Origin of the sequence: Serratia sp. 2880STDY5682894, from assembly GCF_001537385.1 — a bacterium.
GTDB classification, from domain to species: Bacteria; Pseudomonadota; Gammaproteobacteria; order Enterobacterales; family Enterobacteriaceae; genus Serratia; species Serratia nevei.
This window is the reverse complement of sequence record NZ_FCJA01000010.1, coordinates 108460-165866: the sequence shown is the minus strand read 5'-3', so window position 1 is coordinate 165866 and position 57407 is coordinate 108460. Positions and strand designations below refer to the sequence as shown.

General features: G+C 62.0%; 50 protein-coding genes, 1 tRNA gene and 1 riboswitch. Of the genes, 29 read left to right on the top strand and 22 right to left on the bottom strand.

Translation table 11 applies throughout. The features are described from left to right. Window positions 1-287: 287 nt before the first annotated feature. Window positions 288-1802 carry an outer membrane channel protein TolC gene (tolC, locus tag AWX27_RS20710; protein ID WP_060424764.1) on the top strand — a complete coding sequence of 505 codons (1515 nt, stop codon included), beginning with the start codon at window positions 288-290 and terminating at the stop codon, window positions 1800-1802. A 150-nt stretch (window positions 1803-1952) separates the two neighbouring features. Next, window positions 1953-3902: a dihydroxyacetone kinase operon transcriptional regulator DhaR gene (gene dhaR, locus AWX27_RS20705; protein WP_060424762.1), complete on the top strand. Its 1950-nt coding sequence runs from the start codon at window positions 1953-1955 to the stop codon at window positions 3900-3902. On the opposite strand, the gene dhaM is transcribed toward dhaR, so the two are convergent. From dhaM to AWX27_RS20685, 4 genes are read right to left on the bottom strand one after another with little or no spacing between them, the layout of a single operon-like run. Continuing rightward, window positions 3899-5329 (bottom strand): dihydroxyacetone kinase phosphoryl donor subunit DhaM, encoded by a 1431-nt coding sequence (gene dhaM / locus AWX27_RS20700; protein ID WP_060424760.1) that lies wholly within the window; start codon window positions 5327-5329, stop codon window positions 3899-3901. The two genes, dhaR and dhaM, sit on opposite strands and share 4 nt — an antisense overlap. Before the next feature lie 17 nt (window positions 5330-5346). Further along, window positions 5347-5979, bottom strand: coding sequence for a dihydroxyacetone kinase subunit DhaL (gene dhaL / locus AWX27_RS20695; RefSeq protein ID WP_060424757.1), 633 nt, complete (start codon window positions 5977-5979; stop codon window positions 5347-5349). 9 nt (window positions 5980-5988) lie between these two features. Next, complete coding sequence (gene dhaK / locus AWX27_RS20690) at window positions 5989-7059, bottom strand: dihydroxyacetone kinase subunit DhaK (protein ID WP_060424756.1); 1071 nt, start codon at window positions 7057-7059, stop codon at window positions 5989-5991. 51 nt (window positions 7060-7110) lie between these two features. Beyond that, complete coding sequence (locus tag AWX27_RS20685; RefSeq protein WP_060424753.1) at window positions 7111-8211, bottom strand: glycerol dehydrogenase; 1101 nt, start codon at window positions 8209-8211, stop codon at window positions 7111-7113. Between the two features lie 353 nt (window positions 8212-8564). Here AWX27_RS20685 and AWX27_RS20680 point away from each other — a divergent pair, with 353 nt between their 5' ends. Together AWX27_RS20680 and AWX27_RS20675 are read left to right on the top strand one after the other, a co-directional pair. After that, window positions 8565-9233: a DUF1190 family protein gene (locus AWX27_RS20680; protein ID WP_033644601.1), complete on the top strand. Its 669-nt coding sequence runs from the start codon at window positions 8565-8567 to the stop codon at window positions 9231-9233. 3 nt (window positions 9234-9236) lie between these two features. Further along, a complete protein-coding gene (locus AWX27_RS20675) occupies window positions 9237-10397 on the top strand; it encodes a glutathionylspermidine synthase family protein (RefSeq protein WP_060424751.1) in 1161 nt (386 codons plus the stop codon). Window positions 10398-10444: 47 nt separating this feature from the next. Here AWX27_RS20675 and ygiD read toward each other — a convergent pair whose 3' ends face one another. Further along, window positions 10445-11227: a 4,5-DOPA-extradiol-dioxygenase gene (ygiD, locus tag AWX27_RS20670; protein ID WP_033636069.1), complete on the bottom strand. Its 783-nt coding sequence runs from the start codon at window positions 11225-11227 to the stop codon at window positions 10445-10447. A 322-nt stretch (window positions 11228-11549) separates the two neighbouring features. On the opposite strand from ygiD, the gene AWX27_RS20665 reads away from it, so the two are divergent. Further along, window positions 11550-13082, top strand: coding sequence for an alkaline phosphatase (locus AWX27_RS20665; protein WP_060424748.1), 1533 nt, complete (start codon window positions 11550-11552; stop codon window positions 13080-13082). Window positions 13083-13134: 52 nt separating this feature from the next. Here AWX27_RS20665 and ribB read toward each other — a convergent pair whose 3' ends face one another. Then, window positions 13135-13788, bottom strand: a complete 654-nt coding sequence (gene ribB / locus AWX27_RS20660) for a 3,4-dihydroxy-2-butanone-4-phosphate synthase (protein ID WP_033636071.1) — start codon at window positions 13786-13788, stop codon at window positions 13135-13137. Between the two features lie 109 nt (window positions 13789-13897). Then, a riboswitch (FMN riboswitch) is annotated at window positions 13898-14058 on the bottom strand. A 145-nt stretch (window positions 14059-14203) separates the two neighbouring features. Between ribB and AWX27_RS20655 the strand changes: the two genes are divergently transcribed. Then, window positions 14204-14479 (top strand): ubiquinone biosynthesis accessory factor UbiK, encoded by a 276-nt coding sequence (locus tag AWX27_RS20655; RefSeq protein ID WP_004937216.1) that lies wholly within the window; start codon window positions 14204-14206, stop codon window positions 14477-14479. A 52-nt stretch (window positions 14480-14531) separates the two neighbouring features. Here AWX27_RS20655 and hldE read toward each other — a convergent pair whose 3' ends face one another. The 3 genes from hldE to AWX27_RS20640 all read right to left on the bottom strand — a co-directional run bounded on the left by hldE (window position 14532) and on the right by AWX27_RS20640 (window position 20230). After that, on the bottom strand, window positions 14532-15962 hold the full coding sequence (hldE, locus tag AWX27_RS20650; protein ID WP_019453075.1) for a bifunctional D-glycero-beta-D-manno-heptose-7-phosphate kinase/D-glycero-beta-D-manno-heptose 1-phosphate adenylyltransferase HldE: 1431 nt from the start codon (window positions 15960-15962) through the stop codon (window positions 14532-14534). A gap of 77 nt (window positions 15963-16039) precedes the next feature. Further along, a complete protein-coding gene (glnE, locus tag AWX27_RS20645; RefSeq protein ID WP_060424747.1) occupies window positions 16040-18877 on the bottom strand; it encodes a bifunctional [glutamate--ammonia ligase]-adenylyl-L-tyrosine phosphorylase/[glutamate--ammonia-ligase] adenylyltransferase in 2838 nt (945 codons plus the stop codon). Window positions 18878-18922: 45 nt separating this feature from the next. Then, the gene (locus AWX27_RS20640; protein ID WP_060424745.1) at window positions 18923-20230 is read right to left on the bottom strand and encodes a CYTH domain-containing protein; all 1308 of its coding nucleotides are present in this window, start codon (window positions 20228-20230) and stop codon (window positions 18923-18925) included. A 278-nt stretch (window positions 20231-20508) separates the two neighbouring features. Between AWX27_RS20640 and AWX27_RS20635 the strand changes: the two genes are divergently transcribed. Beyond that, the gene (locus tag AWX27_RS20635; protein WP_019453078.1) at window positions 20509-21129 is read left to right on the top strand and encodes a TIGR04211 family SH3 domain-containing protein; all 621 of its coding nucleotides are present in this window, start codon (window positions 20509-20511) and stop codon (window positions 21127-21129) included. A gap of 122 nt (window positions 21130-21251) precedes the next feature. Further along, window positions 21252-22496: a multifunctional CCA addition/repair protein gene (locus AWX27_RS20630; RefSeq protein WP_060424743.1), complete on the top strand. Its 1245-nt coding sequence runs from the start codon at window positions 21252-21254 to the stop codon at window positions 22494-22496. Window positions 22497-22535: 39 nt separating this feature from the next. Here AWX27_RS20630 and bacA read toward each other — a convergent pair whose 3' ends face one another. After that, window positions 22536-23360, bottom strand: a complete 825-nt coding sequence (gene bacA, locus AWX27_RS20625; protein WP_025160107.1) for an undecaprenyl-diphosphate phosphatase — start codon at window positions 23358-23360, stop codon at window positions 22536-22538. A gap of 132 nt (window positions 23361-23492) precedes the next feature. Continuing rightward, window positions 23493-23852, bottom strand: a complete 360-nt coding sequence (gene folB, locus AWX27_RS20620; RefSeq protein WP_019453081.1) for a bifunctional dihydroneopterin aldolase/7,8-dihydroneopterin epimerase — start codon at window positions 23850-23852, stop codon at window positions 23493-23495. Between the two features lie 107 nt (window positions 23853-23959). Here folB and plsY point away from each other — a divergent pair, with 107 nt between their 5' ends. Then, window positions 23960-24604 carry a glycerol-3-phosphate 1-O-acyltransferase PlsY gene (gene plsY / locus AWX27_RS20615; RefSeq protein ID WP_047729813.1) on the top strand — a complete coding sequence of 215 codons (645 nt, stop codon included), beginning with the start codon at window positions 23960-23962 and terminating at the stop codon, window positions 24602-24604. A gap of 30 nt (window positions 24605-24634) precedes the next feature. Here the strand turns inward: plsY and tsaD are convergent, their stop codons facing one another. After that, window positions 24635-25648, bottom strand: a complete 1014-nt coding sequence (gene tsaD, locus AWX27_RS20610) for a tRNA (adenosine(37)-N6)-threonylcarbamoyltransferase complex transferase subunit TsaD (protein WP_033654813.1) — start codon at window positions 25646-25648, stop codon at window positions 24635-24637. A gap of 325 nt (window positions 25649-25973) precedes the next feature. Between tsaD and rpsU the strand changes: the two genes are divergently transcribed. From rpsU to rpoD, 3 genes are all read left to right on the top strand, one after another. After that, window positions 25974-26189, top strand: a complete 216-nt coding sequence (gene rpsU, locus AWX27_RS24760) for a 30S ribosomal protein S21 (RefSeq protein ID WP_001144069.1) — start codon at window positions 25974-25976, stop codon at window positions 26187-26189. A 136-nt stretch (window positions 26190-26325) separates the two neighbouring features. Then, a complete protein-coding gene (gene dnaG, locus AWX27_RS20605) occupies window positions 26326-28074 on the top strand; it encodes a DNA primase (RefSeq protein WP_025304325.1) in 1749 nt (582 codons plus the stop codon). 157 nt (window positions 28075-28231) lie between these two features. After that, complete coding sequence (rpoD, locus tag AWX27_RS20600) at window positions 28232-30073, top strand: RNA polymerase sigma factor RpoD (RefSeq protein ID WP_004937194.1); 1842 nt, start codon at window positions 28232-28234, stop codon at window positions 30071-30073. 74 nt (window positions 30074-30147) lie between these two features. Here rpoD and mug read toward each other — a convergent pair whose 3' ends face one another. Further along, window positions 30148-30636, bottom strand: coding sequence for a G/U mismatch-specific DNA glycosylase (gene mug / locus AWX27_RS20595; RefSeq protein ID WP_060424741.1), 489 nt, complete (start codon window positions 30634-30636; stop codon window positions 30148-30150). A 146-nt stretch (window positions 30637-30782) separates the two neighbouring features. Here mug and AWX27_RS20590 point away from each other — a divergent pair. Continuing rightward, window positions 30783-30858, top strand: a tRNA-Ile gene (locus tag AWX27_RS20590). A gap of 122 nt (window positions 30859-30980) precedes the next feature. Then, window positions 30981-31421 carry an aminoglycoside 6'-N-acetyltransferase gene (aac(6'), locus tag AWX27_RS20585; RefSeq protein WP_060422871.1) on the top strand — a complete coding sequence of 147 codons (441 nt, stop codon included), beginning with the start codon at window positions 30981-30983 and terminating at the stop codon, window positions 31419-31421. On the opposite strand, the gene AWX27_RS20580 is transcribed toward aac(6'), so the two are convergent. Further along, window positions 31422-32138 (bottom strand): HPP family protein, encoded by a 717-nt coding sequence (locus AWX27_RS20580; RefSeq protein WP_060388247.1) that lies wholly within the window; start codon window positions 32136-32138, stop codon window positions 31422-31424. A gap of 171 nt (window positions 32139-32309) precedes the next feature. Here AWX27_RS20580 and yfcF point away from each other — a divergent pair, with 171 nt between their 5' ends. Next, window positions 32310-32945: a glutathione transferase gene (yfcF, locus tag AWX27_RS20575; RefSeq protein WP_060424737.1), complete on the top strand. Its 636-nt coding sequence runs from the start codon at window positions 32310-32312 to the stop codon at window positions 32943-32945. 73 nt (window positions 32946-33018) lie between these two features. Here the strand turns inward: yfcF and AWX27_RS20570 are convergent, their stop codons facing one another. The 3 genes from AWX27_RS20570 to AWX27_RS20560 are packed head-to-tail and all read right to left on the bottom strand — an operon-like array spanning window position 33019 to window position 37051. Beyond that, window positions 33019-34260 carry an aromatic amino acid transport family protein gene (locus AWX27_RS20570; protein WP_060424734.1) on the bottom strand — a complete coding sequence of 414 codons (1242 nt, stop codon included), beginning with the start codon at window positions 34258-34260 and terminating at the stop codon, window positions 33019-33021. Window positions 34261-34318: 58 nt separating this feature from the next. Continuing rightward, window positions 34319-35773 (bottom strand): NAD-dependent succinate-semialdehyde dehydrogenase, encoded by a 1455-nt coding sequence (locus AWX27_RS20565; RefSeq protein ID WP_060424732.1) that lies wholly within the window; start codon window positions 35771-35773, stop codon window positions 34319-34321. Between the two features lie 12 nt (window positions 35774-35785). Then, window positions 35786-37051 carry a 4-aminobutyrate--2-oxoglutarate transaminase gene (locus AWX27_RS20560; protein WP_060424729.1) on the bottom strand — a complete coding sequence of 422 codons (1266 nt, stop codon included), beginning with the start codon at window positions 37049-37051 and terminating at the stop codon, window positions 35786-35788. Between the two features lie 121 nt (window positions 37052-37172). Here AWX27_RS20560 and AWX27_RS20555 point away from each other — a divergent pair, with 121 nt between their 5' ends. After that, the gene (locus AWX27_RS20555) at window positions 37173-38663 is read left to right on the top strand and encodes a MocR-like pyridoxine biosynthesis transcription factor PdxR (RefSeq protein ID WP_060424727.1); all 1491 of its coding nucleotides are present in this window, start codon (window positions 37173-37175) and stop codon (window positions 38661-38663) included. Window positions 38664-38678: 15 nt separating this feature from the next. Here the strand turns inward: AWX27_RS20555 and AWX27_RS20550 are convergent, their stop codons facing one another. Then, entirely contained in the window at window positions 38679-40298 is a 1620-nt protein-coding gene (locus AWX27_RS20550; protein ID WP_060424723.1) for an ABC-F family ATP-binding cassette domain-containing protein, read from the bottom strand. A 307-nt stretch (window positions 40299-40605) separates the two neighbouring features. Between AWX27_RS20550 and AWX27_RS20545 the strand changes: the two genes are divergently transcribed. Continuing rightward, a complete protein-coding gene (locus tag AWX27_RS20545; protein ID WP_060424720.1) occupies window positions 40606-42627 on the top strand; it encodes an oxidoreductase in 2022 nt (673 codons plus the stop codon). Between the two features lie 34 nt (window positions 42628-42661). On the opposite strand, the gene rlmG is transcribed toward AWX27_RS20545, so the two are convergent. Then, window positions 42662-43801 carry a 23S rRNA (guanine(1835)-N(2))-methyltransferase RlmG gene (gene rlmG, locus AWX27_RS20540; protein ID WP_015379148.1) on the bottom strand — a complete coding sequence of 380 codons (1140 nt, stop codon included), beginning with the start codon at window positions 43799-43801 and terminating at the stop codon, window positions 42662-42664. 149 nt (window positions 43802-43950) lie between these two features. Between rlmG and AWX27_RS20535 the strand changes: the two genes are divergently transcribed. From AWX27_RS20535 to sstT, 5 genes are all read left to right on the top strand, one after another. After that, on the top strand, window positions 43951-44457 hold the full coding sequence (locus AWX27_RS20535; protein ID WP_004937154.1) for a M48 metallopeptidase family protein: 507 nt from the start codon (window positions 43951-43953) through the stop codon (window positions 44455-44457). Between the two features lie 50 nt (window positions 44458-44507). Continuing rightward, entirely contained in the window at window positions 44508-45488 is a 981-nt protein-coding gene (locus AWX27_RS20530) for a Gfo/Idh/MocA family protein (RefSeq protein WP_060424718.1), read from the top strand. Between the two features lies 1 nt (window position 45489). Further along, window positions 45490-46221 (top strand): glutamine amidotransferase, encoded by a 732-nt coding sequence (locus AWX27_RS20525; RefSeq protein ID WP_060424716.1) that lies wholly within the window; start codon window positions 45490-45492, stop codon window positions 46219-46221. Between the two features lie 252 nt (window positions 46222-46473). After that, window positions 46474-47442 carry a TerC family protein gene (locus AWX27_RS20520; protein ID WP_060424713.1) on the top strand — a complete coding sequence of 323 codons (969 nt, stop codon included), beginning with the start codon at window positions 46474-46476 and terminating at the stop codon, window positions 47440-47442. Between the two features lie 262 nt (window positions 47443-47704). Further along, window positions 47705-48940 carry a serine/threonine transporter SstT gene (sstT, locus tag AWX27_RS20515; protein WP_060424710.1) on the top strand — a complete coding sequence of 412 codons (1236 nt, stop codon included), beginning with the start codon at window positions 47705-47707 and terminating at the stop codon, window positions 48938-48940. Between the two features lie 52 nt (window positions 48941-48992). Here sstT and AWX27_RS20510 read toward each other — a convergent pair whose 3' ends face one another. The 3 genes from AWX27_RS20510 to AWX27_RS25175 are packed head-to-tail and all read right to left on the bottom strand — an operon-like array spanning window position 48993 to window position 52136. Then, entirely contained in the window at window positions 48993-50480 is a 1488-nt protein-coding gene (locus tag AWX27_RS20510) for a UxaA family hydrolase (RefSeq protein WP_060424708.1), read from the bottom strand. Between the two features lie 20 nt (window positions 50481-50500). Continuing rightward, a complete protein-coding gene (gene uxaC, locus AWX27_RS20505) occupies window positions 50501-51913 on the bottom strand; it encodes a glucuronate isomerase (RefSeq protein ID WP_060424706.1) in 1413 nt (470 codons plus the stop codon). A gap of 55 nt (window positions 51914-51968) precedes the next feature. Then, window positions 51969-52136 (bottom strand): hypothetical protein, encoded by a 168-nt coding sequence (locus AWX27_RS25175; protein WP_154618198.1) that lies wholly within the window; start codon window positions 52134-52136, stop codon window positions 51969-51971. A gap of 77 nt (window positions 52137-52213) precedes the next feature. Here AWX27_RS25175 and AWX27_RS20500 point away from each other — a divergent pair, with 77 nt between their 5' ends. The 7 genes from AWX27_RS20500 to AWX27_RS20470 all read left to right on the top strand — a co-directional run bounded on the left by AWX27_RS20500 (window position 52214) and on the right by AWX27_RS20470 (window position 57312). After that, the gene (locus AWX27_RS20500) at window positions 52214-53512 is read left to right on the top strand and encodes an MFS transporter (protein ID WP_060424703.1); all 1299 of its coding nucleotides are present in this window, start codon (window positions 52214-52216) and stop codon (window positions 53510-53512) included. A gap of 119 nt (window positions 53513-53631) precedes the next feature. Beyond that, on the top strand, window positions 53632-54408 hold the full coding sequence (gene exuR, locus AWX27_RS20495; protein ID WP_033636102.1) for a transcriptional regulator ExuR: 777 nt from the start codon (window positions 53632-53634) through the stop codon (window positions 54406-54408). Between the two features lie 186 nt (window positions 54409-54594). Further along, window positions 54595-55041 carry a hypothetical protein gene (locus AWX27_RS20490; protein WP_060424701.1) on the top strand — a complete coding sequence of 149 codons (447 nt, stop codon included), beginning with the start codon at window positions 54595-54597 and terminating at the stop codon, window positions 55039-55041. Between the two features lie 136 nt (window positions 55042-55177). Further along, window positions 55178-55858 (top strand): DedA family protein, encoded by a 681-nt coding sequence (locus AWX27_RS20485; RefSeq protein WP_049198505.1) that lies wholly within the window; start codon window positions 55178-55180, stop codon window positions 55856-55858. Continuing rightward, window positions 55855-56229 (top strand): EnvZ/OmpR regulon moderator MzrA, encoded by a 375-nt coding sequence (mzrA, locus tag AWX27_RS20480; protein ID WP_004937130.1) that lies wholly within the window; start codon window positions 55855-55857, stop codon window positions 56227-56229. Before AWX27_RS20485 ends, mzrA begins: the two co-directional genes overlap by 4 nt. A gap of 241 nt (window positions 56230-56470) precedes the next feature. Next, window positions 56471-56842, top strand: coding sequence for a DUF1090 domain-containing protein (locus tag AWX27_RS20475; protein WP_033636105.1), 372 nt, complete (start codon window positions 56471-56473; stop codon window positions 56840-56842). Window positions 56843-57006: 164 nt separating this feature from the next. Then, on the top strand, window positions 57007-57312 hold the full coding sequence (locus AWX27_RS20470) for an ElaB/YgaM/YqjD family protein (protein WP_060424699.1): 306 nt from the start codon (window positions 57007-57009) through the stop codon (window positions 57310-57312). Window positions 57313-57407 lie beyond the last annotated feature (95 nt).

The window sequence follows — 57407 nt, the reverse complement described above, 5'->3', positions numbered from 1 at the left end:
GGGACTCTCCGCCGCGGCTTTATGTTAGGCTGTTTTTCGCCGCCGGATGCGGCACGTTTGTGCGCTCGCATGTAATAGTGGGAAACAATCCGGATTGTCAGCCATAATATCAGCTGCAGCCGACCCGGGCAGTTTGCCAAGGTAAATGGGCGGTCTGGAAGGTAAAAGTTACGCGAGATGGCACATTCAGCCACCTGATGCGTACCGCAGACTCTGCTAGAATCGGCAACTATTTCGTCTATCGTCAGCGCTAACATAGCAATATTGCTGCACAACAAGGAATGCAAATGAAGAAACTGCTCCCCCTTCTTATCGGACTGAGCCTGGGCGGCTTCAGTGCAATGAGCCAGGCAGAGAACCTGCTGCAGGTCTACAAACAGGCCAGGGAAAGTAACCCGGATCTGCGCAAAAGTGCTGCTGACCGCGACGCCGCATTCGAAAAGATCAATGAAGCGCGCAGCCCGCTGCTGCCGCAGCTCGGCCTGAGCGCCGGTTACAACTACAACAACGGCTATCGCGACAGCAACGGCGTCAACAGCAATGTCACCAGCGCTTCGCTCGGCCTGACGCAAACCATCTTCGACATGTCGAAATGGCGTGCGCTGACGCTGCAGGAAAAGACCGCCGGCATCTCCGACGTGACCTTCCAGACCGCGGAACAGCAGCTGATCCTCAACACCGCCACCGCCTATTTCAACGTGCTGAGCGCCATTGACACGCTCTCTTATACCCAGGCGAACAAACAAGCGGTTTACCGCACGCTGGATCAAACCACCCAGCGCTTCAACGTAGGCCTGGTGGCGATCACCGACGTGCAGAACGCCCGTTCCGCCTACGATACCGTGCTGGCGGCCGAAGTCACCGCCCGCAACAACCTGGACAACGCGCTGGAATCGCTGCGCCAGATCACCGGCACCTTCTATCCTGAGCTGGCCTCGCTGAATACCGATCGCTTCAATACCCAGCGCCCGGAAGCGGTGAACAACCTGCTGAAAGAAGCGGAAGCGCGTAACCTGAGCCTGCTGTCTGCCCGTCTGAGCCAGGACCTGGCGCGCGAGCAGATCCGTTCTGCGCAGACCGGTTACATGCCAACGGTCAACCTGAATGCGTCGACCGGGATCACCAATACCCGTTACAACGGTTCTGCGACTCACGACACCCTGAGTTCAAACTCCTTCAGAAACTCTGACGCCGGTCAGAACCAGGTTGGCGTTTCGATCAGCCTGCCGCTGTACAGCGGCGGCGCAACCAACTCGCAGGTGGAACAGGCGCAGTACGGCTTCGTCGGCGCCAGCGAGCAGCTGGAAAGCGCCCACCGCGGCGTAGTGCAGACCGTGCGTTCGTCGTTCAACAACGTCAACGCCTCGATCAGCAGCATCAACGCCTACAAACAGGCAGTGATCTCCGCGCAGAGCTCGTTGGATGCGATGGAAGCCGGTTATCAGGTCGGTACCCGCACCATCGTCGACGTACTGAACGCCACCAGTACCCTGTATAACGCCAAGCAGCAGCTTTCCAGCGCGCGTTATACCTACCTGATCAACCAGCTGAACATCAAGTCGGCGCTCGGCACGCTGAACCAGAACGATCTGCTGACGCTGAACGGCGCACTGGGCAAACCGGTGTCGACCGCGCCTGACGCCGTCGCGCCGCAGAACCGCTCTCAGGACGCCTACGCGGACGGCTACCAGGACAACGCGCCGATGCAACAGGTCGCCGCGCCGGCACCAAGCGCCACACGCGCTGCGGCACCGGCCGTCAGCCAACCGGCACGCAACAGCGGCAACCCATTCCGCAACTGATGCGCGCGCGTTGATAAACACGGGGTCCGGCCTGCGCCGCGCCCCGTTTTTTTTGCCCCGATTTCCCCACTTCTGCCCGCCGCCTCACAGCCGTCGCTGCCTCAGGTGGTATCATCGTCACTCTCGTTTTCGCAGTCTGGATGAGGTTCGATGGACAACGATTCACGCTGGCAGCGCTTGATTAACGACGGCGAACTGCCGCCGCCGCTGCGCCCGGCACAGGCGATTTACGCCTCCTGGCTACGCTGCCGCAGCCTGATGCAGCCCGACGTTTGGCAGGCACCGCACCGCGCTCAGGGCGCCACCTTCGAATCGATTTGCCGCCGCAAGAACGACCTGCTGACGCTCGGCCAGGCGGCGCTGGAAGACGCCTGCGAATACATGGAGCCACGGCGTTGCCTGTTGATGATCCTCGACGAGAGCGGCTGCATGCTGTGGCGCTGCGGCGACGCCAAAACCTGGGAGCTGTTGCAGCCATTGGGGTTCGCCCCCGGCGCTTACTGGGCCGAGGGGCAGATCGGCACCAACGCCCCGGCGCTGGCGGCGGCGGAAGGCCACCCGGTGCGAGTGAGCGGCGAGGAGCACGTGCGCCGGGCGCTGCACGGCTGGTCGTTCTGCGCGACGCCGGTCTACGACAACAGCGGCCGCCAACGCGGCTCGATCGCGCTGGGCTGCCTGCTGGCCGACTGCGCCGCCGGCGATCTGTCGCTGACGCTGGCCATCGCCCGCGAAATCGGCAATTCGCTGAACGCCGACGGCCTGCTGGCGGAATCCAACCGCCATCTGAATCAGCTTTACGGCCTGCTGGACGGCGTGGACGACGGCGTTATGGCCTGGGATCACCGTGGCTACCTGCAATACATTAACCAACGCGCCGCCGGCTTGTTGAAGCTGGACGAGCAGCAGAGCCAGGGCAAACCGCTGGCGCAGCTGCTGACGCTGCCCGCCCTGCTCAAGCGCGCCATCGCCGACCGGCAGCCGCTGCAACACGTCGAAGTCACCTTCGAAAGCCAGCGGCAGTTTATCGCCGCCTTGCTGACGCTCAAGCCGATTTTCGACGGCGAACGCTGCAGTTTCATCGCCCTGCTGCACCCGCTCGAGCGGCTGCGCCAGTACGTCAGCAGCCAGCTGGGGCGAGTCAGCCACAGCTTTGAGCAGATGCCCTCCGCCTCGCTGGAGATGCGGCGGCTGATCCGTTACGGACAGCAGGCGGCCAAGGGCCAGCATCCAATCCTGCTGCGCGGAGAGGAAGGGGTCGGCAAAGAGCGTCTCAGCCAGGCTATCCACAACGCCGGCGAACGCGCCGCCGGGCCGTATATCGCCCTCAACTGCCAGCTGCTGCCGCAGGCACAGGGGTTGCGTGAGCTGCTGGGCAGCGACGCCAGCGAAGAAGAGGCCGGCCAGCTGAGCAAATTCGAATTGGCCAACGGCGGCACGCTGTATCTCGAACAGATCGAATACCTGCCGGCGGAGATGCAGTCGGCGTTGCTGCAGGTGCTGAAAACCGGCGTGGTGATCCGCCTCAATTCCAGCCGGGTGATCCCGGTCGATGTGCGGGTGATCGCCGGCAGCGCCGCCGATCTGCCGCTGCTGGTGCAGCAAAACCGCTTCCGCCGCCAGCTGTTTTACAGCCTGCAAGCCTTCGAGATCCAGATCCCGCCGCTGCGCCAGCGGCTGAGCGATATTCCGCTGCTGGTCAAACACCATCTGCGCGCGCTGGAGCAACACTTTCAGTGTCGCTTTCGGGTGGATGACGAAGTGATGGCCCAGCTGGCGTTCTACCTGTGGCCCGGCAACGATTTGGAACTGAAAGGAGTGGTGGAGCGCGCGGCGATGATCTGCCACGGCCACCACATCCAGTTAGCAGATTTGCCGGCGCACCTGCTCGGCCAGCCGTCGCTGCTGGAGAGCGATCCGCAGCCCGGCGCGCCGCTGTTGACGCTGACGGACATGGAGCGCCAGGCGATCCTCCGCGCGGCGACCGTCAGCCGAGGTCAGCTGACGGAGATGGCGCAGCTGCTGGGCATCGGCCGCACCACCCTGTGGCGGAAGATCAAACAACACGGGATCGATATCCGCCAGTTCAAGCTACGTGCCTAGTGGCTGAGCTGCAACACCCCGCGCGCGGCGTCCAGCATCGCCTTCTGCCCGCTGCGGGTTTTGCTCAGGCAATCCTGCATGCCAACCACCATCGGAATGCCCATCGCCTTCGCCAGAATGGCGCTGTGCGACAGGGCATTGCCACCGCTGAGGCAGATGCCGAGCACCAGCCGCCTGTCGAGCATCACCACTTCTGAAGGCATCAGCTCGTCCATCACCAGTATCGACGGCTCTGCCAGCGCGATGGCCGGCAGCGGCAGCCCCTGCAGATGGCACTGCGTGCGGCGCAGCATGTCGCGCACGTCCAGTTCACGCGCCCGCATGTAGTCGTCATCCAGTTCGCGGTACTCTTCGGCGATCGCTTCCAGCACCTGCCGCCAGGCCTGTTCGGCGCAGCACAGCTGTTGCGCAATGCGGGTGTAAGCCGCCTGCTGCAGATCCGGATCGTCCAACAGCATGCTGTGGGCGCCGAAGATCGCCGCCTGCGGCTTGCCGATCAGCGTACCGGTACGTTCCGCCAGCCGGTTCAGATCGCTCAGGGTGTGCTGCAGCGCCTCCCGCAGGCGTTGCTGTTCGCCCAACACCTCGTCCGCGCCGATCCGTCGATCGACGGTTGACGGCCAGAAGCTGTGGGCCTGGAACACCGGCCCGCTGGTGACGCTTTCCGCCACCGGGATACCGTGCAGCGAAGGCTGCTGCCGCTCGGAAACCGTCTCGCCGAAATGTTGCTCCGCCAGCGCTTTAAACGCCGCCAGCGCTTCGTCCGCCTGCGCGCCGTCGGCGATCAGGCGAATGGTGTCGCCGTGGCGCACTTGCAGCAGCGCCAGCTGATTGAGGCTGCGCGGATCGACGCACTGCCCCTGCTTTTCCAGCACCAGCTCGGCCTTGAACGGCGCTAACGTCTCAACCAACCGCGCAGCCGGGCGCGCATGCAGCCCATGCGGGTTTTGCACCGTCCAGGCTGCGCTTTTGCCCTGCGCCAGCGGCAAAGCCGCGCTTTTCGCCGTAGATGTGGCCTCGCCCAGCTGCGCCTGTTTAGCCTGCAGCGCACCCTGCGCCTCCGCCACTACCTGCTCCAGCGAGGCGCCGGAGTTGGCGGCGACCACCGCCGCCAGCGTGCCTTCGACCAGCGGCGCCGCACACAGCCGCACTTTGGCGGCCAGGTCCGGGTCCAGCAGATCGAGCGCGGTTTCCGCGCTGAGCAGCGCGCTGCCCAGGTCCATCAGCACCAGAACGCCGTCGCCGTCGGCAACCGCTTCGATCGCCTCCATCACTTTGACCGCGTCGGTGCCGATCGGGTGCTGCTCGTCATCCACGCCCGCCGCCAGCGCCAGCTTGCAGCCATCGCCGCGCATCATCTGCCGCGCCAACTGCTCAACGCCGCGCGCCAGCAACGCGCTGTGCGAAACCACCACGATATTAATCATCTCGCCTCCTGCTACGGCTAACTACCGGCGACCTCGGCCAGCGTTTTCATCATCAGCATCACCGAAGTGGCGCCGGGATCCTGGTGGCCGATGCTGCGCTCGCCCAGGTAACTGGCCCGCCCCTTGCGCGCCTGCATGGTAATGGTGCTCTCCACCGCACGCTCGGCGCTGTCGGCGGCGCGCTGCAGCGCCTCCGACACGCTCAGATTCTGCTGCGCGGACTGGCCGAGGCTGTCCACCACCGGCCACCAGACGTCGCACATGGTTTTGTCGCCCGGCTCCGCCTTACCGCGCATCACCACGCCTTCCACCCCCTCCTGCATCATCTGCTGCAGCTCCGCCAGATCCAGGCTTTGCTTGGCGTTCGCCGCCTGCGCCGCGCGGATGAAGAAGGTGCCGAACAGCGGGCCGCTGGCGCCGCCCACGCTCGACAGCAGCGTCATGCCGGTATTTTTCAGAATGAAGCCGATATCTTTGTCCGCCACCGACGGCAGTTTTTCTACCACCTTGTTAAAACCGCGATTCATGTTCAAACCGTGGTCGGCATCGCCGATCTCGGTGTCCAACCGGGTCAGAAAATCGCGCTCCCGGCTGAACACCTCGCCGCAACGCATCAGCCAATCGACAACCTGTTGTTTGGTCAACGCCATGATTCCTCCTCAGCAACCCCAACGCAGCGCAGGCGTTTTCACCGGCGCATCCCACAAGGACAACAGCTCGTCGTCCACGTTCAACAGCGTGATGGACACGCCCTGCATATCGAGCGAGGTGCAATAAGAGCCCACCAGGTTGCGTTCGATAATGATGCCCGCCTCGGCGCAGCGTTCCGCCAATCGATGGTACACGCCATACAGCTCGGACAGCGGCGTGGCGCCCAGGTTGTTGACCAGCGCGATCGCCCGATCGCCGCGCGTCAGCGGCTGCTTGGTTTGCATCTCGTCGCGCCACTCGCCCTGCTGACGATCCCAGACGCGGATCGTGCGCTGATAGTGGCCGTGGTCGATCAGCGTATGGAACATGTCGTCCACCGCCGCGTTGAGCGTGGTGAACGGGCGGCGCGCAATGCCCGGCTCGCCGTGAATGCCGACGCCGAACTCCATTTCGTTCTCCGCCAGGGTGAACGACGGCTTGCCGGCGGCCGGCACGGTGCAAGCCCCCAGCGCGATGCCGATCGAATGCCCGTGGTTATTGATGCGATGCCCCAGCGTCACCACGCTGTCCAGATCGTCGCCGCGCGCCGCGGCGGCGCCCAGCAACTTCTCCATCAGCACGGTGTTGGCTACCCCACGCCGCCCGGCGGTAAACAGACTGTCTTTGACCGCCACGTCATCATCCACCAGCACCGTCGCCACCGCGACGCCGCTGTCGTGCAGCAGCTCGGTGGCGGTTTCGAAGTTGAGCACGTCGCCGGTGTAGTTCTTGATCAGCAGCAACACCCCGGCGCCGCCGTCGATCGCCTGGCCGCACTCGTACATTTTATCCGGCGTCGGCGAGGTAAAAATCTCGCCCGGACAGGCGCCGTCGAGCATCCCTTCGCCGACGAAACCGCAGTGCATCGGCTCATGGCCGCTGCCGCCGCCGGACAGGATCGCCACCTTGCCCGCCACCGGCGCGTCGGCGCGGGTCACGAACACCGGATCCGCGTGCACCAACAGCTCGGGATGGGCCTCCGCCAGCCCCTGCAACTGCTCTTCCAACACCGACTCGACCTGATTAATCAGTTTTTTCACGATGGTTTCCTCTGTAAGAACAGGGGCGCGGCGCACCGCGCCCCAAGGGTATCAATGACGCTGCAGCCAGGCGGCGCCCAGCCTATCCGCCGTCAGGATCGCCGCCTGCACGCCCGCTGGGGTGACCTTGAACGGCATGTTGTGAATGGTTTCGCCGGCGGCGCAGCTGGCCTCGGCCACCGCCATGATCTTCGCCGTCGCATCGCCGGTGACGCCCATCTGCGCCAGCGTGATCGGCAGGCCGATGCCATGGCAAAACGCCAGCACGGTTTCAATCTGCGCCATGGGGCTGTTCTGCAGCACCAGCTGTGCCAGGGTGCCGAACGCCACTTTCTCGCCGTGATACAGGTGGTGGCACTCCTCGAGCACGGTAAAACCGTTGTGAATGGCATGCGCCGCCGCCAGCCCGCTGCTCTCGAAGCCGATGCCGCTCAGATAGGTATTGGCCTCAATGATGCGCTCCACCGCTTCCGTCACCACGCCGGCCTCGACCGCCAGTTTGGCTTTTACCCCTTCCGCCAGCAGCGTGTCATAACACAGCCGCGCCAGGCTGAGCGCCGCCAGCGTCGATTTGCCGCCGGCCATGCTGGTGGCCTGGGCGTCGAAACAGGCCTGGGCTTCGAAATAGGTGGAGAGCGCGTCGCCCATGCCGGCCACCAGCAGGCGCACCGGCGCTTTGGCGATGATGGCGCTGTCCATCACCACCATGTCCGGGTTGCGCGGGTAAATCAGGTATTCGGCGAATTCGCCCTGTTCAGTGTAGAGGACCGACAGCGCGCTGGTCGGCGCATCGGTGGAGGCGATGGTGGGAATAAGCACCACCGGCAGCTGTTGGTAGTGCGCCACGGCCTTGGCGGTGTCGAGCGTCTTGCCGCCGCCGACGCCGATCACGCCGCGGCAGCCGTGAGCCTGCAGCTCATGGCCGAGCCGGTCTATCTCTTTGCGGCAGCATTCGCCGTTGAAGCGGGCCGCGTGATGTTTCACGCCGTGCTGCTGCAGGCTGCCCATCAGGGTGTCGCCCGCCAGCTGCATCACGAAGTCGTCGGCGATCACCAGGTAGTGATCGGCGAGGGATTTGGCGTATTCGCCGACGGCGGCCAGCGCATTGGCGCCCTGAATATATTTGCCTGGTGACTGGATGATTCTCAACATAACCGGATCCTTGTAGGGAGTTGGCGATGGTAACGTTCAGATATCAGGTGATGACGCGCCGACTTCGCCGCCGGCTTGTTGTTGTGCTTCGACTATGAGCGCCCGCCGCCCGCCTGGCGAGCCTCGCGATTTTTGTTCCATTATGGAACATCATCATAGCGACAACGTTTCATGATGAAACACCAACGCGCGTTTTTTCGCCGCGAAAGCGAACTGGCGCACACCCCAACGTATAACTGCGTAAAGAGTCGATTCTGCGGGCGTTTCAGCTTTAATTTTGACCATGTTTCCCCTATCCTTAGCGCCACTACTGGGAAAGGGCGAAAACAGCCCGCATGATGGGATTGATAACGATGAAACGGACAAAAAACATCAACCAAGAGACGTTCCGCAAATCCTGGCGCAGCTACCGTGTCGCGCCCGTGGCTTTGGCGATCAGCGCTGTCTTTATGCTGGCCGGCTGCGAGAAGAGCGATGAAACGGTCTCCCTGTATCAGAATGCCGATGACTGTTCGCGCGCCAATCCTTCGATGAGCGAGCAGTGCACCACCGCCTACAACAACGCCTTGAAAGAAGCGGCGAAAACCGCGCCGAAATACGCTACCCGCGAAGACTGCGTCGCCGAGTTCGGCGAAGCGCAGTGCACCCAGGCGCCGGCTCCGGCGCAGGCCGGCATGGCGGCGGAATCGCAAAGCAGCGGCAGCTTCTGGATGCCGCTGATGGCGGGCTACATGATGGGTCGCCTGATGGGCGGCTCCGGCTTCGCACAGCAGCCGCTGTTCACCTCCAAGAACGCCGCCAGCCCGGCGAACGGCAAGTTTGTCGACGCCAGCGGCAAGAGCTACGGCCCGGCCACCGCCGGCGGCCGCACCATGACGGTGCCGAAAACCGCCATGGCGCCGAAGCCTGCGGTCACCAACACCGTGACCCGCGGCGGCTTCGGCGAGACCGTGGCCAAGCAGACCAGCATGCAGCGCAGCAGCGCCACCTCCAACTCCGGCTCTCGCAGCATGGGCGGTTGATGCATGAAACGTATTGCTATTACCGAGCGCCCGGACTGGCGTGAAAAAGCGACCGAGTTCGGGTTCCGTTTCCACACCATGTACGGCGAGCCCTACTGGTGTGAAGACGCCTATTACCAGTTCACGCTGGCGCAGATTGAAGAGATCGAAAGCGCCACAGCGGAGCTGCACCAGATGTGCCTGCAGGTGGTAGAAAAAGTGGTCGGCAGCGACGAGCTGATGGCCAAGTTCTGCATCCCGAAACACACCTGGGAGTTCGTGCGCAGCTCCTGGCGCACCCACCAGCCGTCGCTGTACTCGCGTCTCGATCTGGCCTACGACGGCGTCAACCCGCCGAAGCTGCTGGAAAACAACGCCGATACGCCAACCTCGCTGTATGAGGCGGCCTTCTTCCAGTGGCTGTGGCTGGAAGACCAGATCAACGCCGGCAAGCTGGATCCGGAGTCGGATCAGTACAACAGCCTGCAGGAGAAGCTGATCGAGCGTTTCGCCGATCTGAAAGCGCATCACGGTTTTGGCCTGTTGCACCTGGCCTGCTGCCAGGACAGCGAGGAAGATCGCGGCACGGTGCAATATCTGCAGGACTGCGCGCAGGAAGCCGGTCTGCCGACCGAGTTTCTGTTCATGGAAGAGATTGGCCTCGGCGAGAAAGGCCAGTTTACCGATCTGCAGGATCAGGTGATCGGCAACCTGTTCAAGCTCTACCCGTGGGAATTCATGCTGCGCGAGATGTTCTCCACCAAGCTCGAAGACGCCGGCGTGCGCTGGCTGGAGCCGGCCTGGAAGAGCATCATCTCCAACAAAGCGCTGCTGCCGCTGCTGTGGGAAATGTTCCCGAACCACCCGAATCTGTTGCCGGCTTATTTCGCGCAAGACGATCATCCGCCGATGGATCATTACGTCACCAAACCGCTGTTCTCACGCGAAGGCGCCAATATCCAGATCGTCGAAAACGGTCAGGAAGTGGCGCGCGTCGATGGGCCATACGGCGAAGAGGGCATGATCGTGCAGCAGTTCCATCCGCTGCCGAAGTTCGAAGACAGCTACACGTTGATCGGCAGCTGGCTGGTGAACGATCAACCTTGCGGCATCGGTCTGCGCGAAGATCGCGAACTGATCACGCAGGATCTGTCGCGCTTCTACCCGCACACCATTCTCGGCTGATCGCCCCGCCGAAGACAAAAACGCCAGTCTCTGACTGGCGTTTTTCTTTACCCCACCTGCACCGACAGCATGCTCAGCGCCCCCATTTCGATACCGTCGATCGGCACGCTGATGGCCTCTTTTCCATCCCAACCGCCAAGCACGTACAGCAACGGCAGATAGTGTTCCGGCGTCGGATTCGACAGCGCCGCCCCCTCATGGCGCATGAAATCCACCAGCGGATGGTTATCACCCCGATAACGCAGGTTATCCCGGACAAAGTTATTGAACGATTCCGCCCACGGGTAGGCGCTGGTATCGCCCTGCCATTTCACCATGCGCAGGTTGTGCACCACGTTGCCGCTGGCGACAATCATCACCCCCTCATCGCGCAGCGCAGCGAGTTTGCGGCCCAGTTCATAGTGATAGGCCGCCGGCTGCGTGCCGTCGACGCTGAGCTGCACCACCGGGATGTCGGCATTGGGATACATCTTGATCAAGACGCCCCAGGTGCCGTGATCCAGCCCCCACTCGCCCAGATCGGCCGTTACCGGCACCGGCGCCAGCATTTGCTGCAGCTGCGCAGCCAGCGCGGGAGAGCCCGGCGCCGGATAACGGGTATCGAACAGCGCCTGCGGGAACCCGCCGAAGTCGTGAATGGTTTTGGGTTTTTCCATCGCGGTAACCGCAGTGCCGCGGGTATACCAATGTGCGGAAACCGCCACGATCGCCTTCGGGCGCGGCAATGACTCACCCAACGCACGCCATGCCCGGGTGTAACGATTGTCTTCCAGCACGTTCATCGGGCTACCGTGGCCAAGAAACAGTGCAGGCATACGAGAGGTGTTCATAGGGAGATCCTTAGTTCAAATTGTGCTATGCCGCTACATTACGCGCTTTGCCGCACCAACACAGCCGGATAACCGTGATGAAGATATTCAATAAATTTGAATTAAAAACGGAGGAATGCGCCGGCAGACAGAAAGATAAAAAATTTATATATTTCAATAAATTAATAACAAACATGAATGTCATGGCATTACTGCCACACAGATCCAATTTGTGAACAATTTATGTATTTTTTGTTAACACAATCTATACACTCCTCCTCTGCCGACGGGTGCCGACAGCCCCGCCGCGCAATGGGAATTACGTCTCACCAAGGAGGAATTCATGTTCAGACTCACACTGGCAACCCGCCTGGCGCTTTCCATGTCCTTATTCGCCGGCTGGACGGCAACCGCCGGCACAGCGGACAACGCGCAGCTGACGCAGCGCGAAGACCCTTACTTCCTTCAGGCGCAAGCTCAGCTGCAACAGCGGCTGAAACAGACGCCAAACACCAACCGCGCCAAAAACGTCATTCTGGTGGTCGGCGACGGCATGGGGTTTTCCACCGTGACCGCCGCCCGCATTTTTGAAGGGCAGCAGCGCGGCGTGGACGGCGAATCCAACGTGCTGGCCTGGGAGGCCTTCCCCTATCTGGCGGCGGCCAAAACCTACTCCGCCGACGCCCAAATCACCGACTCCGCGCCCAGCGCGGTGGCGATGACTACCGGCGTCAAAACCATCAACGATCTGATGGGCCTCAACCATACGGCTGCCCTCAATAATTGCGAGGACCAGCAAACCAAGGCCGTCACCACGCTGTGGGAGATGGCCGCAACGCTCGGCATGTCCACCGGCGCCGTGACGACCGCGACCATCACCCACGCCACGCCGGGCGCGACCTATGCCCATATCGCCAACCGCGATTGGGAATCCGACGCAAAAATGCCGGCAGCGGCCCTGGCCGCAGGCTGCCGCGACATCGCGCGCCAACTGGTGGAAATGAAGTACGGCAACGGCCTCAACGTGGCAATGGGCGGCGGGCGTGCCAACTTCCTGCCCGACAGCGTGAGCGATCCGGAATACCCCGGCAAGACAGGCGCCAGAAAGGATGGCCGCGATCTGACGCAGGCCTGGCTACAACGCTATGGCGAGCGAGGGCAATACGTATGGAATCAGGCGCAGTTCGACAAAATCGAGCCGGGTAAGGTCGACCACCTGTTGGCCCTGTTTGAGCCGTCGCACATGAACTTCGAGCACGATCGGCGGCAAGACGCGGCGGGAGAACCTTCGCTGGCGGAAATGACCGGCAAGGCCATCGATATTCTGGCCAAGAATCCCGAGGGCTACCTGCTGTTGGTGGAGGGGGGACGCATCGATCACGGCAGCCATAGCGGTAACGCCTACCGCACGCTGAGCGACGCGGTCGCCCTGAACGAAGCGGTGAAAACCATCGTCAATAAAGTCGATCTGAACGACACGCTGGTGGTGGTGACCGGCGATCACAGCCACACACTCACCATCGCCGGCTATGCCAAGCGGGGTAATCCTATCCTCGGTATTTCCGTGGGGGTCAACGGCAAACCGCTGCTGGGCAGCGACGGCAAGCCTTACACCACCGTCGGCTTCGCCAATGGCCCCGGCGGCACGATCCCACTGGCCGAGCGCCCGGCATTGACCATGGAGCAGGCCACCGCGCCCGACTTTATTCAGCCGGCGCTGGTCCCGCTGAAAAGCGAGACCCACGGCGGGGAAGATCTCGGCATCTACGCCATCGGCCCCTGGGCCCATCTGTTCCAGGGCACGGTGGAGGAGAACTACACCTTCCACGTGATGAATTACGCCAGCCGCATCGGCGAACGCCTGTCAGAACGGTAGATACAAAAAAGCCGCGTTACGCGGCTTTTTTATCGTTGAAAGCGGCCGGCTATCAGCTGGCTTTTTTCTCGTGCGCCTGGCGGTAGGCCACCAGATCTTCGATGGTCAGCACCACCATGTCGTGCTGTTTGGCGAAGGCGATCACTTCCGGCGCGTGCGCCATGCTGCCATCGTCATTGGTCAGTTCACACAGCACGCCGGCAGGTTTGAAACCGGCCATGGAAACCAGATCGATGGTCGCTTCGGTGTGGCCGCGACGGCTCAGCACGCCGCCCGGCTGCGCGCGCAGCGGGAACACGTGGCCCGGACGGTTCAGGTCGCTCGGCTTGGCGCTGTCTGCCACCGCCGCACGGATGGTGGTCAGGCGATCGGAAGCGGAAACCCCGGTGGTCACGCCCTGCGCCGCTTCAATGGTCACGGTGAAGGCGGTCTGGAATTGGCTGGAGTTGTTGGTCACCATCATCGGCAGCTCAAGCTGCTGACGGCGTTCTTCGGTGATGCACAGGCACACGATACCGCTGCCGTGGCGAATGGTCAGCGCCATCTGCTCAACGGTCATGGTTTCCGCGGCGAAGATCATGTCACCTTCGTTTTCACGGTTTTCATCATCGAGCACCATTACGCCGCGCCCGTTGCGCAGTGCGTCAATCGCGCGTTCAACGCGTTCTGTCGGCGTGCCGAAGTCTGAAAGTAGCGTCTGATTCATGGTAAAAAACCTCATTAAAAATTATGGATTACCAGAACCAGGGCGATCTTGAGGAGTAGCTAGCAATAGCTAAAAAAATAACGCAAGCGGGCGCAAGCCCGGCAGATACCGTTACTCTCTCCCATCCGGACTATAACCGTCGGCCCCGGAATTACACCGGATCTGCTGACCTCTAACCGGCCCTGACAGGCTGGCTGAGCGCTCGCGGGCTTTCACCGTAGAAGGTGATTTACCGCCGGTGGGGACTTTCACCCCGCCCTGAGAATAAGCAGGATGACTATAACGCTAATGGGTAGACAGGGCAATTGGCAAAAGCACAATTCGGCCACGCACGGCGAATGCGCTTAATGGTTTATCCGGCGGGCAACTCGCATTACACTAAGCGGCAGCTATTAAACTCTGAAAGGGATACGCCATGATTGACCCGAAAAAAATCGAACAAATCGCACGCCAGGTTCATGAGTCCATGCCTAAAGGCGTTCGTGAATTCGGGGAAGACGTTGAGAAAAAAATCCGTCAGGTCCTGCAGTCGCAACTGACCCGCCTGGATTTGGTTAACCGCGAAGAGTTCGACGTACAAACTCAGGTGCTGTTGCGCACCCGCGAGAAGCTGGCGCTGTTGGAACAGCGCATGGCCGAGCTGGAAAGCAAACTGAGCGCGGCACCGGCCGCCAAGCAGGAAGACGAATAAATTCCCGCCAAGGGCGCGCACCGCGCGCCCTTGTTCTTTAGGTCGCCCGGCGTTAGCCGCGCCCGTCTTTGATCGCTTTGATGATGTTGGTGGTCGACAGCCCGTCTTCAAAGTTCAGCACTTTGACATCGCCGCCGTTGGCCCACACTTCCGCACTGCCGGCAATCTCTTCCGGTTTGTAATCACCCCCTTTCACCAGCAGATCCGGCAGAATGTCGGCGATCAAGCGCTGCGGCGTATCCTCTTCGAACGGCACTACCCAATCCACCGCTTCCAGCGCGCCCAGCACGATCATGCGGTTCTCCAGCGCGTTGACCGGGCGTGTTTCCCCTTTCAGGCGCTTGGTCGAGGCGTCGCTGTTCACCGCCACGATCAGGCGATCGCCCAGCTTGCGGGCGTTGGCCAGATAAGAGACGTGGCCCGCATGCAGAATGTCGAAGATGCCGTTGGTCATCACCACTTTCTCGCCGCGCTGGCGCGCCTGCGCCACGGCGTGTTTCAACTGCGCTTCGGTCATCACGCCAAAGCCGGTTTCGGCCCGGCCGCGCACCGCGTTTTCCAGCTCGATGGGCGACACGGTGGAAGTACCGAGCTTGCCCACCACCACGCCGGCGGCGGCGTTGGCCAGGAAACAGGACTCTTCCAGCGAATTGCCGGCGGCCAGCGAGGCGGCCAGCACGCCGATCACGGTGTCACCGGCGCCGGTCACATCAAATACTTCCTGCGCCTGGGTCGGCAGGTGCAGCGGCTCAACGCCCGGCTGCAGCAGCGTCATGCCGTGTTCGGAACGGGTGACCAACAGCGCCGACAGCTCGAAATCCGCCACCAGCTTCATGCCGCGTTCCACCAGTTCCGCCTCATCCTTGCAGTGGCCCACCACCGCTTCGAACTCGGACAGGTTCGGCGTCAGCAGCGTCGCGCCGCGATAGCGCTCGAAGTCAGAGCCTTTCGGATCGATCAGCACCGGCACCTTGGCGGCGCGCGCCAGTTGGATCATGCCCTGCACCTGGCTGAGCGCGCCCTTGGCATAATCGGACAGCACCAGCGCGCCGATCTGCGGCAGCGCCTGCTGAATGCGCTCCAGCATCGGCTGCGGATCGACGTTGGAGAAGCCTTCTTCGAAGTCGAGACGGATCAGTTGCTGGTTGCGCGACAGCACGCGCAGCTTGGTGATGGTCGGATGGGTCGGCACCGAGACGAAGTCGCAGCGCACGTTGACTTCATTCAGCTTGGCGCTCAGCGCCCGCGCCGCATCGTCGATGCCGGTCAGGCCCACCAGACGGGAAGTTGCACCCAGCGAAGCGATGTTCATCGCCACGTTAGCCGCGCCGCCGGGACGCTCTTCGATGGTATCGACCTTGACCACCGGCACCGGGGCTTCCGGTGAAATGCGGCTGGTCGGCCCGTACCAATAGCGATCCAACATGACGTCACCGACCACCAGCACACCGGCGCGGCGAAAATCAGGCAGCGTAACTTTCATCCGATAACTCCAAAAAAGTACAAAATTTTAGTGGCGCAGATATTACCACAGACCGCCGGAATACCCGCAAAAAGGTATTAATCCAGCCATTTGGCCCAGCTGGCGCGCACCTGCTCGCGCTCGGCGGCGAACAGCCCGCTGCCGACCTTGCCGGAATGCTCCTGCAGCGCCAGATGGTGGATCTCGTCGCGCATGGTGACATAGGCCTGGGTCAGCGCGCGCGCCTCCTCTTCCGGCATGATGTCGTAATTGGCCATCAGCTCGAAGATGCGCACGTTGTCCGACCAACGCGTCAGCCGCGGTTCACCCGGCGCATAGCGTAAGACCAGATATTGGGCGATAAATTCGATGTCGGTAATGCCGCCCTCATCGGTTTTGATATCAAACAGATCGCGCTGCTTGTTGCCGAGATGGTTGCGCATCTTTTCGCGCATCTCGCGCACTTCGCGCTTCAGGATCTCCGCATCACGCGTTTTGCACAGGATCTCGCGCCGGATCGCATCGAACTGCTGATGCAGCGCCGGGTCGCCATGCACGATGCGCGCGCGCACCAGGGCCTGATGTTCCCAGGTCCAGGCTTCGTTTTGCTGGTAATCGGCGAACGCCTCGACGGTGCTGACCAGCATCCCCGCAGCGCCGGAAGGCCGCAGGCGCGCGTCCACCTCATACAGAATGCCGGAGGAGGTGCGGGTGCTGAACAGATGCATCACCCGCTGCGCCAGCCGCAGGTAGAACTGACGGCCGTCGATGCAGCGATCGCCGTCGGTCATCACCTCCGGCGGGCAATCCAGCAGGAATACCAGATCGAGATCGGAACTGTAACCCAGCTCCCAGCCGCCCAGCTTGCCGTAGCCGATCACCGCAAAGCCGCGCCCTTCGCGCTCCTGCAGATGGGTCGGTTGGCCGTAGCGCGCCACCATGTCACTCCAGGCCTGCTGCACCACCGCGTCGATGATCGCCTCCGCCAGATAAGTCAGGTGGTCGCTCACTTTCATCACCGGCAGCGCACCGGCGATATCCGCCGCGGCGATGCGCAGCTGCTGCGCCTGCTTGAACTGGCGCAGCGCCTCCAGCTTTTGCTCTTCGTCGTCTTCCGGCACCCGCAGCAGGTACTGGCGCAGCTCGCTGCGGTAGGCGTCCAGCGCCACCGGCTGATACAGCGTGGCCGGATCCAGCAGTTCGTCCAGCAACAGCGGGTAGCGCGACAGCTGGTTGGCAACCATCGGCGACGCGGCGCACAGGCGGATCAGATGGCTGAGCGCCGCGTGATACTCCACCAGCAGCTCGAGGTAGGTGGTGCGGGTGACGATGCTGAGCAGCAGCTGCGCCAGCCGCACCAGCGCGGTCGGCGCGTCCTGGCGCGGGCACACCTCAGCCAGCAGACGCGGCATCAGTTGATCGAGCACGTCGCGGCCGCGCGGGCCGATGGTGCGTTTGTCGACGTCGTGGCGGAAATCGGCGATGGTGCGCAGCATCTGTCGGCGCCCCTCTTCGTCCAGGTGCGGCGTCAGCGGCGCCAGCTCGTTTTCCTCCAGCGCGTCCTGCCACAGGCTGTGGTAGTGCTGATAGTCGGGATCTTCGCCGACATCCGGGCTATCGTCGCCGATCAGGTCATCGAACACCGCCCGCACCGCCTGCATGTGCAACTCCAGCGTCGCCATCAGCGCCGGCCAATCCACCAGCCCCATGCCGTAGGCCAGCCGCGCCTGATCGAGCGCATCCTGCGGCAGCGTCTGGGTTTGCTGATCGCCGATCGCCTGCAGCAGATTCTCCAGCCGCCTCAGGAACAGGTAGGCGGCGCTCAGCGCCCGCACCTGCTCGGCCTCCAGCAGCCCCAGTTCACCCACCGCCTGCAGCGTCGGCAGCAGCGAACGCCCCTGCAGCGCCGGCTCGCGGCCGCCGCGGATCAGCTGGAATACCTGGGTGATGAATTCGATTTCGCGAATGCCGCCGGCACCCAGCTTGATGTTGTCCTTCAGGCCGCGACGCCGCACTTCACGGGCGATCATGCCCTTCATGTTGCGCAGCGACTGGATGACGCTGAAATCGATATAGCGGCGGAACACGAACGGCCGCAGCGTTTTGCGCAGCTCCTGGCTGTAGGCGTCTTCCGCGCCGCCCATCAGGCGCGCCTTCACCATCGCATAGCGCTCCCAGTCGCGCCCCTGCTCCTGATAGTAATCTTCCAGCGCCGCAAAGCTCATCACCAATGGGCCGCTGTCGCCGAACGGCCGCAGCCGCATGTCGACGCGATAGACGAAGCCGTCAATGGTCTGCTGATCCAGCGCCTTGATCAGCCGCTGGCCAAGGCGGGTGAAGAACTGGGCATTGTCCAGCTCGCGCCGCCCGCCCTGAGTCTGGCCGTTTTCCGGGTAGGCGAAGATCAGATCGATATCCGACGAGAAATTCAGCTCGCCGCCGCCCAGCTTGCCCATGCCGAGGATCAGCAGCGGCTGCGGTTCACCGGCGGCGTTGCACGGTGTGCCCCACTCGCGGCAACAGGTTTGGTACAGCCAGTCGCGCGCGCTGACGATCAGCGTTTCCGCCAATCCGCTCAGCTGCAGCAACGTTTCTTCGGTCGAACACAGCCCCTGAGCCTGCGCCCAGGCGATGCGCACCAGCGTTTCACGGCGAAACAGACGCAGCGTGCGCATCAGCTGCGCCTCATCGCGCACCTCTTCCAGCTCGTCCTGCAGCCAGGCGGCATAGTGTTGCCACTCGCCGGGCGCCGGTGGTTGTTCGCGCAGCGTCGCCAGCCAGGCCGGCTGGGCAAGCAGCGCGTCGCTGACGAAGTCGCTCGACGCCAGCACCCACTGCTCCTGTTCGCTAAAGGCGCTGTCCGCGCCGTGAACTTCCTGAAAACGCTGCACAACCTGCTGTGCCTGAGCCTGTAACGCGGCTGAAAGTGGCGACATAGTGTATGACCCGTTCTGCGGCCCACGGCTGGCGGGCCGGCTTGATTAACGAAGCGCGCCGTTTAACCAGAATGGCGCATGCGATAAGGCCTGTTTGCGGCTGGCTTCATACCAGCCCTGACGGCGCTCGCTCAGCGCCGCCTGCAGTTCGCGCCAGGCCTCGATATAAGGGCCGGTCTGCTCGTCGGGGTAGGCACCCGACAGCAGGACCAGCGCCGAAATCTGACGCGTCAGGCGCGGCAATTGTTCCTGATATTCATCTTCGTTCAGCGTACGGCTGAAGGCTTCTTTCAGCTCCGCACCGCTGCGCCCCAGCATGATGTCGCTGAAGCGTTTGAAAGAACCGTCCAGCTTGGCCTGCGCTTTGGCATCGATAAACGGCCGCCAGGCGCCGCTCACCAGCCATGATGTGAGCGCCAACTTACATTGCAGGTAGGTGGCGCTGTAGCACAGGGCCTCTGGTTGCGCGGCTTTGTCCGCCAACAGCGGCTCGAGCTCGGTCAGACGGGCGCGCAGATCGGCGCTGGCCTTGCGCGGCACCAAACCGCCGAAGATCACCAGCGCCTGGCGAATCGTTCCGACCGCCTCAATCACCGAAGCGCGCGCCTGCGCGTCGCCGCGCAGCCACAGCTCTTCGTGGTACTGCCAGTGGCCCAGCGCCAGCTCGAAGGCGGCGATCATCCCCTGCTCCACGGTCGCCTTCGCCGCCGGCTTCAGCACCCGCAGCGGGCGCACCTCGCGCGGCGGATTGCCCTGCGCCAGGTGGTAACCACGCGCCGCCTTGCTCAGGCTGCCCTGACGCAGCCCGCCGTGCGCCGCCAGCTCACCGGCCAACGCCAGCAGATCGGCGGTATTGCCGTTCAGCAGCTCCAGCTCTACCTCGCTCAGGGCTTCGCTGAGGTCACCGGCGCGCACCTCGCCCTGGTCCAGGCCAATCTCGATCTCGCTTTGGCCGTAAGTAACCACCCACTTCTCTCGCACGAAATCGGTACGGAACAGCGGCTGCAACGCCTGCTGCAGCGCCGCGATATCGCAATCCTGCGGCCAGATGTCGGCAGGGAACTGCGCCAACGCCAGCTGCGGCTCGGCGATAGCGACATTGTATTCCGGGCGCTGGTGCAGGCCGCCCACCACTTTACCGGCGGTTTTGATGGTCATCTCATAGCGATCGTCGAAACCGCGAATGCGCAGCCCCATGTCGTGACGGCGCAGGACGTTGTCGGCCGTTTCGAAGTAAATGTTGGTCAGCTTTTGCGGCGCGGAATGCTGATGCGGCCAGGCGGCGAGCCATTGTGGCAGAGCGGCCACCGCTTGCGGCGCGGCGATGAATTTCAGTTCAATTTCAACGGTCATAATTCTTTAACACCAATAAGTTACGCATTCGCGTCAGTTTCAGCGCGGCGCGTTCGGCCCGCCGTATGCTGCCCAATGACGCACAGTTGCCATTATCTTACCGCGATTCCCGGCGCCTTAACCCTGCTAACTGTAGAAAAAACCTGTTACGTTATAAAACGCTGCGCAACTCACAGAATCAGCCACAGTAAGATAGTTCTCATTCCGGTTTTGGCGTTGCGTCGTCAGACTGAACGCTCTACTATCGTTCCATAAATTCACCCAGAAACGATGAACTAATGCAGAAATTACGCCTGATTTGCCTTGCCGCGCTGAGCTTCAGCATCACTTGGGCCGCACATGCCGAAGATAAACGCTATATCTCCGATGAGTTAAGCACTTACGTCCATAGCGGCCCAGGTAATCAGTACCGTATTGTCGGCACTCTGAACGCCGGTGAAGAAGTCACCCTGCTGAGCGTCAACGACAGCACCAACTACGGCCAGATCCGCGATCCGAAAGGCCGCACCACCTGGATCCCGCTCGACCAGCTCAGCCAGACGCCAAGCCTGCGCACTCGCGTGCCCGAGCTGGAACAGCAGGTGAAAACCCTGACCGACAAGCTGGCCAACATCGACAACACCTGGAACCAGCGCACCTCGGAAATGCAGGAGAAAGTCGCGGGCAGCGACAGCACCATCAGCAGCCTGCAGAAGGAAAACCAGGATCTGAAAAACCAGCTGGTGGTCGCGCAGAAGAAGGTCAACGCCGTTAACCTGCAGCTCGACGACAAGCAGCGCACCATTATCCTGCAGTGGTTCATGTACGGCGGCGGCGTCGCCGGCGTCGGTTTGCTGCTGGGCCTGCTGTTGCCGCACCTGATCCCGCGCCGCAAGAACAACAACCGCTGGATGAACTGATCTCAGTATCGTTCAGTTTGAGTATGGGCGCCTGCGGGCGCCCTTTTCATTGGTGCCGACATCCCGCGGCCAATTCATGTAATCTGATAGACAGAGCCTTACACGATATTCAGGAGTCAACAGTGCAGATTTATCTGGTCGGCGGCGCCGTTCGCGACAGCCTGCTCAACATCCCGGTGGTCGATCATGATTGGGTGGTGGTGGGCGCTACGCCGGCGGAGCTGCTGGCATTGGGTTATCAGCAGGTCGGCAAAGATTTCCCGGTGTTCCTCAACCCCGATTCTCATGAGGAGTACGCGCTGGCGCGCACCGAGCGCAAATCCGGCCAGGGGTATACCGGTTTTACCTGCTATGCCGCGCCGGACGTGACGCTGGAAGAAGATCTGCTGCGGCGCGATCTGACCATCAACGCCATCGCCCGCTCCGCCGAAGGGGAACTGATTGATCCTTACGGCGGCGTGGCCGATCTGCAGGCGCGCGTGCTGCGCCACGTTTCCGACGCGTTCGGCGAAGATCCGCTGCGCGTGCTGCGCGTGGCCCGCTTCGCCGCTCGCTTCGCCCATCTGGGTTTTCACATCGCCGACGAAACGCTCGCGCTGATGCGCCAAATGGCGCACGGCGGTGAACTGGCTGCGCTGACCGCCGAACGTGTCTGGAAGGAAACCGAAAAGGCGCTGCAAAGCCAGAGCCCGCAGGTCTATTTTCAGGTGTTGCGCGACTGCGATGCGCTGGCAGTGCTGTTCCCGGAAATCGACGCGCTGTTCGGCGTACCGGCCCCCGCCAAGTGGCACCCGGAGATCGACACCGGCGTGCACACGCTGATGGCGCTGGCGATTGCCGCCCGCCTCACGCCGGAGGTGGACGTGCGCTTCGCCACCCTGTGCCATGATCTCGGCAAAGGATTGACGCCGAAAGAATTCTGGCCGCATCACCACGGCCACGGCCCGGCGGGCGTGCGGCTGGTCGAAGCCCTGTGCCAGCGGCTGCGGGTGCCCAACCCGGTGCGCGATCTGAGCAAGCTGGTGGCCGAGTACCATGACCTGATCCACACCGTGAACAAGCTGCGGCCGGAAACCCTGCTGAAGCTGTTCGACGCCATCGACGTCTGGCGCAAGCCCCAGAGGCTGGAGCAGATGATCCTGACCAGCGAAGCGGACGCGCGCGGCCGCACCGGCTTTGAGGAGAACCCTTATCCACAGGGTGACTATCTGCGCCAGGCGTATCAGGTGGCGAACGCGGTATCTATCAAAGAAGTGGTGGCCAGCGGGCTACAGGGCACCGCGATCCGCGACGAGCTCAAACGCCGCCGCCAGCAGGCGCTGGCCGATTGGAAGCTCAGCCAAACGATTATCAACGATCAGGCATAAAAAAACCCCGCAGAGCGGGGTTTTTTCTTGGCGTCGGGCTTACAGGAATACCATGTAAACCACGGCTGCCACGATAAAGCGGTAGATGGCGAACGGCACGAACGAGATGCGTTTGATCAGCGACAGGAAGGTCTTGATCGCAATCAGCGCCACCACGAAGGCCGTAATGAAACCGACGGCAAACATCGGCAGATCGCCCCAGGTCAGGAAGTGCAGGCTCTTGTACAGATCCAGGCCGCTGGCGCCAATCATCATCGGCACCGCCAGGATGAAGGAGAACTCGGACGCCGCATAGCGGTTCACGCCCACCAGCATACCGCCGGCGATAGTGGAACCCGAACGGGAGAAGCCCGGCCACAGCGCCAGGCACTGGAAGCAGCCGATCATGAACGCCTGGCGGTAGGTGATGTCATCCAGCCCTTCCGCGCTCGGTTTCTTCGGCTTCAGCCATTCCGCCGCCAACAGCAGCAGGCCGCCGACCACCAACGCGTACATCACGTTTTTCGGCGCGAACAGCGACTTGATGAAATCATGGAAGGCCAGGCCCAGCACCACCGCCGGGATCATCGCCAACAGGATGTGCCCCAGCTTCAGCTGGCCACTGGTTTTGCCCTCGTGCTCCACCGGCTTGCCGCCGAAATGGATGCCGATCAGGCCGAACAGCCGGCGCCAGAACATCACGACTACGGCCAGGATCGACCCCAGCTGGATAATGACTTCAAAGGTTTTGGCTTTGTCGCCGGTAAAGCCCAGCCACTCGCCGACGATGATCATATGCCCGGTGGAAGAAACCGGCAGAAATTCGGTTAATCCCTCGACAACCCCAAGAACAAACGCAATAAACAGTGAATGCATGTCTGCCATGTGCTTCGCTCACCCCATAAAATAACGGCTATCACATAAAAAAGCGGCAATGCTTAAAGACAATGCCGCTAAAACAATTCTCAGGATTAAGACCAGGTTAACGGTCTTTCGTTGCAAGCAGATGACATAAAATCATGCGGGACGAGTGCCGCGCTCGATGATCACGCCGACCCGACTGGCATGTGCTACAGCGCCCGGTTTGCTGACCTTAATACGGACCCAGGGGGAATTGAAGCGCTGAAGCAAAATTTCAGATATTTCCTCTGCCACTCGCTCCACCAGCGCAAAACGGTTCGACTCTACGTGCTGGATCACGGCGTCGCTGACGTCGGCATAGCTCAGACAGTCAGTTACGTCGTCGCTGGCGGCGGCCGGCCGGTTATCCCAGCCCATTTCGATATCGAACACCAGCTTCTGACGAATGCCCTGTTCCCACTCATAAACGCCAATGGTGGTAATTACGGTAAGCTCTTCAATAAATACGATATCCATCACGTCATTCTCTGTTTTTGGCCTTGCCGGATACCACTTCCAGCGGAATGTGCGTATTATCCATAGATGTTGCGAGTAAAACGACCATTATTAAACGGAACCGCGTTATGAGTGCTACCGCGCTTGGCATGATTATCTTCGCGTATCTGTGCGGCTCGATTTCCAGCGCGATCCTGGTTTGCCGGATCGCCAGGCTGCCGGATCCGCGTGAACATGGCTCAGGAAATCCCGGGGCGACCAACGTCCTGCGCATCGGCGGCCGGCTGGCGGCAGCGGCGGTGCTGGTATTCGATATTCTGAAAGGGATGTTGCCGGTCTGGCTGGCCTACAAACTCGATGTGCCGCCGCTGTACCTCGGCCTGACGGCGATCGCTGCCTGCCTGGGGCACATCTATCCGGTGTTCTTCCACTTCCGCGGCGGTAAAGGCGTAGCGACGGCGTTTGGCGCCATCGCGCCTATCGGCTGGGATCTGACCGGCCTGATGACCGGCACCTGGCTGCTGACGGTGCTGCTCAGCGGCTACTCTTCGCTCGGCGCCATCGTCAGCGCGCTGATCGCCCCGTTCTACGTCTGGTGGTTCAAACCGCAGTTCACCTTCCCGGTGGCGATGCTCTCCTGCCTGATCCTGATGCGGCATCACGACAATATTCAGCGCCTGTGGCGCGGCCAGGAAGGCAAGATCTGGGGCAAGTTCCGCAAGAAGAAAAACCAGGCGGATGCGGATAACGGCGACCAGCCGAAAGACGAATAACAGAAGGGCCGGATTATCCGGCCCTTTGCTTTATACCGCAGGCAGTTCCGCCAGCGGCCAGCGCGGCCGCACCGAAACGCTCAGCTCCGGGTTGGCACCGCTCTTCAGGCGCACCATGCCGGCATAGGCGATCATCGCGCCGTTGTCGGTGCAAAATTCCGGGCGGGCATAGAATACTTCCCCACCGCGCTTGTGCATCATCTCCGCCAGCTTGGCGCGCAACGTGCGGTTGGCGCTCACGCCGCCAGCCATCACCAGGCGTTTGAAACCGGTCTGCTCCAGCGCGCGTTTGCACTTGATTGCCAGCGTGTCCACCACCGCATCCTCGAAGGCGCGGGCGATGTCGGCACGCGTCTGATCGTCGTTGCCGTTGGAGCGAATGGTGTTGGCGGCGAAGGTTTTCAGCCCGGAGAAGCTGAAGTCCAGGCCCGGACGATCGGTCATCGGCCGCGGGAAAGTGAAACGCCCCGCCGTGCCCTGCTGCGCCATCTTCGACAGCATCGGCCCGCCGGGGTAATCCAGGCCGAGCAGCTTGGCGGTTTTGTCGAACGCTTCGCCGGCCGCATCGTCGATCGATTCGCCCAGCAGTTCATACTCACCGATGCCGGTGACGCTGATCAGCTGAGTATGGCCGCCGGAGACCAGCAGCGCGACGAACGGGAACGCCGGCGGGTTATCTTCCAGCATCGGCGCCAGCAGGTGGCCTTCCATATGGTGCACCGGCACCGCCGGCACGTTCCAGGCGAACGCCAGCGCGCGCCCCACGGTAGCGCCGACCAGCAGCGCCCCCACCAGGCCCGGCCCGGCGGTGTAGGCCACGCCGTCGATGTCGGCCGGAGTCAGGTTGGCCTCTTTCAGCGCCGCCTGAATCAGCGGCACGGTTTTGCGCACGTGATCGCGCGAGGCCAGTTCCGGCACCACGCCGCCGTAGTCGGCGTGCAGCTTCACCTGGCTGTATAATTGGTTGGCCAACAAACCGGTTTGATCGTCATACACTGCAATTCCGGTTTCATCGCAGGACGTTTCTATACCCAGTACTCGCATTACATTTCCCATCATTCACGTGCGGCCGCCAGTCTACCACATTCCGCCGCATTTACCGCCGGTGCCGCGCATCTTGTCACCGGCTCGCACCTATGTCGATGATTCATCCAGAAAATGCCCAGGCGATTAAACACGAGCATTTTTTTCTGATTAGTCTATAATCAGCGCCCGGTGCAAAATTGCGCACGTTGCGGCAGAGCGACGCGGGTTTCAATTTGCGGTGATGCTTTACAAAGCAGCATCCATTGGAGTAAAATTCCGCACCATTTTGAAAAGGCTGGCGCTTGGCCAGCAACAAACCGAATTTTATTGAGGTGAGAGGCACATGCCGGTAATTAAAGTACGTGAAAACGAGCCATTTGACGTTGCTCTGCGTCGTTTCAAACGCTCTTGCGAAAAAGCAGGTGTTTTAGCTGAAGTTCGTCGTCGTGAGTTTTATGAAAAACCAACTACCGAACGTAAACGCGCTAAAGCTTCTGCTGTGAAACGTCACGCGAAGAAACTGGCTCGCGAAAACGCACGCCGCACTCGTCTGTATTAATTCTTCGGGGGCAACCCCATCGCGTGAATTTCTGATTTTCAAAATCGCGCAGACCGAGTAGTTGCATACGAAGGCCGTGCTTTCCGAAAGGAATGCGCGGCTTGTTCTCGTTTATAGGCTAATGAAGTAAGGGCTTATGGCTGGACGAATTCCGCGCGTATTTATCAATGACTTGCTGGCTCGCACCGACATCGTCGACTTGATCGACGCTCGCGTGAAGCTCAAGAAGCAAGGCAAGAACTACCACGCGTGCTGTCCGTTCCACCACGAAAAGACGCCTTCCTTTACCGTTAATGGCGAAAAGCAGTTTTATCACTGTTTTGGGTGTGGTGCGCACGGCAACGCCGTCGATTTTTTGATGAATTACGACCGACTCGAGTTTGTCGAAACCATCGAAGAGCTGGCGACCATGCACGGGCTGGAAGTGCCTTACGAAGCGGGCACCGGGCCAACCCAGATCGAACGCCATCAGCGCCAGAGCCTGTACCAACTGATGGAGCAGCTCAGCGCGTTCTATCAACAGTCACTGCAGCAGTCCTCCGGGGCACCGGCACGCAGCTATTTGCAGCAGCGCGGATTAAGTGACGACGTTATTCGCCATTTCGCCATCGGCTTCGCGCCGGCGGGATGGGACAACGCCCTGAAGCGTTTCGGCCGCGACGCCGACTCGCGCCGCGCATTGAACGATGCCGGCATGCTGGTGACTAACGATCAGGGGCGTTCGTACGACCGTTTCCGTGAACGGGTGATGTTCCCCATCCGCGACAAGCGCGGGCGCGTGATCGCCTTCGGCGGCCGCGTATTGGGTGACGGTATGCCGAAGTACCTGAACTCGCCGGAAACCGAAGTTTTCCATAAGGGCCGCCAGCTGTACGGCCTGTATGAAGCACAGCAGAACCACCCTACCCTCCAGCGGCTGCTGGTGGTGGAAGGGTATATGGACGTGGTGGCGTTGGCGCAATTCGGCATCGATTATGCCGTCGCCTCGCTCGGAACCTCGACGACGGCTGAACACATTCAGCTGCTGTTCCGCGCCACCGACAACGTCGTCTGCTGTTACGACGGCGACCGCGCCGGCCGCGAGGCGGCATGGCGGGCGCTGGAAACCGCGCTGCCGTACCTGAACGACGGGCGCCAGCTGCGGTTCATGTTTTTGCCCGACGGCGAAGATCCGGACACCCTGGTGCGCAAGGAAGGCAAAGAAGCCTTCGAACAGCGAATGGAGCAGGCGCAGCCGCTGTCCACGTTCCTGTTCGAAAGCCTGCTGCCGCAGGTGGATCTGAGCAGCCCGGACGGGCGCGCCAAGCTGAGCACGCTGGCGCTGCCGCTGATTACTCAGGTGCCGGGCGAAACGTTGCGCTTGTACCTGCGTCAGGAGCTCGGCAACAAGCTGGGGCTGCTGGACGACAGCCAGCTCGACAAGCTGATGCCCAAGCAGGCGGAAAATGCGAATCCTTATCAGGCGCCCCAGCTAAAACGCACAACCATGCGTATACTGATAGGGTTACTGGTGCAAAATCCGCAGTTGGCTACACTTATCCCTTCGCTTGAAGGGCTGGAGCAGACCAAACAGGCGGGATTGCCGCTGTTCGTCGAACTGGTGCAGACCTGTTTGGCGCAGCCGGGCCTGACGACCGGGCAATTGCTGGAGCTGTATCGCGACAACAAATTCAGCCAGCAGCTTGAAACCTTGGCGACATGGAACCATATGATCGTTGAGGACATGGTCGAACAGACCTTTTTGGATACGTTGGCCAGCCTGTACGACTCGGTGCTCGAGCAACGGCTGGAAACGCTGATCGCCCAGGCCAGAACGCGCGGCCTGAGCCCGGAGGAACGTGAAGAAGTCCGTTCTCTCAACCAGGTTTTAGCGAAGAAAAACTGAATACCAAACGGCTTAAGTGCCGATAATTGCGAGGGCAGAGCCCTGCACAGTGCCGCCATAGTGGGCCGCGGCGATAACGAAAACGCCCCAAATGCTATTGTTGGCGGTTTCGCCGACCGACACCAACCTAAATACTCTGAAGTGTGGATACCGTCTTATGGAGCAAAACCCGCAGTCACAGCTGAAGCTACTTGTCACCCGTGGTAAGGAGCAAGGCTATCTGACCTATGCTGAGGTCAATGACCATCTGCCGGAAGATATCGTCGACTCCGATCAGATCGAAGACATCATCCAGATGATTAACGACATGGGCATCCAGGTGATGGAAGAAGCACCGGACGCCGATGACCTGCTGCTCGCCGAAAACTCGAACAGCACGGACGAAGATGCGGAAGAAGCCGCCGCACAGGTTCTGTCCAGCGTGGAATCCGAAATCGGCCGCACCACCGACCCGGTGCGCATGTACATGCGCGAAATGGGTACCGTCGAACTGCTGACGCGCGAAGGCGAAATTGACATCGCCAAGCGCATCGAAGACGGCATCAACCAGGTGCAGTGCTCGGTTGCCGAATACCCGGAAGCCATTACCTACCTGCTTGAGCAGTACGATCGCGTCGAAGCGGGCGAAGCGCGCCTGTCCGATCTGATCACCGGCTTCGTCGATCCTAACGCGGAAGAGGACATCGCCCCAACCGCCACCCACATCGGTTCTGAACTGTCGAGCGAAGAGCAAGACGACGACGAAGAAGATGAAGACGACGAAGACGACGATACCGAAGACGACAACAGCATCGATCCTGAGCTGGCGCGTCAGAAGTTCGCCGAGCTGCGCGATCAGTATGAAGCGACGCGTCTGGTGATCAAGAAGAACGGCCGCAGCCACGCCAGCGCCGCGGACGAGATCCTGAAGCTGTCTGAAGTGTTCAAGCAGTTCCGCCTGGTGCCGAAGCAGTTCGACTTCCTGGTCAACAGCATGCGCACCATGATGGACCGGGTTCGCACCCAGGAACGCATCATCATGAAGCTGTGCGTTGAACAGTGCAAAATGCCGAAGAAAAACTTCGTCACCCTGTTCGCCGGCAACGAAACCAGCGATTCCTGGTTCGAAGCCGCGCTGGCGATGGCCAAGCCATGGTCGGAAAAGCTGAAAGACGTGGCTGAAGACGTGCAGCGCAGCCTGCAGAAACTGCGTCAGATCGAAGAAGAAACCGGCCTGACCATCGAGCAGGTCAAAGACATCAACCGTCGCATGTCGATCGGTGAAGCGAAAGCCCGCCGCGCGAAAAAAGAGATGGTTGAGGCCAACCTGCGTCTGGTTATTTCTATCGCCAAGAAATACACCAACCGCGGCCTGCAGTTCCTGGATCTGATCCAGGAAGGCAACATCGGCCTGATGAAAGCGGTAGACAAGTTCGAATACCGCCGCGGCTACAAGTTCTCGACGTACGCCACCTGGTGGATCCGTCAGGCTATCACCCGCTCCATCGCCGACCAGGCGCGCACCATCCGTATTCCGGTGCATATGATTGAGACCATCAACAAGCTCAACCGTATTTCGCGCCAGATGCTGCAAGAGATGGGCCGCGAGCCGACGCCGGAAGAGCTGGCAGAGCGTATGCTGATGCCGGAAGACAAGATCCGCAAGGTGCTGAAGATCGCCAAAGAGCCAATCTCGATGGAAACGCCGATCGGCGACGACGAAGATTCGCATCTGGGTGATTTCATCGAGGATACCACCCTCGAGCTGCCGCTGGACTCCGCGACCTCGGAAAGCCTGCGCTCCGCCACCCACGACGTGCTGGCCGGCCTGACCGCGCGCGAAGCGAAAGTGCTGCGCATGCGTTTCGGCATCGATATGAACACCGACCACACGCTGGAAGAGGTAGGCAAGCAGTTTGACGTTACCCGTGAGCGTATTCGTCAGATCGAAGCCAAGGCGCTGCGCAAGCTGCGTCACCCAAGCCGCTCCGAAGTGCTGCGCAGCTTCCTGGACGACTAAGTCCGGCTGCCGCACCCAAAACAAAAACCCCGGCCTGCCGGGGTTTTTTTATGCCCTGAATACGCCCCGCCGCATCATTGCAACGCCAGGAACAGCTCGCGATAGCTGGCGGTAAGCTGCTCCAGCGTGGCGCGATTCAATCCGCTGGGGTTGGGCAATACCCACACCTCGGTTTCCCCCAGCATCAGCGCCTGCTTGCCCCAGGGCGCGTTTTTCACCCCGAAGGCGGTGGTAAACGCCTGCTTGCCCAAAATCGCCAGCGCGCGCGGCTGATAGCGCAGGATTTTCTCTTGCAGCACCTCGCCGCCGCTGCGCAGCTCGTCGCGCGACAGCTCGCTGGCCGCCACCGTCGGGCGCGCCACCAGCGCGGTAATGCCGCAGCCGTTATCCTTCAGCAGCTGCCACTGCTCCGGCGCCAGCTGGCGCTCGGTAAAGCCAGCCTGATGGATCACCTTCCAGAAGCGATTGCTGCCGTTGGCGAAAGGGTAGCCCTGATGGGCGGAAGAAAGGCCGGGGTTGATGCCGCAAAACACCACCCGCAGGTCAGGCGCCAGAAGTTCCATGAGTGTCGTGAGTCCATTGCAGGGATTTACTGCGGTTATCGCAAAATCCGCCAGCAATTACAACAGGCTAGAACTGTGCAGAAAAGCAACATACGGGCGGGTAACAGTAGACCGCCGCTTAAGGATTCCCTATAATCTCGCGGCTTGGCCCCTTAGCTCAGTGGTTAGAGCAGGCGACTCATAATCGCTTGGTCGTTGGTTCAAACCCAACAGGGGCCACCAAATTTTAGCTGTTTTCACAGCCTTACAAGCCATTCTGTCCGGGATGGCTTTTTTGTTTCCCGCCGCCGTGCCACACTTCTCTTTAGGCATTCCTGATTTATTCCGACTCATAAGGGCCCCGCATGATCGTCAACTGCGACCACGACAACCTCGACGCCTGGCTGGCGCTGCGCACCGCGCTGTGGCCCTCCAGCTCGCCTGAAGATCACCGCGCGGAAATGCGCGAGATATTGGCTTCGCCGCACCACACCGCGTTTATGGCGCGGGGGCTGGACGGCGCTTTCGTTGGCTTTGCCGAGGTCGCGCTGCGCTACGATTACGTCAACGGCTGCGAATCGTCACCGGTGGCGTTTTTGGAAGGGATTTATACCGTCGAGCGCGCGCGCCGCCAGGGCTGGGCCGCGCGCTTAATCGCACAGGTGCAGGAGTGGGCGAAGCAACAGGGGTGCAGCGAGCTGGCGTCGGATACCGACATCGCCAATCTGGACTCCCAGCGCCTGCATGCGGCGCTGGGCTTTGCCGAAACGGAGCGGGTGGTGTTTTACCGCAAAACGCTGGGCTGATCAGGCGGTCTTGCTTTGCCGCTGATGCGCCAGCTGCTCGGCGCGCAGCAGGATCTCCTGCAGATCGTCCTCGTCAATATCGAACAGATCCCCCTCCATCAGCGCCTCGTGCAGATCGGCGCGGGTGATGGCAACGGCATCGATCGGCAGATTGGCCGGTTTGGCCTCCGCCGGCGCCAGCGCGTGCGGGTAGCGTCGCCCGGCCAGGTTATTGAACAGAATGGCCAGCGCCGCCAGCAGCACCGAGTTCAGCAGCACCGGGTACAGCACGAAGTGGTAGCCCATCTGGTGAATGCCGGGGCCGCCGAGGATGGCGGTCAGCGCCACCGCGCCACCCGGAGGATGCAGGCAGCGCAGCTTGAACATCAGGCCGATGGCCACCGCCGCCGCAACGCCGCAGGCCAGGCCCGGATCGGGGATCAGCAGACCGGCGCTGACACCCACCGTCGCCGCCAGCGCATTGCCGCCGACGATCGACCAGGGCTGCGCCAGCGGGCTGTTGGGCACGCCGAACAGCAGCACCGCCGAGGCGCCCATCGGCGCGATAAACCACAGGTTCACCTCGCCCAAAATAAAGTGGCTGATCCAGCCGGCGAGCATCAGCCCCAAACCGGCGCCGACGCTGGAAATCAGCATCTCTCGTTTGCCCACCGCCAGCGGGTGCGGCCACAGGCGCGCGCATCCCACTTTTACTCGTTCTATCCACTGCGTCTTCATGTTACCCAATACGGCTCAATTCACGTGTTGGCAACAAATATATCACATCATCCTGAAGGAGCTCACGGCGCCGTACGCCGCGCCACCCAAGAACTTTTAGGCTAACAGATTGATTTTTAGCCTCCCCTCGTCAATGATGAATGTTCCCCCCTTAACCCCGAGGAACCGCCGATGTCTCAACCGATCATCGAGCTTTATACCGACAGTGAATTTTTCAGCCCGTACGCCATGTCCGCCTTTGTCGTGCTGACGGAAAAAGGCATTCCGTTCACCGTGAAGCCGGTGGATCTGGCGAAAGAAGAGCACAAAGAGGCGGCCTACGCGGCGCTGTCGCTCACCCGCCGGGTGCCGACGCTGGCGATCGGCGAGTTTCAGCTCTCGGAGTCTTCGGCGATCGCCGAATACCTGGAAGACATCCACCCGGCCCACGCCGTGTACCCGCGCGACGTGAAGCTGCGCGCCAAGGCGCGCGAGATCCAGGCCTGGCTGCGCAGCGATCTGCTGCCGATCCGCGCCGAGCGCTCGACCGAAGTGGTGTTCAACAACGGCAAGTTCCCGCCGCTGTCCGAAGCCGCGCAGGAGGCCGCGCGCAAACTGATCGCCGCCGTGGAAAAGCTGCTGAGCCACGGGCAGGACAATCTGTTCAGGGAGTGGTGCATCGCCGACACCGATCTGGCGCTGATGCTCAACCGGCTGGTGATGCACGGCGATCCGGTGCCGGAGCGCGTGCGCCACTATGCGCACAAGCAGTGGCAGCGCCCGTCGGTGCAGGCCTGGCTGGCGTTGTCGGAAAAGCGGCGCGCCTGAGAAAAAAATCGGCGGCCACGACGCCGCCGTTCTCAATGCCGAGAAACAACATCACTGCTTGAGGGAAGGCAAATCACCATCCAGAGGGCAGATAGCCTAACAATGAAGCGATGGCGTACACCGCGCTGGCCAGGTACAGCAGCACAATGCTGACCTGCAGCAGCGGGTGCGTGATCCAGTTGCACTGCCAGCGCGGGGTCTGGTCGCCGTGTTTGCGCGCGCCGCGCAGGATCAGCATCGGCATGATCGACAGGATCACCCCGCTGAACACCCCGGCGAAGTAGAGCGCGTTGACGAACGACACCAGCCCGCTGTAGGCCAGCACGAACGGCGGCACTACCACCAACAGCAGCACGCCGAAGCGGCGCAGCGGCAGCTCGTCGTTGCCCAGCCGAAACTTGTCGAAAATATTGGTCAGGAAGCTGCCGCCCAATCCCCAGTACGAGGTCAGCATCGCACACAGCGCGAAGATGTTGGCGGAGAAGAACGCCCACTGCCCCAGCGCCTGGCCCCAGGAGATGGTGGCCACGTCGGAGATGTCATCCAGCCCGCTGAGCGCGATCACCGACATCGGCACCGCCGCCAGCAAAATGAAGGTCACCACCATACCGACGATGATCGCCTTCGGCAGTTGTTCCGGCTTGTCGGCAAAGCCGCGCGCCATTTCCGGCACGATGTACTGCGCCGAGAAGCAGAACACCACCACGTTGAACACCGGCACCATATAGCGCCAGTCGCCGTCCAGCAGGTTGCGCATCTGGGTGGCGTCTTTCAGCAGCGTTGCCGCCACCAGCGCGGTCAACATCACCACCATGCCGATGCTGATGAACTTCTCGCCGCGGCCGATCGCTTTCAAACCGAGGTACAGCACACCGGCGGCGGGCACGAAGAACAGCAGGCTGCCCAGCGCCGGCGAGATGCCGAACAGCGATTGCAGCAGCTTGCCGCTGCCGGTCATGTAGGCGGTAAGCGCCCCGACGCTGTTGACGCACACCGAAGCGAACATCAGCCAGGCGCCCAGGCCGCCTACGTAGCGCTTCGCCAGCCCGCTCAGCTGCAGATGTGCGCGGGTGCGCAGCGTGGATTCGGCGACGTACAGCATAGTGATGGTGGTCAGGCTCCCCACCAGCACCAGCCAGAACAGCAGCGGCAGGAAACCGGCCTTGCTGGAGGCGTAGGCGATGGAGAGCACCCCGGCGCCGATGTTGGTGCCGACGATCATCGCCACCCCTTCGAGGAAACTTAACGATTTGGCGGGTGCAGGTGCTCGCACCCCGGCGGCAAGCGCCGGAGAAACAGAGATATTATCAGACATGCATCATCCTTTATCGCCCGGCGACGCTGGCCGCCGGGATGGGTTAACGTCCTGACGCTCAACAGCTCACATCGATACACAGGTATTTCAGCTCCAGATATTCTTCTATCCCGTAGCGCGATCCTTCACGCCCGAGCCCTGACTGTTTCACGCCGCCGAACGGCGCCACTTCGTTGGAAATCAGCCCGGTGTTGATGCCGACCATGCCGTACTCCAGTGCCTCCGGCACGCGCCACTGGCGCGCGGCGTTCTGCGTGAACAGGTAGGCGGCCAGGCCGAATTCGGTGTCGTTGGCCATGGCGATGGCTTCCGCCTCGTCATGGAAGCGGAACAGCGGCGCCACCGGCCCGAAGGTCTCTTCTTTGGCGAAGCGCATCTTCTGCGTTACGCCGGTCACCACCGTCGGCTGGAAGAAAGTGCCGCCGAGCGCGTGCGGCTGGCCGCCGGTGGCGATCTGCGCCCCTTTGATCAACGCGTCGTCGATATGGCTCTGTACCTTCGCTACCGCATCGCTGTCGATCAGCGGCCCCTGGGTGGTGCCTTCCTGGCTGCCGTCGCCGACTTTCAGCTGCTCGACCGCCGCCACCAGTTTCTCCGCCAGCCGCTCGTAGATGCCGTCCTGCACGTAGATGCGGTTGGCGCAGACGCAGGTCTGGCCGCTGTTGCGGAACTTGGAGGCCATGATGCCCGCCACTGCCGCGTCCAGATTGGCGTCGTCGAACACGATGACCGGCGCGTTACCGCCCAGCTCCAGCGACAGTTTTTTGATGCTCGGCGCGCACTGCGCCATCAGGATGCGGCCGACCTCGGTCGAACCGGTAAAGCTCAGCTTGCGCACCACCGGGCTGTCGCACAGCACCTTGCCCACCTGTGCCGCTTCCCCGGTCACCACCTGCAACACGCCGGCGGGAATGCCGGCGTCCTGCGCCAGCTTGGCCAACGCCAGCGCGGTCAACGGCGTTTGCTCGGCCGGTTTGACGATGATGGCGCAACCGGCCGCCAGCGCCGGCGCCACCTTGCGGGTGATCATCGCCGCCGGGAAGTTCCACGGGGTGATGGCCGCGCACACGCCGATCGGCTGCTTCACCACCACCAGGCGCTGCGAAGCCTGCGGCGCCTGCAATACCGCACCGTCCACCCGCTTGGCCTCTTCGGCGAACCAGGTGATGAACGACGCGGCGTACGCCACTTCGCCGCGCGCTTCCGCCAGCGATTTGCCCTGCTCGGCGGTCATCAGCTGCGCCAGATCTTCCTGTGCGGCAAGTACCTTGTCGGCCCAGGCCAGCAGCAGCGCGGAACGCTGCTTGGCGGTCAGCTGCTTCCACTCGTTTTGCGCCCGCTGCGCCGCCGCGATCGCCTGCTGGGTTTCCTCTTCGCTGACCAGCGGAATGCTGGCCAGTTCGGCGCCGGTGGCCGGGTTGATCACCGCTTCGCGCTTACCGCTCAGGGCATCGCACCATTCGCCGTTGATCAGACACTGGCTGCGCAGCAGCTTGGGATTGTTCAATTTCATGCCGTTCGCTCCTTAGTGGGCCAGCGCGCGAGACAGGATGCCCATCGCCTTGGTGAACTGATCGTCCGGGATGGTCAGCGGGTACAGGAAGCGAATCACGTTGCCGTTCACGCCGCAGCTCAGCAGCAGCAGCCCTTCTTCCATCGCCTTCTGCTGCACCTGACGGGTGATATCGGCAGATGGTTTGCCGGTGGCCGGATCGTTGAACTCCACCGCCACCATCGAGCCTTGCGCGCGCACATCGGCGATCGCCGTGCTGGTTTTGCGCGCCTGCTGCAACACTTCCACCAGGTGCTGCCCCAAACGCTGGGCGCGCTGGCACAGCTGCTCTTCGTCGATCACGTCCAGCACCGCATGCGCCGCGGCCACCGCCAGCGGGTTACCGGCATAGGTACCGCCCAGCCCACCCGGCGCCGGCGCGTCCATCACCTCGGCGCGGCCCGCCACCGCCGACAGCGGCATGCCGCCCGCCAGGCTTTTCGCCATGGTGATCAGATCCGGCTTAACGCTGTAGTGCTCCATGGCGAACAGCTTGCCGGTACGGGCGAAGCCGGTCTGCACTTCGTCGGCGATCAGCAGGATGCCATGCTGGTCGCACAGCGCGCGCAGCGCCTGCATGAACTCGGCCGGCGCCACGTTGAAGCCGCCTTCGCCCTGCACCGGCTCCAGCACGATCGCCGCCACCTGCTTGGGATCGATATCCGCTTTAAACAGGCGATCCAGGCTGTTCATCGCGTCTTCGGTAGTCACGCCGTACAGCGCATTCGGGTACTGGCCGTGGAACACCGAGCCGGGGAATGGGCCAAAGCCCAGTTTGTAAGGCGCCACTTTGCCGGTCAGCGCCATGGTCATATAGGTGCGGCCGTGGAAACCGCCGCCGAAGGTGATCAATCCCGGACGGCCGGTGTAAGCACGGGCGATCTTCACCGCGTTTTCCACCGCTTCCGCGCCGGTGGTGAAGAAGGCGGTTTTACACGGGCCGGCGATCGGCGCGCGCTGGTTGATGCGCTCCGCCAACGAGACATAGCTTTCGTAAGGAACGATCTGATAGGCGGTGTGGGTGAAGGCCTGCAGCTGCTTTTCAATCGCGGCGATCACCTTCGGGTGGCGGTGGCCGGTGTTCAGCACGGCGATCCCCGAGGCGAAATCGATCACTTCTTTGCCTTCCACATCCCACAGCGTGGCGTTCTCTGCGCGCTCGGCGTAAAAACCACACATCACGCCCACTCCGCGCGGGGTGGCGTCCTGACGGCGTTGGTTCAATTCTGCGTTTTTCATGCTGTTCTCTCCGGTCGGTGCCAGTTACACGTTTCGTTCACATTCGTGAAACAATGCCGTTTATTTACACAGGATGTGGCCCTATAATCGAGTGCCAGTTACGAATAATTGAGGGATCCAATTGCGCTCATTGAGTGGTGATCTGTTGCTGCAGCGCCTCGGCGAGCAGCCCGATGACAAGCTGCACAAGCGGCTTTACAACGCGATCCGCACCAGCATTCTCGACGGCAGCCTGCCGCCCTCCAGCCGCCTGCCCGCCTCGCGCGATCTGGCGCAGGAACTCAGCCTGTCCCGCAACACCGTGTTAACCGTTTATGAACAACTATTGGCGGAAGGTTACGTGTTGGCGCGCGCCGGAAGCGGCACCTTCGTCGCCGACACGGTGCCGGACAGCTGCCTCTCCACCGGCAGCGCCCCGGCGGACGGCAGCGGGCAACCGCGCCGCGTCGAACTGTCGGAGCGCGGCGCCACGCTGCTGCACCACGCCAGCGCCAGCCCCAAACAGTGGGGGGCATTCATTCCCGGCGTGCCCGACGTCAACGCCTTCCCCCATCAGCTGTTCAGCAAGATCCAGGCGCGCCTCAGCCGCCGCCCGGCGCCGCAGCGGCTGACCTACAGCAATCAGGGCGGTAGCCCGGAGCTGCAGCATGCGCTGGTGGAGTATTTACGGGTGGCGCGCTCGGTGCGCTGCTCGCCGGAACAGATCCTGATCACCGAGGGCATCCATCAGGCGATCGATCTGGTGACACGCATGCTGTGCAATCCGGGGGATGACGCCTGGATCGAAGAGCCGGGCTATTGGGGGATCCGCAATATCCTGCGTATCAATGCGCTGAACATCTGCCCGCTGGCGGTGGACGAAGCCGGGCTGGTGCCGCCGGAGCAGCCGACCAACCCACCGCGGCTGATCTTCGTGACCCCGTCGCACCAGTATCCGCTCGGCTCGGTGATGAGCCTGGCGCGCCGCCAACGGCTGCTGGCGCTGGCGCGCAACGCCGGCGGCTGGATCGTCGAGGACGACTACGACAGCGAATTCCGCTTTTCCGGCCAACCGATCCCGGCGCTGCAAGGGCTGGAGGCCGACGCGCCGGTGATTTACATCGGCACCTTCAGCAAAACGCTCTACCCGGCGCTGCGCCTCGGCTATGTGGTGTTGCCGCCGCCGCTGGTGCAGGCGCTGAAAACCGCCCACGCCGAGCTGTACCGCGGCGGGCACCTCCTGATCCAGAGCGCGCTGGCTGAGTTTATTCAGGCGGGGCACTACACCGCGCATATCCGCCGCATGCGGTTGCTGTACGCCCGGCGGCGCGCCTTCCTGACCGGATTGATCGAACAGCACCTCGGCAAACAGGCGCTCAGCGAATTCAACAGCAACGCCGGATTGCACCTGATCCTCAACCTGCCGGACGAGGCCGACGACGTGGCGATCGCCGCCACCGCCGGCGCGCAGGGGGTGCTGGTGCGGCCGCTGTCGCGCTACTACATGCTGCCCAACCGCCGGCGCGGCCTGCTGATGGGATTTGCCTGCGTGCCGGAAGAGCAGATGGCCGCGGCCTTCACCCAACTGCTGGCCTGCATTAACGCGCCCGAGATGAAAAAGGCGGCCCCCTAGGGCCGCCTTTGCGCGTTACCAGGCCTGAAGCCGCCAGCCGTCCGCCTGCCGGTTCAGGCGGTGCGTCGGCCGCAGCGCCTGCAGGAAGTCTTCGTCGTGCGATACCACCAGCATCGCGCCGGGGAAATCCGCCAGGGCAGTTTCGATCGCCAGCGACGACGCCAGATCCAGGTGGTTGGTCGGTTCGTCCAGCAACAGCAGCTGCGCCGGTTGTCGCCGCCACAACGCGCAGGCCAGCGCCGCCTTAAGCCGTTCGCCGCCGCTCAGCGCGCCCAGCGGCAGCGCGATGCGATCCGCACCAAGCTGCAGCTGCGCCAGCCGAGTGCGCAACGCGCCTTCCGCCAGCGGCGAATCCTGCAGCCCCAGATGGTCCATCACCGACAGACTCGGGTCGAGCTGCGACAGAGTTTGATCGAGGTAGGCCGTCGACAGCGGGCAATGACAATGGCCGGAAAGCGCCGTCAGCTGACCGAGAACGGTTTTCAGCAAGGTGGATTTGCCGCAGCCGTTGGGGCCGGTCAACGCCACGCGCATCGGGCCGTCGATACGCAGATCCAGCGGCGGCGCGCTGACGAACGGCAGTTGCAGCTGCTCGAGCACCAGCACCTGCTTGTTCGCGCTCACCTCGCTGCCCGGCAGCGCCAGCAACACCGGTTGCTCGTCCTCCACCCGCTGATAGGCCTCGCGCACCGCCGCATCGAGGCTGTCGCGCTGGTCCTGATGCTGTTTGCGCAGCGTGCCGAGGCTCTCCTTCGCCGCCGATTTGTAGGCCACCCGTTCGAAAGAGGCGATATTCAGCGTATCGACGACGCGCAGCGTTTGCGCCGAGCGCCGCTGGCTCATGTCGTGCTCTTTCTGCTGACGGGCGCGGGTGCGGCGGCGCTCCTCGCGCGCATGTTCCAGATCGGCGCGCGCCGCCTGCTGCTCCATGTCGCGCTGGCGCCGGTAGTCGTCGTAGTTGCCGCCATAGCTGCGCAGCGCACCGGGCGTCAGTTCGACGATGCGCTCCATACGCCCCAGCAGCTGCCGATCATGGCTGGCGATCAGCAGCCCGCCGCGCCACTGATCCAGCTGCTGATACAGCCAGGCGCGCCCGGCGCTGTCGAGGTGGTTGGTCGGTTCGTCCAACAGCAGATAATCCGCCTCCCCCAGAAAAGCGCCACACAGCGCCGCGCGCATCCGTTCGCCGCCGCTCAGTGAGCTTGCGGGTCGCAGCGGATCGAAGGCCGGCAGCCCGGCGGCGGCGAAGGCGCTTTGCAGGCGATCGTTGAGATCCCAGCGCCTTTCCAGACGATCGATGTCGTCCGCCAACGGCCGCCCTTGCTCGATGCGCGCCAGCGCGGCGAAGACCTCGCCGTAGCCCAGCAGCTGCGCCAGCGTGGTGTTCGCCGCGATCTCCGGCTGCTGCGCAACGTAAGCCAATGCGGCATGGGATTCGACGTGCCCGTTGCCCGGCCGCTCCCGCCCGGCGATCAGGCGCAACAGCTGGGTTTTGCCGACGCCGTTGCGCCCCACCAGGCCGCAGCGCGACCGATCGAAAGCGAGATCCAGCGGGCCGAACAGCGTTTCGCCGTCAGCAAATTGGCAGGTCAGTTGATGTAAAACGAAATAAGGGGACTGCGCAAAATGAGCCATAAGCACTCCTGAATGAGATCAAAACATCCCCACAGGGCGCGGGAGCGCACAGCGTGGGACCCGATATCAGCAGGTGTGGTTGTTCATTTTCGGTTATGGCTCCGCAGAGAGAAGGAATTTACAACGCGCAAAGGTTAACCGATCTTTTGTTCGTTATGCAAACGGTGCCTGAGATTCATGACGTCTATCACATTCGGCACAACGCAGATTCCCAAGCGGCGCGACAACGGCTAGATTTATCTCATCCGACCACTTATGTTCACATAATTATAACAACGGGCCCCGATTTCACCCGATGGAGAGTGCAATGAGCAATTACCCTCACCTGCTGGCGCCGCTGGATCTCGGCTTCACCACCCTGAAAAACCGGGTGCTGATGGGATCGATGCATACCGGCCTGGAAGAGCTGCCTGACGGCCCGCAGCGCCTGGCCGCGTTCTATGCCGAGCGCGCCGCCGCCGGCGTGGCCCTGATCGTCACCGGCGGCATCGCGCCCAACGACAAAGGCGTGGTGTATCGCGGCGGTTCCACCCTCAACAGCGAGGCGCAGCTGCCTCACCATCGGCCGGTCACCGAGGCCGTTCATCGCGCGGGCGGCAAGATAGCGCTGCAGATCCTGCATGCCGGCCGCTACAGCTATCAGCCGCACCCGGTGGGCCCTTCCGCGCTGCAGGCGCCGATCAATCCCTTCGCGCCAAGCGCGCTGAATGAAGCGGAGATCGAGCAGACCATCGCCGACTTCGCCCGCTGCGCGGCGCTGGCGCAACAGGCCGGCTACGACGGCGTTGAGGTGATGGGTTCCGAAGGCTACCTGATCAACCAATTTTTGGCGGCGCGCACCAACCAGCGCGACGATCGCTGGGGCGGCAGCTTCACCAACCGCATGCGCTTCGCCGTCGAGATTGTGCGGGCGGTGCGCCAGGCGGTGGGCGCGGAATTCATTCTGATCTACCGGCTGTCGATGCTCGATCTGGTGGAAGACGGCTCCAGCTGGCAGGAGATTGAACAGCTGGCGCTGGCGGTCGAACAGGCAGGCGCCACGATCATCAATACCGGCATCGGCTGGCACGAGGCGCGCATCCCGACCATCGCCACCATGGTGCCGCGCGCCGGGTTCAGCTGGGTGACCCGCAAGCTGATGGGCAAGGTGGGTATTCCGCTGATCACCACTAACCGCATCAACGATCCGGCGGTGGCCGAGCAGGTGCTGGCGGACGGCTGCGCCGACATGGTGTCGATGGCGCGCCCGTTCCTCGCCGACGCCGCCTTTGTGCAGAAAGCCGCCGAGGGACGCGCCGACGAGATCAATACCTGCATCGGTTGCAACCAGGCCTGTCTCGACCAGATTTTTGAAGGCAAGCTGACGTCTTGCCTGGTCAATCCGCGCGCCTGCCGCGAAACCGAAATGCCGTTGACGATGGCGGAGAAACCGAAAAAGCTGGCGGTGATCGGCGCCGGCCCCGCCGGGCTGGCCTTCGCCACCACTGCCGCCAGCCGCGGCCATCAGGTGACGCTGTTCGACGCGGCCGATCAGATCGGCGGCCAGTTCAACATCGCCAAGCAGATCCCCGGCAAGGAAGAATTCCATGAAACCCTGCGTTACTTCCGCCGCCAGCTGGCGCTGCGCGAAGTGACGGTCAGGCTGGGCGTCAAGGTCGAGGCGGCGGATTTAAGCGAATTCGACGAAGTGATCCTCGCCTGCGGCATCTTGCCGCGCACCCCGGACATCCCCGGCATCGGCCACGCCAAGGTGCTGAGCTATCTGGACGTGCTGCGCGATAAAAAACCGGTCGGCCAGCGGGTGGCGATCGTCGGCGCCGGCGGCATCGGCTTCGACACCGCCGAGTACCTCAGCCAGCACGGCGTGTCCAGCAGCCAGGATCAGGCGGAATTCAACCGCGAATGGGGCATTGACGGCCGCCTTGAGCAGCGCGGCGGGCTGGCGGCGCAAGGCCCTCAGGCGCCACGCGCCGCGCGGCAAATCTATCTGCTGCAGCGCAAAACCAGCAAAGTGGGCGAAGGCCTGGGGAAAACCACTGGTTGGATCCACCGCGCCAGCCTGGCGATGCGCGGCGTGAAAATGCTCAACAGCGTCAGCTATCGGCTGATCGACGACGAAGGGCTGCACATCACCCGCGCCGAGCAGGACAGCTGCCTGCCGGTAGACACGGTGGTCATCTGCGCCGGGCAGGAACCACGCCGCGAGCTGCAGCAGCCGCTGCAGGCGATGGGGAAAATCGTGCATCTGATCGGCGGCGCCGACGTGGCCGCCGAGCTGGACGCCCGCCGCGCGATCGATCAGGGTACGCGGCTGGCGATGGCGCTGTAAAAAAGGGGCGCACAGCGCCCCTTGGTCATCACGCTCAGCGACGCGCGCCGGATTTAACCGCTCTCAAGATCACGAACTTCTTGTTCGAGGCCACCAGCGTGCAGTTGCCGAACAGACGCTTGAGCTTCTGATGATAGTCGAGGTGGCGGTTGCCGACGATGCGTAACTCGCCGCCTACCTGCAGGCAGCGCTTGGCGTCGCAGAACATCTGCCAGGCGGTGTGATCGGTAATGGCATGCTGCTGGTGGAACGGCGGGTTACACAGCACCGCCTGCACGCTTTCGCGCTCGATGCCCGCCAGCGCGTTGTTCACCTCAAACTGGCAACGATCCAGCTCTTGCGGCAGGTTGTGCTCCACGTTCAGCTCGCTGGAGGCCACCGCCATGTAAGATTCATCGACGAAGGTCACCTGCGCTTCCGGGTTTTGCGCCAGCGCCGTCAGGCCAATCACGCCGTTGCCGCAGCCCAGATCGACGATATGGCCGTTCAGGCCACGCGGCAGATGTTCCATAAACAGGCGCGCGCCGATATCCAGGCTGCCGCGCGAGAAGACGTTGGCGTGGTTATGGATAAGCCAATCGGTGCCGTCCAGCGTCCAGTCGGTGGTTTCCGCCGCCGCCGGTGGGACGATATCCGCCGCCTGGCAGAAGATCAGGCGCGCTTTCTTCCACGCCAGGCTGGTGCGCGTCGGGCCCAGCACCTTTTCAAACAGCTGCATCGTCGAGGTATGCACGTCGCGCGCCTTGGCGCCGGCGACGATCAGCGTGTCTTCGGTCACGACGTGGCGCAGCGCGCGCAGCTGCTGCTCCAGCAGCGCCAGCGCTTTCGGCACGCGAATCAGCACCACCGCCGGCGCCGCCGGCAGCTCGGCCAGGCTGTCCAACAGCGTGACCTGCTCGGGATCCAGACCGTTGAGCTTCAGGTTGTGGCGCGTCGCCAGCTGGCTCATGTACGAGTCGCTGACGCTGTAAGGACGATGCGCGTGCAGCGCACAGGCCAGGGTGCCGAAGTTATCGTTGAAAATCAGCACCGGACGGCCGCCGATATCTACGTTTTCAAGCTGTTGCAGCAGATATTCGTCCGCTGCTTCCCACGCCTGCAGTTGGGTGGATTCTTCCTGTTGGGGATAACGCTCCAGCTCAAGTTGCTGTGTTCCCAGATCGAGTTGGCTCATTGCCCCTCCTGACTGATAAAATTTGGGCTGTTTATCCCCTAAAAACGCCCGTCAGTAAAATGTTTTTTCGGATAAATTGCGTATGTCAGGATTTGAGCGAAAAAACAGCATAGAATGACCGGCTGAATGGCCGTTGATACGGAACAAGAATGTCTGAATTGACCTACCTGCAAGGCTACCCAACGCATCTGCAAAGCCAGGTGCAGCAACTGATCCATCAGAACCGGCTGGGAGACGTGCTGCTGCAGCGCTATCCGCAGGTGCACGACTGCACCACCGACAAGTCGCTGTATCAGTTTACCGTCGATCTGAAAAACCAGTATCTGCGCAACGCCCAGCCGCTGAGCAAGGTGGCCTACGACAGCAAGATCCACGTCATGAAGCACGCGCTTGGCCTGCATACCGCCATCTCGCGCGTGCAGGGCGGCAAGCTGAAGGCCAAGGCGGAAATCCGCGTGGCGACGGTGTTCAAGGTGGCGCCCGAACCCTTCCTGCGCATGATCGTGGTGCATGAGCTGGCGCACCTGAAAGAGAAAGATCACAACAAGGCGTTCTACAGCCTGTGCTGCCATATGGAGCCGGATTACCACCAGCTGGAGTTCGATACCCGGCTGTATCTGACGCACCTTTCGCTGTTCGGCGAGCTGTATGCATAGCGAGTGAGGGCGTGATAATCTGCGGTTTTAGGCCTGGACCGGAGCTCGCCATGATTCGCTTTGCCGTCGTCGGCACCAACTGGATTACGGAACGTTTTATCGATGCCGCCCATGAAAGCGGCAAACTCAAGCTGAGCGCCGTGTATTCACGCTCGCTGGACCAGGCGCAGGCATTTGGCGCCAACTATCAGGTCACGCAGTTTTTCGACTCGCTCGAGGCGATGGCGCAGTCTGACGCCATAGACGCGGTGTATATCGCCAGCCCCAATTCCCTGCACTGCCCGCAATCGCTGCTGTTCCTGCGCCATAAAAAACACGTGATCTGCGAAAAGCCGCTGGCCTCCAACCAGCGCGAAGCGGAACAGCTGGTAGCCTGCGCGCGGGAAAATCAGGTGGTGCTGTTCGAAGCGTTCAAAAGCGCCTACTTGCCGAATTTCCTGGCGCTGCAGCAGGCATTGCCGAAAGTCGGCCGGCTGCGCAAAGCCTTTATCAACTACTGCCAATACTCTTCGCGCTACCCGCGCTATCTCGCCGGCGAGAACCCCAACACCTTTAACCCCCAGTTCTCCAACGGCTCGATCATGGACATCGGCTACTACTGCCTGGCCAGCGCGGTAGCGCTGTTCGGCGCGCCGCAGTCGGTGCTGGCCAGCGCCACGCTGCTGGATACCGGCGTGGACGCCCACGGCACCGTCTGTCTGAACTACGGCGATTTCGACGTCACGCTTTCCCATTCCAAGGTCAGCGACTCGGCGATCCCCAGCGAGATCCAGGGGGAAGAAGGCACGCTGATTATCGACAAGATTTCCGAGTGTCAGGGCGTGGCGCTGACGCCGCGCGGCGGCAACCGCCAGGATCTGAGCCAGACACAGCATATCAATACCATGCTGTATGAAGCGCTGGCCTTCGCCGAGCTGATTGAGAAGCATCAGGTGGAACACCCGGGGCTGGAGAATTCGCTGATCGTCGCCCGCCTGCTGACCGACATCCGCCGCCAGACCGGCGTCGTCTTCCCCGCCGACGGAGCATGAGATGAAACCGCTGCTCGTGATGCAAACCGGCGACGCGCCGCAGGCCATTCGCCAGGAACTGGCCAACTTTGAAGGTATGTTCCTGCAACAGGGCAACATCGACGCCGAACGCGCGCACATCGTGCATCTTCCCGCCGGCGAACGGCCGTTGCCGCCGGCCGCCTATTGCGGCGTAGTCATCACCGGATCGCCGGCGATGGTGACCGAACAGCTGCCGTGGAGCGAGGAAGCCGCCGAATGGCTGCGTCAGGCGATGGCGATCAAACTGCCGCTGTTCGGCGTCTGCTACGGCCACCAGCTGCTGGCCTACGCGCTCGGCGGCGAAGTGGGCTACCACCCGCAGGGCATGGAGGTGGGTACGCTGGAGATCGAACTGCTGCCCGCCGCGGCCGAAGACCGGCGGCTCACCCTGCTGCCGCCGCGTTTCAAGGCCAACCTTATCCATTCGCAGAGCGTGCTGACGCCGCCCGCCGGCGCGCAGACGCTGGCGCGTTCGCAGCAGGACGCGCACCAGATCCTGCGCTATGGCGATCACGCCCTGACCACCCAGTTCCATCCGGAATTCAACGGCGCGGTGATGAGCCAGTATCTGCAGTGGCTTGGCGAACTGCATCCCGAGCAACAAGCCCGCTATCAACAGCAACAACAACAGGTTAGCGACACGCCGTTCAGCCGCCTGCTGCTGCAGGGATTCGTCGTCAGCCTCGGCGCGCAAAAAGCGATGGCCGGCTAACGCGATTCACGTTGACCGCCGACACATTTTGCATTACTTTCTGCTCTGCAAAGGGGAGTAACTTCATTGCCGGTCAATCGTCATTACGATGCGCAAGCATCCGGTTACCGGGCAACCTGATGTCAAAGGTGTAACCACCTTCATCAACGTTGTAAGTGAGACCTTGCCGGAAGGCGAGGTTTGCTTGCAGCGTTCACAGAGCGGCTGGCGTCTTCCGACGTTGGCCGTTTTTGTTTTTGAAGGATACCTCTGATGATGAATTCCGTTGGCACACCGTGGTTATGGGGCAGCTTCGCCGCCGTCATAGTCGTGATGCTCGCAATCGACCTCCTGTTGCAGGGCCGTAAAGGCGCGCACACCATGACCCTGAAGCAGGCCGCCAGCTGGTCGCTGGTGTGGGTCAGCCTCTCCCTGCTGTTCAATTTCGGTTTCTGGTACTACCTGAATGAAACCGCCGGGCGCGCCGTCGCCGATACCCAGGCGCTGGCCTTCCTGACCGGCTACCTGATCGAAAAAGCGCTGGCGGTGGATAACGTGTTCGTCTGGCTGATGCTGTTCAGCTACTTCGCCGTGCCGGCCAACCTGCAGCGGCGGGTGCTGATCTACGGCGTGCTGGGCGCGATCGTCCTGCGTACCATCATGATCTTCGCCGGCAGCTGGCTGGTCAGCCAGTTCCAGTGGCTGCTGTATCTGTTCGGCGCCTTCCTGCTGTTCACCGGCATCAAGATGGCGCTGGCGAAGGAAGATGACTCGGCGATCGGCGACAAGCCGCTGGTGAAATGGCTGCGCAGCCACCTGCGCATGACCGACAGCCTGGAAGGCGAGCGCTTCTTCGTGCGCCGCAACGGCATCCTGTTCGCCACCCCGCTGGTGCTGGTGCTGATCCTGGTCGAACTGAGCGACGTGATCTTCGCGGTGGACAGCATCCCGGCGATCTTCGCCGTGACCACCGATCCGTTCATTGTCCTGACCTCTAACCTGTTCGCCATCATGGGCCTGCGCGCCATGTACTTCCTGCTGGCCAACGTGGCGGAGCGTTTCTCGATGCTGAAATATGGCCTGTCGGTGATTCTGGTGTTTATCGGCATCAAGATGCTGATTATCGACTTCTTCCACATCCCGATCGGCGTGTCGCTCGGCGTGGTGGCAGGCATCCTGACGCTTACCTTGCTGATCAACGCCTGGGTCAATCGCCGTAACGATCGCCTGGCGAAGAAATAACCACAATCTGTTATCCGGGGCGCTAGTCGCCCCGCGATTGTTTGGCAATTCCCCCAAAACGCCAAACGTTATTGCGATCACACAAATGTAACCAGTATGTTATCAAGTGTTGATCCGCGCTCAGAATTTCATCCCCGCCTCTTTCCAACATCATTCGATTGCTGAATACTGATTCGGCAAACACACTTAGTTACAGAATCATATAAAGCTACCCGGTGTCGTTCCCGCCGCGGCGGCCAGATAACATCAGGAAGAAAGCACTATGCAAAAACTACTACAAAGGATCACGCAGGGCAGCCTGGTCAAACAAATCATGGTCGGCCTGGTGGCCGGCATTCTGGTGGCGCTGGTTTCGCCGGCAGCCGCGGCCGCCGTCGGCCTGCTCGGCACCCTGTTCGTCGGCGCGCTGAAAGCGGTGGCGCCGCTGCTGGTGCTGATTCTGGTTATGGCCTCGATCGCCAACCATAAACAGGGGCAGAAGACCAACATTCGCCCGATCCTGTTCCTCTACCTGCTGGGCACCTTTGCCGCCGCGCTGGTGGCGGTCGTCGTCAGCTTTATCTTCCCTTCTACGCTGGCGCTGACCACCGGCGCGACGGACATTACCCCGCCGGGCGGCATCGTGGACGTGATGAAAGGCCTGTTGATGAGCGTGGTGGCCAACCCGTTCCATGCGCTGATTAACGCCAACTACATCGGTATTCTGGCGTGGGCCGTCGGGCTGGGGCTGGCGCTGCGCCACGCTTCCGAAACCACTAAAGGGCTGATCAACGACATGTCCCATGCGGTTACGCTGGTGGTGCGCGCGGTGATCCGCTGTGCGCCGCTCGGCATCTTCGGCCTGGTGGCTTCCACGCTGGCGGAAACCGGCTTCGGCGTGCTGTGGGGCTACGCCCAGCTGCTGATGGTACTGCTCGGCTGCATGCTGCTGGTGGCGCTGGTGCTCAACCCGCTGATCGTTTACTGGAAAATCCGCCGCAACCCGTATCCGCTGGTGTTCGCCTGCCTGCGCGAGAGCGGCGTGACCGCCTTCTTCACCCGCAGCTCCGCCGCCAACATCCCGGTGAACATGGAGCTGTGCAAGAAGCTGAATCTGAATGAGGACACCTACTCGGTTTCCATCCCGCTGGGCGCCACCATCAACATGGCCGGCGCGGCGATCACCATCACCGTGCTGACGCTGGCAGCGGTGAACACGCTGGGCATCGCGGTGGACGTCCCGACCGCTCTGCTGCTGAGCGTGGTGGCCGCCCTGTGCGCCTGCGGGGCCTCCGGCGTGGCCGGCGGCTCGCTGCTGCTGATCCCGTTGGCGTGCAACATGTTCGGCATTCCGAACGACGTGGCGATGCAGGTGGTGGCGGTCGGCTTTATTATCGGCGTGCTGCAGGATTCGGCGGAAACCGCCCTCAACTCCTCCACCGACGTGCTGTTCACCGCCGCGGCCTGCCAGGCGGAAGATCAACGGCTGGCGAACGAAGACCCGCTGAAGGTGCGTTAAGCGCAAGTTGCTTCATAAAAAGGCGCTCCCTCGAGCGCCTTTTTTGTCAGCGTTAGAGCGTCACCCCGCTTTTAAAGATCGCCAGCTCGCGGAAATCGTTGGCTTCATTGCGCGCCGGGCGGCCGTTGGCGATCTCGACGATCAGATCGACGAAGCGGCCGAGCAAGGTCTCCATCGCCACGCCGTGGATCAGGCCGCCGGCGTCGAAATCGATCCAATGCGGTTTCTTCGCCGCCAGCTCGCTGTTGGTGGCCAGCTTCACCGTCGGCACAAAGCCGCCGTATGGCGTGCCGCGCCCGGTGCTGAACAGCACCATATGGCAGCCGGCACCGGCCAGCGCGCTGGTCGCCACCGCATCGTTGCCCGGCGCGCTGAGCAGATTCAGCCCCGGCACGCGCAGCCGCTCACCGTACTTCAGCACGTCCACCACCTGGCTCAGGCCCGCTTTTTGGGTGCAGCCGAGCGATTTCTCTTCCAGCGTGGTAATGCCGCCGGCCTTATTGCCCGGCGATGGGTTCTCGTATATCGGCTGTTGATGGGCGATGAAATAGCGTTTGAAATCGTTGATCATGTCGACGGTTTTGTCGAAGGTCACCCCGTCGCGGCAACGGCTCATCAGAATGCGCTCGGCGCCGAACATCTCCGGTACTTCGGTCAGCACCGTGGTGCCGCCGTTGGCGATCACATAATCGGAAAAGCGCCCCAGCAACGGGTTGGCGGTGATGCCCGACAATCCGTCCGAACCGCCGCACTCCAGGCCGAACTTCAGCTCGCTCAGGCGGCCCGGCTCGCGGCGATCGTGGCGCATCTCCCGGTACAGCTCGTGCAACAGCGCCAGCCCGGCCTCCACCTCGTCGTCCTGCTGTTGGCACACCATAAAGCGCAGCCGCCGCTCGTCCGCCATCCCCAGCGTGGCGCGAAAAGCATCCACCTGATTGTTCTCGCACCCCAGCCCGATCACCAGCACCGCGCCGGCGTTGGGATGGCGCGCCATGTTCTGCAGCATGATGCGGGTGTTGGCATGATCCTGCCCCAGCTGCGAGCAGCCGAACGGATGGCTGAACAGATGCACGCCGTCGATCCCCTCCGCCTGCGTTTGCTGCAAAAAGCGCTGCTGGATCTGGCGGGCGATGCCGTTGACGCAGCCGACGGTCGGCACGATCCACAGTTCGTTGCGGATCCCCACGTCGCCGCCGGCCCGGCGGTACAGCTGCACCTCGCGATCCGCCGCCTGCGGCGGCAACGCCGGGAACTGCGGCTGGTAACGGTAGCTGTCCAGATCGCTCAGGTTGGTTTTGGCGTTTTGCGAATGAATATGCTCCCCAGGGCCGATGGCCACGAGCGCGTGGCCGATCGGCTGGCCATATTTGATGATGTCCTCGCCCTCGGCGATCGGGCCGAGCGCAAACTTGTGCCCGCGCGCCACCGGCTGCACCAGCGGAACGGCTACGCCTGCCAGCTCAACCGTGTCTCCGGCGGCCAGGTCGCGCAGCGCTACCGCCACGTTATCCTGCTCGTGAATCTTTATCGTACTTTGCATAAACCGGTCCCGGATAACGGCTACGCCAGGTCAATGGCGAAATAGTCTTTGGCGTTGTCGAAGCAGATGTTTTTCACCATCCCGCCCAGCAGCGCGATATCGGCCGGCGCTTCGCCGTCCGTCACCCAGCGGCCGATCATCTGGCAAAGGATGCGGCGGAAGTATTCATGGCGCGTATACGACAGGAAGCTGCGACTGTCGGTCAGCATGCCGACGAAGCGGCTCAGCAGCCCGAGTTGCGCCAGCTGCGTCATTTGGCGCTGCATGCCGTCCTTCTGATCGTTGAACCACCAGCCGGAGCCAAACTGCATCTTGCCCGGCGTGCCTTCCCCCTGGAAATTGCCGATCATGGTACCGATCACTTCGTTATCGCGCGGGTTGAGGCAATAGAGAATGGTTTTCGGCAGGCCGCCCTGCCGCGCCTGGGCATCCAGCAGCCGCGACAGCGGCTCCGCCAGCGGCCGATCGTTGATCGAGTCGAAGCCGATATCCGGCCCGACGGCGGCCAACATGCGGCTGTTGTTATTGCGCAGCGCGCCGATGTGATATTGCTGCACCCAGCCGCGGCGCCGATATTCGCCGGCCAGGAACAGCAGCACCGCGCTTTTGAACTGTGCGCTCTGTTCCGGCGTCGGTAGCTCGCCGTTCAGGCGACGCAGCAGGATCGCATCCAGCGTCGCTTCATCGGCCTCGCCGAACACCACCACGTCCAGCGCATGGTCGGCCACCTTGCAACCGTGGGCGGCGAAGTGATCCATACGCTTGTGCAGGGCGTCGCACAGCATGCTGAAACGGCCGATGGCGGTGTCCGCCGCCGCCTCCAGCTGCCGCAGATAGTCATTGAAGCCGGGCGCATCGATGGCGAAGGCCTTGTCTGGCCGCCAGCTCGGCAACACCTTGATATCGAAGCTATGATCGTCGGCGATCGCCCGATGGTGGCGCAGATCGTCGATCGGATCGTCGGTGGTACCGACCATTTTCACGTTCATCTGCCGCATGATGCCGCGCGCGCGAAACTCATCCTGCGCCAGCAGCGCATTGCCGCGCTGCCAGATCTCATCCGCCGTGCTCGGCGACAGCAGCGTCCCGGTGATGCCGAACGGCCGGCGCAGCTCCAGGTGCGTCCAGTGATAGAGCGGGTTGCCAATGGTGTGCGGCACCGTGGCGGCCCAGGCGTCGAATTTCTCGCGATCGCCCGCATCGCCGGTGCACAGCCGCTCCGCCACGCCGTTGGTGCGCATCGCCCGCCATTTGTAGTGATCGCCCCGCAGCCAGATATCGTACAGGTTGCTGAAGCGGGTATTCTCCGCAATCTGCTGCGGCGGCAAATGGCAGTGGTAGTCGAAAATCGGCTGCTGCGCCGCGTAGTCATGGTACAAACGCCGGGCAAATTCGCTGTCCAGCAGGAAATCTTCGCTCAAAAACGTCGCCATCTCGGGCTCCTTACCTTACTTGCCGTGCGGCACAGGGATCGAATCACAAAAGTTATCACACCAATTTTAGCGAGCGTCCAGCAAATTTTTCCCGCCATCTGCCGTTTTGCTGTCCTCCAATCCCTTTTTCACTCGTTTTTACGGCAAATGTGCGGCATAAACGCCCTATTTCACCGGCGACAGTATCGCTCAGGCGAATAATTCCTTTTGTGATATCACTCAACTTTTAAACCTGTATGACAGGTTATTGTCTCGCCAGCCGCATCGCCGGCCATACCTTCAAACGGGGAGACATTTCGGATGCGTAAAATTAAAGGGTTACGCTGGTACATGATCGGGCTGGTGACCGTCGGCACCGTGCTGGGTTACCTGACCCGCAACGCCATCGCCGTGGCGGCGCCGACGCTGGAAGATACGCTGCACATCACCACCCAGCAGTATTCCTATATCGTCGCCGCCTATTCCGCCTGCTACACCGTGATGCAGCCGGTGGCGGGCTATGTGTTGGACGTGCTCGGCACCAAGGTCGGTTACGCCATGTTCGCCATTCTTTGGGCGGTGTTCTGTATGGGCACCGCGCTGGCCAACAGCTGGGGCGGACTGGCGTTGGCGCGCGGCGCGGTCGGCATGGCCGAGGCGGCGATGATCCCCGCCGGGCTGAAGGCCAGCAGCGAGTGGTTTCCGGCCAAAGAGCGTTCGATCGCCGTCGGCTATTTCAACGTCGGTTCGTCGATCGGCGGCATGATCGCCCCGCCGCTGGTGGTATGGGCCATCGTGGCGCACAGCTGGGAGATGGCGTTCATCATCACCGGCGTGCTGAGCCTGATCTGGGCCATCTGCTGGCTGCTGTTCTACAAGCACCCGAAAGATCAGAAGAAACTGAGCCAGGAAGAGCGTCGTTACATCCTCGAAGGCCAGGAAGCGCAGCACCAGACCTCAAACGCCAAAAAGATGTCCGCCTGGCAGATCGTGCGCAACCGCCAGTTCTGGGGCATCGCGCTGCCGCGCTTTCTGGCGGAACCGGCCTGGGGCACCTTCAACGCCTGGATCCCACTGTTCATGTTCAAGGCCTACGGCTTTAATCTGAAAGAGATCGCCATGTTCGCCTGGATGCCGATGCTGTTCGCCGATCTCGGCTGCATCGTCGGCGGCTACCTGCCGCCGCTGTTCCAGAAGTATTTCAAGGTCAATCTGATCGTCTCGCGCAAGCTGGTGGTGACGATGGGGGCGGTGTTGATGATCGGCCCCGGCATGATCGGCCTGTTCACCAGCCCTTATGCGGCTATCGCGCTGCTGTGCGTCGGCGGCTTCGCCCATCAGGCGCTGTCCGGCGCGCTGATCACCCTCTCTTCCGACGTGTTCGGCCGCAATGAGGTGGCGACCGCCAACGGCCTGACCGGCATGGCGGCCTGGACCGCCAGCACGCTGTTCGCCCTGGTGGTCGGCGCCCTGGCGGACACCCTCGGCTTCAGTCCGCTGTTCGCCGCGCTGTCGGTCTTCGACATTCTCGGCGCCATCGTCATCTGGACGGTGCTGCAAAACCGCCCGGCCGCCGAACCGCAACCCGCCGCGCTGCAGCCGGCCCCGGCGCGCAGCTGATCCCGCCGCCCGGCCGCCGCGCCGGGCCTTTTGCTCCTCTGGCAGCGGTGCCGAATAAGTGGTATAACAAATCCGATGGCCACGCGCCCCCTCCCACCGCACCGTATAGAGCATTCACTATGGAATTCACCGAAACCAGACGCCTGTATCAGCAACTGGCCGCCGAGCTTAAGCAACGTATCGAAAGCGGCCGCTACCCGGTAGGCGACAAGCTGCCGGCCGAGCGATACATCGCCGAAGAGATGAATGTCAGCCGCACCGTGGTGCGCGAAGCGATCATCATGCTGGAAGTGGAAGGCTATGTGGACGTGCGCAAGGGATCCGGGATCCACGTGGTGTCCAACCAGCAAAAACACCTGGTGGTGCCGGGCGACAGCATCGAGTTCGCCACCGCGGGCCCGTTTGAGCTGCTGCAGGCGCGCCAGCTGATCGAAAGCAACATCGCCGAATTCGCCGCCACCCAGGTGACCAAACAAGATATCGTGCAGCTGATGGAGATCCAGGAGCACGCCCGCAAAGAGGATCGCTTCCGCGACTCGCAGTGGGATCTGAAGTTCCACGTGCAGGTGGCGCTGGCCACCCAGAACACCGCCATGGCCACCATCGTAGAAAAAATGTGGGTGCAGCGGGTCAACAACCCTTACTGGAAGAAACTGCACGAGCATATCGACGAACGTTCGATCGCCAGCTGGTGCGACGATCACGATCAGATCCTCAAGGCACTGATGCGCAAAGATCCTTACGCCGCTAAACTGGCGATGTGGCAGCACCTGGAAAACACCAAGCAGATGCTGTTTAACGCCACCAGCGACGACTTCGAATACAACGCCGACCGCTACCTGTTCGCCGAGAATCCGGTGGTGCATCTGGATGGCGTGAGCCACGAGCCGAAATAGCCCCGGCGGTCAAAAACCGTCGGCTTATGTCAGGTAATGTAAAATCCGCTGAATCGATGCCGGAACCGCCGTTTGCCGTGTACTATTTCACCGTCGGCAACGTAGATTTCCCTGTTGCCAATCGTGCTATTTTGGTAGAGTTAGCCCACTTTTTTACCCATTGCTGCGGGGGCGGGACGCGAATAAATGCGCTGGTTGTTTGCCATGCTGATTGCTGTTTTCTGCTGGACCGGTTCGGTCTCCGGCCAACAGCTATGCGTGGCGTCACCCAAGCCAACCCCCAGTGCGCTGAGCAGCCTGCCGCTGCTGGCGGAGCCGGCGCTTTCCCCCTATGATCATGTGTATCGGGCGCCGGCCGAAGCGCGCCGCAAAGCCCCCGGCAAGTTGCCGCTGCTGCTGCCCAGAGCGCACTCTTTCCCCGGTTCGCTGCTCGCGTCCTCCCTGACGGCACCGGTCTATACCCTGGCCGCAGAGCCGGGCTACCGAATTCGTTTCCCCCGCCAGGACACCCCGGCCCCCAACCGGCTTGCCCAGGTCGACTGGACGCTGGACGCCTCCAGGCAACAGAGCCGGCAGGCCGGCTGGAAAGAAAGCAACATGCAGTACCGTGGCACGCTGACTTACCACCTATGACCGGTGTCGCACCGCTTAGAAACCTTAAAGCAACGCCGTTTCATCGTTATCAGCATTCAGGATCGCCGCGCGCTTTCAGCCCACGCCCGCTCCGCCGCTGAGATAAAAATAAACAATGACGTTTTAGGAACACCGGATGGATATCATTAAAGAACTGATACATGCCTTGTGGCAGCAGGATTTTGAGACGCTGGCGAACCCTTCGTTGGTGTGGACCCTCTACATTCTGCTGTTCATGATCCTGTTTTTGGAAAACGGCCTGCTGCCGGCCGCTTTCCTGCCGGGCGACAGCCTGCTGATCCTGGTTGGCGTGCTGATCGCCAAAGGCACCATGGGCTTCCCGCTGACCATCGTCATCCTGACCGTCGCCGCCAGCCTGGGGTGCTGGGTCAGCTATATACAGGGCCGATGGCTCGGCAATACGCGAACGGTGCAAGGCTGGCTTTCGCACCTGCCGGCCCACTACCATCAGCGCGCTCACAACCTGTTCCACCGTCACGGGCTTTCCGCCCTGCTGGTCGGCCGCTTCCTGGCCTTCGTGCGCACCCTGCTGCCGACCATCGCCGGCCTGTCCGGCCTGAGCAACGCGCGCTTCCAGTTCTTCAACTGGATGAGCGGCCTGCTGTGGGTCTTGATCCTGACGACGCTGGGTTTCGCGCTGGGGAAAACCCCGGTGTTCCGCAAGTATGAAGATCAGCTGATGTTCTGCCTGATGATGTTGCCGCTGGTGTTGCTGGTGGTCGGGCTGGTCGGCTCGCTGATCGTGCTGTGGCGCAAAAAACGCGCCGGCAGCCAGAATCCGGGGAAAGGGGCGTGACAGCAAAGCGCCCGCGCTGGCAATACGTCTTGATGATCGCGCTCGCCCTGCTGGCGTTGGCGACGCTGTTGGTGCCCTGCATGGTGCGCACCGAGAGCGAGCTGCGCATTCGCGCCAGCCAGCAAGGGCTGTCGCTGCCCGACGGTTTTTACGTCTATCAGCGCCTGGATGAGCGCGGCATCCGCATCAAAAGCATTACGCCGGAAGGCGATGGCCTGGTCATCCGTCTGGATTCGCCGGAGCAGCAATTGCTGGCGCGCGAAGCGCTGCAAACCATCCTGCCGCCCGGTTACCACATCGCGTTGAGCGAGTCCCCCGTGCCGTCGCACTGGGTACGCGAATTTGCGCGTTCCCCACTCAATCTGGGATAATCCCCTTCATAGGAAGGGGTTTCCTTTCATTGCCATTATCTTCATTTTCATTCGCATCGATTAGCTCAAGAATTAATCAGTCGGCACTGAGTCACGGCTGATTCTTTGGGGGCACGCCGGTTTCATGACTATGCTGAAGGGTAACTTCAGCCGGCGATGAACGCCCTCCTCTCGCGCTGCCGCCTTCGGCAGTCAGGAAAGCGGATGCCTGTTCAGGCATCCCATGAAAAGGAACTGAAAGATGAAATTACGCCATTCACTGTTACTGCTGTTGCCACTCTGCACGCTGCCGGCGCTCGCTTCGGCCGCTGAGGGCGGCTGCGCCGCCAAAGCGCAAGACATCCAGCAGCAAATCGACTACGCCACCCAACACGGCAACACCCACCGCGTGGACGGGCTGAAAAAAGCGCTGAGCGAAGTACAGACTCACTGTACCGAAGCCGGCCTGCAGGCCGAACGCCAGAAAAATATCGCGGAGAAGCAGCGCAAGGTCGACGAGCGCCGACAGGAACTGAAAGAAGCACAGCAAACCGGCAAGCTGGACAAGGTCGCCAAGAAGCAGCAAAAGCTGGCGGAAGCGCAGGCTGAGCTGAAACGCGCCCAGGCGGAATAATTTTTTTACACCAGCGGATTTATCGATGAGAGCCCCATCACACGGGATTTCTTAAGCATATGGAATTGATGTCTGGTGTTATCTGCTGGCCATCACCCCTTTGCTCCGGCGAAAAAATCCGCTATGTTAAAAGTCTGTCGAAATAAACGTTAAGGAATAATCACATGGCACATGATTCAAATGCAGAAAACTTACGCGCTGAACTGAAGTCCTTAGCCGATACGCTGGAGGAAGTGCTGAACTCCTCCACCGATAAGCCGAAAGCCGAGCTGGAGAAGCTGCGTTCGAAAGCGGAAGGCGCGCTGAAAGAGAGCCGCGCTCGCCTGAGCGACGCCGGTGACAAGCTGGCTTCGCAAACCAAACAGATCGCCGGTCAGGCCGACGACTACGTGCGCGACAACCCGTGGACCGGCATCGGTATCGGCGCGGCGGTCGGCGTCGTGCTGGGCGTGCTGCTCGCGCGTCGTTAATCATGGCTGAACAACCGCAAGTGCGCGCGCAGGGCCCCGCTAAAGGGGTCCTGGATATCGGTCAGCGCATCATCACGATCCTGGTCGGCATGGTG

Excerpts from the sequence above, each read along its gene's own strand:
- tolC (WP_060424764.1), top strand. The coding sequence starts at position 288 with ATGAAGAAACTGCTCCCCCTTCTTATCGGACTGAGCCTGGGCGGCTTC.
- dhaR (WP_060424762.1), top strand. The coding sequence starts at position 1,953 with ATGGACAACGATTCACGCTGGCAGCGCTTGATTAACGACGGCGAACTG.
- dhaM (WP_060424760.1), bottom strand. The coding sequence starts at position 5,329 with ATGATTAATATCGTGGTGGTTTCGCACAGCGCGTTGCTGGCGCGCGGC.
- dhaL (WP_060424757.1), bottom strand. The coding sequence starts at position 5,979 with ATGGCGTTGACCAAACAACAGGTTGTCGATTGGCTGATGCGTTGCGGC.
- AWX27_RS20685 (WP_060424753.1), bottom strand. The coding sequence starts at position 8,211 with ATGTTGAGAATCATCCAGTCACCAGGCAAATATATTCAGGGCGCCAAT.
- AWX27_RS20680 (WP_033644601.1), top strand. The coding sequence starts at position 8,565 with ATGAAACGGACAAAAAACATCAACCAAGAGACGTTCCGCAAATCCTGG.
- AWX27_RS20675 (WP_060424751.1), top strand. The coding sequence starts at position 9,237 with ATGAAACGTATTGCTATTACCGAGCGCCCGGACTGGCGTGAAAAAGCG.
- ygiD (WP_033636069.1), bottom strand. The coding sequence starts at position 11,227 with ATGAACACCTCTCGTATGCCTGCACTGTTTCTTGGCCACGGTAGCCCG.
- AWX27_RS20665 (WP_060424748.1), top strand. The coding sequence starts at position 11,550 with ATGTTCAGACTCACACTGGCAACCCGCCTGGCGCTTTCCATGTCCTTA.
- ribB (WP_033636071.1), bottom strand. The coding sequence starts at position 13,788 with ATGAATCAGACGCTACTTTCAGACTTCGGCACGCCGACAGAACGCGTT.
- AWX27_RS20655 (WP_004937216.1), top strand. The coding sequence starts at position 14,204 with ATGATTGACCCGAAAAAAATCGAACAAATCGCACGCCAGGTTCATGAG.
- hldE (WP_019453075.1), bottom strand. The coding sequence starts at position 15,962 with ATGAAAGTTACGCTGCCTGATTTTCGCCGCGCCGGTGTGCTGGTGGTC.
- glnE (WP_060424747.1), bottom strand. The coding sequence starts at position 18,877 with ATGTCGCCACTTTCAGCCGCGTTACAGGCTCAGGCACAGCAGGTTGTG.
- AWX27_RS20640 (WP_060424745.1), bottom strand. The coding sequence starts at position 20,230 with ATGACCGTTGAAATTGAACTGAAATTCATCGCCGCGCCGCAAGCGGTG.
- AWX27_RS20635 (WP_019453078.1), top strand. The coding sequence starts at position 20,509 with ATGCAGAAATTACGCCTGATTTGCCTTGCCGCGCTGAGCTTCAGCATC.
- bacA (WP_025160107.1), bottom strand. The coding sequence starts at position 23,360 with ATGGCAGACATGCATTCACTGTTTATTGCGTTTGTTCTTGGGGTTGTC.
- folB (WP_019453081.1), bottom strand. The coding sequence starts at position 23,852 with ATGGATATCGTATTTATTGAAGAGCTTACCGTAATTACCACCATTGGC.
- plsY (WP_047729813.1), top strand. The coding sequence starts at position 23,960 with ATGAGTGCTACCGCGCTTGGCATGATTATCTTCGCGTATCTGTGCGGC.
- tsaD (WP_033654813.1), bottom strand. The coding sequence starts at position 25,648 with ATGCGAGTACTGGGTATAGAAACGTCCTGCGATGAAACCGGAATTGCA.
- rpsU (WP_001144069.1), top strand. The coding sequence starts at position 25,974 with ATGCCGGTAATTAAAGTACGTGAAAACGAGCCATTTGACGTTGCTCTG.
- dnaG (WP_025304325.1), top strand. The coding sequence starts at position 26,326 with ATGGCTGGACGAATTCCGCGCGTATTTATCAATGACTTGCTGGCTCGC.
- rpoD (WP_004937194.1), top strand. The coding sequence starts at position 28,232 with ATGGAGCAAAACCCGCAGTCACAGCTGAAGCTACTTGTCACCCGTGGT.
- mug (WP_060424741.1), bottom strand. The coding sequence starts at position 30,636 with ATGGAACTTCTGGCGCCTGACCTGCGGGTGGTGTTTTGCGGCATCAAC.
- AWX27_RS20580 (WP_060388247.1), bottom strand. The coding sequence starts at position 32,138 with ATGAAGACGCAGTGGATAGAACGAGTAAAAGTGGGATGCGCGCGCCTG.
- yfcF (WP_060424737.1), top strand. The coding sequence starts at position 32,310 with ATGTCTCAACCGATCATCGAGCTTTATACCGACAGTGAATTTTTCAGC.
- AWX27_RS20570 (WP_060424734.1), bottom strand. The coding sequence starts at position 34,260 with ATGTCTGATAATATCTCTGTTTCTCCGGCGCTTGCCGCCGGGGTGCGA.
- AWX27_RS20565 (WP_060424732.1), bottom strand. The coding sequence starts at position 35,773 with ATGAAATTGAACAATCCCAAGCTGCTGCGCAGCCAGTGTCTGATCAAC.
- AWX27_RS20560 (WP_060424729.1), bottom strand. The coding sequence starts at position 37,051 with ATGAAAAACGCAGAATTGAACCAACGCCGTCAGGACGCCACCCCGCGC.
- AWX27_RS20550 (WP_060424723.1), bottom strand. The coding sequence starts at position 40,298 with ATGGCTCATTTTGCGCAGTCCCCTTATTTCGTTTTACATCAACTGACC.
- AWX27_RS20545 (WP_060424720.1), top strand. The coding sequence starts at position 40,606 with ATGAGCAATTACCCTCACCTGCTGGCGCCGCTGGATCTCGGCTTCACC.
- rlmG (WP_015379148.1), bottom strand. The coding sequence starts at position 43,801 with ATGAGCCAACTCGATCTGGGAACACAGCAACTTGAGCTGGAGCGTTAT.
- AWX27_RS20535 (WP_004937154.1), top strand. The coding sequence starts at position 43,951 with ATGTCTGAATTGACCTACCTGCAAGGCTACCCAACGCATCTGCAAAGC.
- AWX27_RS20530 (WP_060424718.1), top strand. The coding sequence starts at position 44,508 with ATGATTCGCTTTGCCGTCGTCGGCACCAACTGGATTACGGAACGTTTT.
- AWX27_RS20525 (WP_060424716.1), top strand. The coding sequence starts at position 45,490 with ATGAAACCGCTGCTCGTGATGCAAACCGGCGACGCGCCGCAGGCCATT.
- AWX27_RS20520 (WP_060424713.1), top strand. The coding sequence starts at position 46,474 with ATGATGAATTCCGTTGGCACACCGTGGTTATGGGGCAGCTTCGCCGCC.
- sstT (WP_060424710.1), top strand. The coding sequence starts at position 47,705 with ATGCAAAAACTACTACAAAGGATCACGCAGGGCAGCCTGGTCAAACAA.
- AWX27_RS20510 (WP_060424708.1), bottom strand. The coding sequence starts at position 50,480 with ATGCAAAGTACGATAAAGATTCACGAGCAGGATAACGTGGCGGTAGCG.
- uxaC (WP_060424706.1), bottom strand. The coding sequence starts at position 51,913 with ATGGCGACGTTTTTGAGCGAAGATTTCCTGCTGGACAGCGAATTTGCC.
- AWX27_RS20500 (WP_060424703.1), top strand. The coding sequence starts at position 52,214 with ATGCGTAAAATTAAAGGGTTACGCTGGTACATGATCGGGCTGGTGACC.
- exuR (WP_033636102.1), top strand. The coding sequence starts at position 53,632 with ATGGAATTCACCGAAACCAGACGCCTGTATCAGCAACTGGCCGCCGAG.
- AWX27_RS20490 (WP_060424701.1), top strand. The coding sequence starts at position 54,595 with ATGCGCTGGTTGTTTGCCATGCTGATTGCTGTTTTCTGCTGGACCGGT.
- AWX27_RS20485 (WP_049198505.1), top strand. The coding sequence starts at position 55,178 with ATGGATATCATTAAAGAACTGATACATGCCTTGTGGCAGCAGGATTTT.
- AWX27_RS20475 (WP_033636105.1), top strand. The coding sequence starts at position 56,471 with ATGAAATTACGCCATTCACTGTTACTGCTGTTGCCACTCTGCACGCTG.
- AWX27_RS20470 (WP_060424699.1), top strand. The coding sequence starts at position 57,007 with ATGGCACATGATTCAAATGCAGAAAACTTACGCGCTGAACTGAAGTCC.